The organism is Streptomyces sp. JJ66, from assembly GCF_019303495.1.
Taxonomy (GTDB): Bacteria; Actinomycetota; Actinomycetes; order Streptomycetales; family Streptomycetaceae; genus Streptomyces.
In genome coordinates, this window is sequence record NZ_JAEVFI010000032.1 from 1 (window position 1) to 53,889 (window position 53,889).

General features: G+C 72.4%; 60 protein-coding genes and 1 pseudogene. 29 read left to right on the plus strand and 32 right to left on the minus strand.

All coding sequences use genetic code 11. The annotated features are described in order from the left end of the window. The 16 genes and pseudogenes from JJV70_RS19190 to JJV70_RS19265 form a co-directional block, all read right to left on the minus strand. On the minus strand, positions 1–1,458 hold a 1,458-nt coding region (locus JJV70_RS19190; protein WP_219049260.1), incomplete at its 3' end, for an ATP-binding protein. Between the two features lie 3 nt (positions 1,459–1,461). Further along, positions 1,462–2,307: a bifunctional DNA primase/polymerase gene (locus JJV70_RS19195; protein ID WP_219049261.1), complete on the minus strand. Its 846-nt coding sequence runs from the start codon at positions 2,305–2,307 to the stop codon at positions 1,462–1,464. An 84-nt stretch (positions 2,308–2,391) separates the two neighbouring features. Further along, positions 2,392–2,592 carry a hypothetical protein gene (locus JJV70_RS19200; protein ID WP_219049408.1) on the minus strand — a complete coding sequence of 67 codons (201 nt, stop codon included), beginning with the start codon at positions 2,590–2,592 and terminating at the stop codon, positions 2,392–2,394. Between the two features lie 4 nt (positions 2,593–2,596). Then, a complete protein-coding gene (locus tag JJV70_RS19205; protein ID WP_219049262.1) occupies positions 2,597–2,797 on the minus strand; it encodes a hypothetical protein in 201 nt (66 codons plus the stop codon). 13 nt (positions 2,798–2,810) lie between these two features. After that, complete coding sequence (locus JJV70_RS19210) at positions 2,811–2,999, minus strand: hypothetical protein (protein ID WP_219049263.1); 189 nt, start codon at positions 2,997–2,999, stop codon at positions 2,811–2,813. Positions 3,000–3,032: 33 nt separating this feature from the next. After that, positions 3,033–3,284, minus strand: a complete 252-nt coding sequence (locus JJV70_RS19215) for a hypothetical protein (protein WP_219049264.1) — start codon at positions 3,282–3,284, stop codon at positions 3,033–3,035. 142 nt (positions 3,285–3,426) lie between these two features. Then, positions 3,427–5,637: a cell division protein FtsK gene (locus tag JJV70_RS19220; protein WP_219049389.1), complete on the minus strand. Its 2,211-nt coding sequence runs from the start codon at positions 5,635–5,637 to the stop codon at positions 3,427–3,429. A 150-nt stretch (positions 5,638–5,787) separates the two neighbouring features. After that, on the minus strand, positions 5,788–5,994 hold the full coding sequence (locus tag JJV70_RS19225) for a hypothetical protein (RefSeq protein WP_219049265.1): 207 nt from the start codon (positions 5,992–5,994) through the stop codon (positions 5,788–5,790). Positions 5,995–6,044: 50 nt separating this feature from the next. Next, positions 6,045–6,254 carry a hypothetical protein gene (locus JJV70_RS19230; protein ID WP_219049266.1) on the minus strand — a complete coding sequence of 70 codons (210 nt, stop codon included), beginning with the start codon at positions 6,252–6,254 and terminating at the stop codon, positions 6,045–6,047. A gap of 82 nt (positions 6,255–6,336) precedes the next feature. Further along, positions 6,337–6,672, minus strand: coding sequence for a hypothetical protein (locus JJV70_RS19235; protein WP_219049267.1), 336 nt, complete (start codon positions 6,670–6,672; stop codon positions 6,337–6,339). Next, entirely contained in the window at positions 6,669–7,583 is a 915-nt protein-coding gene (locus JJV70_RS19240; RefSeq protein ID WP_257574223.1) for a hypothetical protein, read from the minus strand. Before JJV70_RS19240 ends, JJV70_RS19235 begins: the two co-directional genes overlap by 4 nt. Next, complete coding sequence (locus JJV70_RS19245) at positions 7,580–8,680, minus strand: hypothetical protein (RefSeq protein WP_219049268.1); 1,101 nt, start codon at positions 8,678–8,680, stop codon at positions 7,580–7,582. Before JJV70_RS19245 ends, JJV70_RS19240 begins: the two co-directional genes overlap by 4 nt. Beyond that, positions 8,677–8,910 (minus strand): hypothetical protein, encoded by a 234-nt coding sequence (locus tag JJV70_RS19250; protein ID WP_219049269.1) that lies wholly within the window; start codon positions 8,908–8,910, stop codon positions 8,677–8,679. The genes JJV70_RS19245 and JJV70_RS19250 overlap by 4 nt, the downstream gene beginning before the upstream one ends. After that, positions 8,907–9,554: a GGDEF domain-containing protein gene (locus JJV70_RS19255; RefSeq protein ID WP_219049270.1), complete on the minus strand. Its 648-nt coding sequence runs from the start codon at positions 9,552–9,554 to the stop codon at positions 8,907–8,909. Before JJV70_RS19255 ends, JJV70_RS19250 begins: the two co-directional genes overlap by 4 nt. A gap of 142 nt (positions 9,555–9,696) precedes the next feature. Further along, positions 9,697–9,981, minus strand: a pseudogene (locus JJV70_RS19260) (integral membrane plasmid transfer protein); the annotation flags it as partial. Beyond that, positions 9,978–10,235, minus strand: coding sequence for a DUF6284 family protein (locus JJV70_RS19265; RefSeq protein ID WP_219049271.1), 258 nt, complete (start codon positions 10,233–10,235; stop codon positions 9,978–9,980). The pseudogene JJV70_RS19260 and the gene JJV70_RS19265, both read right to left, overlap by 4 nt. Before the next feature lie 515 nt (positions 10,236–10,750). Here JJV70_RS19265 and JJV70_RS19270 point away from each other — a divergent pair. The 3 genes from JJV70_RS19270 (at position 10,751) to JJV70_RS19280 (ending at position 13,622) form a co-directional block, all read left to right on the plus strand. Then, positions 10,751–11,086, plus strand: a complete 336-nt coding sequence (locus JJV70_RS19270; RefSeq protein WP_219049272.1) for a winged helix-turn-helix domain-containing protein — start codon at positions 10,751–10,753, stop codon at positions 11,084–11,086. A gap of 156 nt (positions 11,087–11,242) precedes the next feature. After that, positions 11,243–12,490, plus strand: coding sequence for an XRE family transcriptional regulator (locus JJV70_RS19275; RefSeq protein ID WP_219049273.1), 1,248 nt, complete (start codon positions 11,243–11,245; stop codon positions 12,488–12,490). Positions 12,491–13,115: 625 nt separating this feature from the next. Next, complete coding sequence (locus JJV70_RS19280) at positions 13,116–13,622, plus strand: hypothetical protein (RefSeq protein ID WP_308294906.1); 507 nt, start codon at positions 13,116–13,118, stop codon at positions 13,620–13,622. An 87-nt stretch (positions 13,623–13,709) separates the two neighbouring features. On the opposite strand, the gene JJV70_RS19285 is transcribed toward JJV70_RS19280, so the two are convergent. Further along, positions 13,710–14,336: a helix-turn-helix domain-containing protein gene (locus tag JJV70_RS19285; protein ID WP_308294907.1), complete on the minus strand. Its 627-nt coding sequence runs from the start codon at positions 14,334–14,336 to the stop codon at positions 13,710–13,712. Between the two features lie 63 nt (positions 14,337–14,399). On the opposite strand from JJV70_RS19285, the gene JJV70_RS19290 reads away from it, so the two are divergent. The 4 genes from JJV70_RS19290 (at position 14,400) to JJV70_RS19305 (ending at position 18,051) form a co-directional block, all read left to right on the plus strand. Continuing rightward, complete coding sequence (locus JJV70_RS19290; RefSeq protein WP_257574224.1) at positions 14,400–15,443, plus strand: saccharopine dehydrogenase NADP-binding domain-containing protein; 1,044 nt, start codon at positions 14,400–14,402, stop codon at positions 15,441–15,443. A 214-nt stretch (positions 15,444–15,657) separates the two neighbouring features. Then, the gene (locus JJV70_RS19295; RefSeq protein WP_219049275.1) at positions 15,658–16,488 is read left to right on the plus strand and encodes a MerR family transcriptional regulator; all 831 of its coding nucleotides are present in this window, start codon (positions 15,658–15,660) and stop codon (positions 16,486–16,488) included. A gap of 38 nt (positions 16,489–16,526) precedes the next feature. Beyond that, positions 16,527–17,222, plus strand: coding sequence for a hypothetical protein (locus JJV70_RS19300; protein ID WP_219049276.1), 696 nt, complete (start codon positions 16,527–16,529; stop codon positions 17,220–17,222). Positions 17,223–17,253: 31 nt separating this feature from the next. After that, positions 17,254–18,051, plus strand: a complete 798-nt coding sequence (locus JJV70_RS19305) for a VOC family protein (protein WP_219049277.1) — start codon at positions 17,254–17,256, stop codon at positions 18,049–18,051. A 198-nt stretch (positions 18,052–18,249) separates the two neighbouring features. Here JJV70_RS19305 and JJV70_RS19310 read toward each other — a convergent pair whose 3' ends face one another. Then, complete coding sequence (locus JJV70_RS19310; RefSeq protein ID WP_219049278.1) at positions 18,250–18,546, minus strand: acyl carrier protein; 297 nt, start codon at positions 18,544–18,546, stop codon at positions 18,250–18,252. 347 nt (positions 18,547–18,893) lie between these two features. Between JJV70_RS19310 and JJV70_RS19315 the strand changes: the two genes are divergently transcribed. After that, positions 18,894–19,319 (plus strand): OsmC family protein, encoded by a 426-nt coding sequence (locus JJV70_RS19315; RefSeq protein ID WP_219049279.1) that lies wholly within the window; start codon positions 18,894–18,896, stop codon positions 19,317–19,319. Between the two features lie 70 nt (positions 19,320–19,389). Here JJV70_RS19315 and JJV70_RS19320 read toward each other — a convergent pair whose 3' ends face one another. Continuing rightward, the gene (locus JJV70_RS19320; RefSeq protein ID WP_219049280.1) at positions 19,390–19,797 is read right to left on the minus strand and encodes a four-helix bundle copper-binding protein; all 408 of its coding nucleotides are present in this window, start codon (positions 19,795–19,797) and stop codon (positions 19,390–19,392) included. A 907-nt stretch (positions 19,798–20,704) separates the two neighbouring features. Between JJV70_RS19320 and JJV70_RS19325 the strand changes: the two genes are divergently transcribed. Beyond that, positions 20,705–21,058: an STAS domain-containing protein gene (locus JJV70_RS19325; RefSeq protein WP_219049281.1), complete on the plus strand. Its 354-nt coding sequence runs from the start codon at positions 20,705–20,707 to the stop codon at positions 21,056–21,058. Between the two features lie 118 nt (positions 21,059–21,176). Here JJV70_RS19325 and JJV70_RS19330 read toward each other — a convergent pair whose 3' ends face one another. Beyond that, on the minus strand, positions 21,177–22,097 hold the full coding sequence (locus JJV70_RS19330) for an RNA polymerase sigma factor SigF (RefSeq protein ID WP_374227316.1): 921 nt from the start codon (positions 22,095–22,097) through the stop codon (positions 21,177–21,179). Positions 22,098–22,362: 265 nt separating this feature from the next. Between JJV70_RS19330 and JJV70_RS19335 the strand changes: the two genes are divergently transcribed. Beyond that, positions 22,363–24,228: an ABC transporter ATP-binding protein gene (locus JJV70_RS19335; RefSeq protein ID WP_219049282.1), complete on the plus strand. Its 1,866-nt coding sequence runs from the start codon at positions 22,363–22,365 to the stop codon at positions 24,226–24,228. Positions 24,229–24,473: 245 nt separating this feature from the next. Further along, on the plus strand, positions 24,474–25,517 hold the full coding sequence (locus tag JJV70_RS19340; protein WP_219049283.1) for a rod shape-determining protein: 1,044 nt from the start codon (positions 24,474–24,476) through the stop codon (positions 25,515–25,517). Between the two features lie 268 nt (positions 25,518–25,785). Here JJV70_RS19340 and JJV70_RS19345 read toward each other — a convergent pair whose 3' ends face one another. Then, the gene (locus JJV70_RS19345; protein ID WP_219049284.1) at positions 25,786–26,235 is read right to left on the minus strand and encodes an ATP-binding protein; all 450 of its coding nucleotides are present in this window, start codon (positions 26,233–26,235) and stop codon (positions 25,786–25,788) included. Positions 26,236–26,300: 65 nt separating this feature from the next. Then, the gene (locus JJV70_RS19350) at positions 26,301–26,543 is read right to left on the minus strand and encodes a hypothetical protein (protein WP_219049285.1); all 243 of its coding nucleotides are present in this window, start codon (positions 26,541–26,543) and stop codon (positions 26,301–26,303) included. Between the two features lie 172 nt (positions 26,544–26,715). Here JJV70_RS19350 and JJV70_RS19355 point away from each other — a divergent pair, with 172 nt between their 5' ends. Both JJV70_RS19355 and JJV70_RS19360 read left to right on the plus strand, forming a co-directional pair. Continuing rightward, positions 26,716–27,429 carry a GntR family transcriptional regulator gene (locus tag JJV70_RS19355; RefSeq protein WP_219049286.1) on the plus strand — a complete coding sequence of 238 codons (714 nt, stop codon included), beginning with the start codon at positions 26,716–26,718 and terminating at the stop codon, positions 27,427–27,429. 177 nt (positions 27,430–27,606) lie between these two features. Further along, on the plus strand, positions 27,607–28,263 hold the full coding sequence (locus JJV70_RS19360) for a hypothetical protein (protein WP_219049287.1): 657 nt from the start codon (positions 27,607–27,609) through the stop codon (positions 28,261–28,263). An 88-nt stretch (positions 28,264–28,351) separates the two neighbouring features. Here JJV70_RS19360 and JJV70_RS19365 read toward each other — a convergent pair whose 3' ends face one another. The 8 genes from JJV70_RS19365 to rpmB form a co-directional block, all read right to left on the minus strand. Next, a complete protein-coding gene (locus JJV70_RS19365; RefSeq protein WP_219049288.1) occupies positions 28,352–28,882 on the minus strand; it encodes an SRPBCC family protein in 531 nt (176 codons plus the stop codon). Positions 28,883–29,059: 177 nt separating this feature from the next. After that, the gene (gene egtD / locus JJV70_RS19370) at positions 29,060–30,055 is read right to left on the minus strand and encodes an L-histidine N(alpha)-methyltransferase (RefSeq protein ID WP_219049289.1); all 996 of its coding nucleotides are present in this window, start codon (positions 30,053–30,055) and stop codon (positions 29,060–29,062) included. Beyond that, positions 30,052–30,858 (minus strand): ergothioneine biosynthesis protein EgtC, encoded by an 807-nt coding sequence (gene egtC / locus JJV70_RS19375; protein WP_219049290.1) that lies wholly within the window; start codon positions 30,856–30,858, stop codon positions 30,052–30,054. Before egtC ends, egtD begins: the two co-directional genes overlap by 4 nt. After that, positions 30,858–32,411: an ergothioneine biosynthesis protein EgtB gene (egtB, locus tag JJV70_RS19380; protein WP_219049291.1), complete on the minus strand. Its 1,554-nt coding sequence runs from the start codon at positions 32,409–32,411 to the stop codon at positions 30,858–30,860. The genes egtC and egtB overlap by 1 nt, the downstream gene beginning before the upstream one ends. Beyond that, entirely contained in the window at positions 32,411–33,715 is a 1,305-nt protein-coding gene (egtA, locus tag JJV70_RS19385) for an ergothioneine biosynthesis glutamate--cysteine ligase EgtA (protein WP_219049292.1), read from the minus strand. Before egtA ends, egtB begins: the two co-directional genes overlap by 1 nt. Positions 33,716–33,910: 195 nt before the next feature. Beyond that, entirely contained in the window at positions 33,911–34,696 is a 786-nt protein-coding gene (locus tag JJV70_RS19390; protein ID WP_219049293.1) for a VOC family protein, read from the minus strand. 152 nt (positions 34,697–34,848) lie between these two features. Beyond that, on the minus strand, positions 34,849–35,154 hold the full coding sequence (gene rpsN, locus JJV70_RS19395; protein WP_219049294.1) for a 30S ribosomal protein S14: 306 nt from the start codon (positions 35,152–35,154) through the stop codon (positions 34,849–34,851). A gap of 13 nt (positions 35,155–35,167) precedes the next feature. Then, on the minus strand, positions 35,168–35,404 hold the full coding sequence (gene rpmB / locus JJV70_RS19400) for a 50S ribosomal protein L28 (RefSeq protein ID WP_219049295.1): 237 nt from the start codon (positions 35,402–35,404) through the stop codon (positions 35,168–35,170). Positions 35,405–35,458: 54 nt separating this feature from the next. On the opposite strand from rpmB, the gene rpmG reads away from it, so the two are divergent. The 5 genes from rpmG (at position 35,459) to JJV70_RS19425 (ending at position 37,867) form a co-directional block, all read left to right on the plus strand. Further along, positions 35,459–35,623, plus strand: a complete 165-nt coding sequence (rpmG, locus tag JJV70_RS19405) for a 50S ribosomal protein L33 (RefSeq protein WP_219049296.1) — start codon at positions 35,459–35,461, stop codon at positions 35,621–35,623. An 84-nt stretch (positions 35,624–35,707) separates the two neighbouring features. Continuing rightward, positions 35,708–35,977, plus strand: coding sequence for a type B 50S ribosomal protein L31 (locus JJV70_RS19410; protein WP_219049297.1), 270 nt, complete (start codon positions 35,708–35,710; stop codon positions 35,975–35,977). Continuing rightward, positions 35,977–37,149, plus strand: a complete 1,173-nt coding sequence (locus JJV70_RS19415) for a GTP-binding protein (protein ID WP_219049298.1) — start codon at positions 35,977–35,979, stop codon at positions 37,147–37,149. The genes JJV70_RS19410 and JJV70_RS19415 overlap by 1 nt, the downstream gene beginning before the upstream one ends. 51 nt (positions 37,150–37,200) lie before the next feature. After that, positions 37,201–37,434 carry a 30S ribosomal protein S18 gene (rpsR, locus tag JJV70_RS19420; RefSeq protein ID WP_219049299.1) on the plus strand — a complete coding sequence of 78 codons (234 nt, stop codon included), beginning with the start codon at positions 37,201–37,203 and terminating at the stop codon, positions 37,432–37,434. Positions 37,435–37,630: 196 nt separating this feature from the next. Next, the gene (locus JJV70_RS19425) at positions 37,631–37,867 is read left to right on the plus strand and encodes a DUF397 domain-containing protein (RefSeq protein ID WP_219049300.1); all 237 of its coding nucleotides are present in this window, start codon (positions 37,631–37,633) and stop codon (positions 37,865–37,867) included. Between the two features lie 76 nt (positions 37,868–37,943). On the opposite strand, the gene JJV70_RS19430 is transcribed toward JJV70_RS19425, so the two are convergent. Beyond that, positions 37,944–38,459: an ATP-binding protein gene (locus JJV70_RS19430; RefSeq protein WP_219049301.1), complete on the minus strand. Its 516-nt coding sequence runs from the start codon at positions 38,457–38,459 to the stop codon at positions 37,944–37,946. A 287-nt stretch (positions 38,460–38,746) separates the two neighbouring features. On the opposite strand from JJV70_RS19430, the gene JJV70_RS19435 reads away from it, so the two are divergent. The 4 genes from JJV70_RS19435 (at position 38,747) to JJV70_RS19450 (ending at position 43,820) form a co-directional block, all read left to right on the plus strand. Next, complete coding sequence (locus JJV70_RS19435) at positions 38,747–39,592, plus strand: helix-turn-helix transcriptional regulator (RefSeq protein ID WP_219049394.1); 846 nt, start codon at positions 38,747–38,749, stop codon at positions 39,590–39,592. 76 nt (positions 39,593–39,668) lie between these two features. Further along, positions 39,669–41,126: an aldehyde dehydrogenase family protein gene (locus JJV70_RS19440; RefSeq protein ID WP_219049302.1), complete on the plus strand. Its 1,458-nt coding sequence runs from the start codon at positions 39,669–39,671 to the stop codon at positions 41,124–41,126. Between the two features lie 116 nt (positions 41,127–41,242). Further along, positions 41,243–41,797 carry a DinB family protein gene (locus JJV70_RS19445; RefSeq protein WP_219049303.1) on the plus strand — a complete coding sequence of 185 codons (555 nt, stop codon included), beginning with the start codon at positions 41,243–41,245 and terminating at the stop codon, positions 41,795–41,797. Between the two features lie 307 nt (positions 41,798–42,104). Further along, complete coding sequence (locus JJV70_RS19450; protein WP_308294908.1) at positions 42,105–43,820, plus strand: threonine/serine exporter family protein; 1,716 nt, start codon at positions 42,105–42,107, stop codon at positions 43,818–43,820. A 115-nt stretch (positions 43,821–43,935) separates the two neighbouring features. Here the strand turns inward: JJV70_RS19450 and JJV70_RS19455 are convergent, their stop codons facing one another. After that, positions 43,936–44,427, minus strand: a complete 492-nt coding sequence (locus JJV70_RS19455) for an inorganic diphosphatase (RefSeq protein WP_219049304.1) — start codon at positions 44,425–44,427, stop codon at positions 43,936–43,938. Positions 44,428–44,513: 86 nt separating this feature from the next. Between JJV70_RS19455 and dacB the strand changes: the two genes are divergently transcribed. The 7 genes from dacB (at position 44,514) to folP (ending at position 53,457) form a co-directional block, all read left to right on the plus strand. Further along, positions 44,514–46,037: a D-alanyl-D-alanine carboxypeptidase/D-alanyl-D-alanine-endopeptidase gene (dacB, locus tag JJV70_RS19460; RefSeq protein ID WP_219049305.1), complete on the plus strand. Its 1,524-nt coding sequence runs from the start codon at positions 44,514–44,516 to the stop codon at positions 46,035–46,037. A 333-nt stretch (positions 46,038–46,370) separates the two neighbouring features. After that, on the plus strand, positions 46,371–47,477 hold the full coding sequence (locus tag JJV70_RS19465) for a zinc-dependent metalloprotease (RefSeq protein WP_219049306.1): 1,107 nt from the start codon (positions 46,371–46,373) through the stop codon (positions 47,475–47,477). Positions 47,478–47,837: 360 nt separating this feature from the next. Next, positions 47,838–48,962 carry a tRNA lysidine(34) synthetase TilS gene (gene tilS / locus JJV70_RS19470; protein WP_219049307.1) on the plus strand — a complete coding sequence of 375 codons (1,125 nt, stop codon included), beginning with the start codon at positions 47,838–47,840 and terminating at the stop codon, positions 48,960–48,962. A 35-nt stretch (positions 48,963–48,997) separates the two neighbouring features. Next, the gene (hpt, locus tag JJV70_RS19475; protein ID WP_219049396.1) at positions 48,998–49,537 is read left to right on the plus strand and encodes a hypoxanthine phosphoribosyltransferase; all 540 of its coding nucleotides are present in this window, start codon (positions 48,998–49,000) and stop codon (positions 49,535–49,537) included. A 191-nt stretch (positions 49,538–49,728) separates the two neighbouring features. Further along, positions 49,729–51,738, plus strand: a complete 2,010-nt coding sequence (gene ftsH, locus JJV70_RS19480) for an ATP-dependent zinc metalloprotease FtsH (RefSeq protein ID WP_219049308.1) — start codon at positions 49,729–49,731, stop codon at positions 51,736–51,738. A 151-nt stretch (positions 51,739–51,889) separates the two neighbouring features. Next, entirely contained in the window at positions 51,890–52,495 is a 606-nt protein-coding gene (gene folE / locus JJV70_RS19485; protein WP_219049309.1) for a GTP cyclohydrolase I FolE, read from the plus strand. 95 nt (positions 52,496–52,590) lie between these two features. Next, on the plus strand, positions 52,591–53,457 hold the full coding sequence (folP, locus tag JJV70_RS19490; RefSeq protein ID WP_219049310.1) for a dihydropteroate synthase: 867 nt from the start codon (positions 52,591–52,593) through the stop codon (positions 53,455–53,457). Positions 53,458–53,889 lie beyond the last annotated feature (432 nt).

A 53,889-nucleotide genomic window follows, 5' to 3' on the forward strand; every position in this document is an offset into this window, starting at 1 on the left:
TGGGGGGGTGGGGGGTTGGGTGCGGTGGGTGAGTTCGATGTAGCGGCCTTGCTTGGTGCGGCCCCAGTCGATGAGGACTCCTCGGGCGGCGAGGGTGGGCTGAAGCCGTTTGAGGCGGTCGGAGAGGACTTTGCCCGTGGTGGGCCAGCCCTTCGGCAGTGGGCGGCACTCATCGCCGGTGTAGAGGCCGGTGAGCAGGTGCAGCCACTCTGAGGACGTCATGCGGGTGGGTGTGCCGGGGGTGAGGGCGGCAGCATGTTTGAGGACGGTTTGGGCGAGGAGGTCGCCTTCGATGACGTCGTCGTTGAGGTCGTCCAGGCTGGCCCGGTAGGCGTCCAGCGCGCCGAAGCCGGTGGCGGCGTCGAGCTGGGCGCACAGGTGGGCGAAGTCGGCCATCCGCAGATCGGTGGGGATGTCGGCCCCGGCTGCCCGGACCTTGACGGTCAGGTCTAGCAGGGAGCCGAGGATGACGGGCAGGGCCTGTTCGAACTCCGCCCACAGCTCGGCTTCGGTGCGCCGGATGATGGGGCGTTCCAGGCGCAGGGGCAGAAGACGTTCGGCGAGGTCGGGGCGGATGACGCCGACGTCGATGCCGGTCAGCAGCAAGGGGCGGCGGTAGCGGGACCGCACGACGTCACCGTCGGTGTAGAGGGCGCGTTTGATGGTTTCGGCGCCGGTGACGATGCAGCACATCAGGTCGGAGAGGTCGGGGGCGAGGTGGGAGAGGTTGTCCAGGGCGGTGACCCATCCGGCGGCCACGGCCGCGGTCAGGTTCTCCTCGTCTTTGGGGGCGCGGCGCAGGTCGGCGCTCATGCCTTCGATGATCCGCATGAGCATCCGGCCGCTGGTGGACTTGCCCGCGCCTTGGGGGCCGGTGAGGAAGGGGGCGGGGACGGGGACGGAGGGTCCCAGGCAGCCGATCAGCCAGGCGAGGGTCAGGCATTCGGTTTCGGCGGTGGCGAAGTTGCACAGCCCCAGCAGCAGGTCGATGCCTTTGCCGTCGGTGTCCTTGTGCGGGAGGGGGAGTTCGCCGGTGAGCTGGGTGCGGCGCCAGCACACCTCGTGCGGGTCGGGGGTGGCGATCGCCCATCCGGTGGGGTGGATACGGACGGATTGTCCGTCGTCGCGGCCCAGGTCCAGCCATGTCGCACCGTCGAAGCCGGGCGCGACGCGGATGTGGACGGGCTGTACGTCCTGGTTGAGGGCGAGTGCTTCGATCAAGTCGAGGGCCTCTTTGAGGGCGGTGCCGTTGAAGACGCCGTGTCCGTCGCGGAAGAGTCCGACCATGAGTTCTTGGCGGTGGCTGCCCGTGGTGCCCTGGGAGCGGATCGGGCGGGCCACGGGGTGGCCGTTGCGCTGGGCGTAGACGGTGCCGTCGGCGGTGCGGAAGTACCGGAAGTGCTGGCGGGCGTAGTCGGCGATGACGTCGCGGGCGGGGGGCTTGCTGTCCTCGGACATGGTTCACAGCCCCAGCCGGGTGCGGGCGTTGTTCCACGCCTCCGCGCAGTGCCGGGGCGACTCGCCCCGCGCCTGGGCGGCGGTAAACAACCGCGTGATGTGGGTTTCGGTCAGACAGCCGCACCGGCCGTGCGCGGACAGCACGGCCAGGAAGGTCCGGTAGACGGTGTGGTGCACGGCGCTGGGTGCGGCGGTGATACGTTCCTCAGCCATGGTGATGCCGCGCTCCAGGTAGGCGGGCGAGCGGTGACGGCACACACCGTGCCCGGCCGGCGCGGGCACGGCGAGCACCGGCCGGGCCGGGGGCGGCTGTTTCACCGCCAGCACACGTACCGCCTGCGGTAGCGGCACCATCGCGCCGTCTCCCGCGCCGAGCCAGCGGGCGTAGGACATAGCGGACTTCACGTCCACCCCTTCCCGGACGCCGTTGGCCGACCGCATCGTGCCCCGGTAGACCCAGTGCTCGCCCCGGGTGGTGGGCACCGTGCGGGTTGGGGGGAGGGTGGTGCGCGCCCAGTCCAGGGCCGCCGCGTCATCGAGGTCTACGACGGTCAGCCCGGCGCCGCCGGGGTGGTAGGCGAGCCCGGCTGCCTGGCGCCACGCCGGTGCCCAGGCCCGGGAGGTGAGGACGGTGGGGTCGGTGGTGGCGGCGGCCCAGCCGTGGCAGGGCGCCGCGCACTGGCAGTGCCCTGCGGCTTTCATGTGTGGCCGGTCACCGCACCGGCTACCGGCGCAGGAGGGGCAGTTGCCCACGGGCAGCTTGCCCGCCCGCAGGGGCATCACGGGCAGACCACGCGCGGCCACAGCCACCGCCTGACGCAGCAACACGGGGCGGAAGTCATAAGGCATGCTGGGGTTCTCCTGTCCTTTCGGGGGATGGGCGAATGGGGCGGCCCGGTCTTTGGCGAGATGTGCGGGCCGCCCCGTGCTGTGTCAGGCGTCGGGCGTGGTTCCGCAGCAGCACCCGTCGCCGTGTTCGGCGGTCTCGGGGGTGGCGGCGGTGAGGTAGAGCCGGGCACGGGTGCGATCACGGGTCGGGTAGCGCCGTACGGGGCCGATGGTGAAGGCGGTGCACAGGGCGGCGGTGATGCGGTCGATGTCGGCGGGGTCGCAGATGACGCGCAGCTCGAACACGGGATCACGCTCCCGTCTGCGGGTCGGAGCTGAGCAGCGCGGCGACGCTTCCACCGCATGCGCCCAGCCGGTGTTCGATGGCCGCCCACGACTGCCGGTCGATGGAGGCCAGGGCGTAGGCGGCGGCAGCGGTGTCGCCGCGTCGTGCGGCGTTGATGGCGTCGCGCAGTTCGCCTGCGGCCATGAGGGTGATGCGGTCGGGCATGGCGCGTGGCTCCTTAGATGTCGGGGATTGCGTTGATGACGGCGGTGAAGAAGTCGTTGATGGGTCCGGCGGCGCCGGTGGAGGCGAGGAAGAACCCGAAGCTTGCGGCGATGAACGCGGAGCCTGCGCCGAGGGTGCGGGAGCGCAGGAGCATGAAGAGGATCAGGCCGAAGATCAGGACGAGTGAGAGAGTGACGGCCATGGTGTGGCTCCTTCCGGGGGGTTCGGGGCGGGGTTAGTGGGTGCCGTCGCGGTAGAGACGGTGGGTGTGGTTGAAGGCGGCGCGGCCGATGCGGACGCGTTTGCCGTGGCCGCGGCAGCGGCGGCAGACACGGCCGCGTTTGGGTGTGCCGCGCCGGTCGGTGCGCAGCGCGAAGCCGATGCCGTTGCACTTGCGGCAGTCGCCGTACGGCGATGCGGCACACAGCGCGAGGTAACAAAAGGTGACGAGCAGCAGGATGGGTATAGCGGCCAGGGCAGGGGTCACGTAGGTGCCTTCCGGGCGGGGTTCACGGGTTTGCGCAGGTGGGGTTGCTAGGCGCTAGATCGCTGGTCAGGTGCGGATTGGGCTGCTAGCGGGGCTGCTAGACCTAGCAGCGCTGGGTGCTAGGTCTAGCAGCGGTGCGCGGTCAGTCTCCGGACCGGTTTCGGTTACGTTCCGCTATGGCGTTGGCGATGTCGGGGCGGTGGATGCCGCGCCGGTTTTTGCCCTGGCCGTCCTCGGTGGTGCCCCAGACTTGCTTGGTCTTGATGCCGTGGGGCTTGACGGCGCTGGTGACGTTCTCGCCCTTCCACCCGCCGTAGACCTCCGGCCGCAGCTCGGCCAGGCGGGCGGCGATGGTCTCGCACCACACCTGTTCCTCATCCGTGCCGATGACCGACAGGGCGTCGGCGAGCACGTCGTGGCCGGTGCCGGTGGCGGGTTCTTCGCCGATGGCGTGGCCGGTGATGTTCCCGTACTCCTCGCGGGCCTTGCGGGCGCGGGCGACGACGTTCTCCGCTTCCACGCCGTCGATGAACGTGCCGCACACGATGCGCGGGTCATCGCCCTCACCGGCCATCCAGCAGATGCCCTTGTCGTCGCGGGAGAACATGGTGGCGGTGTATCCGGCCTTGTTCATGCCATCGCCCAGCACCATGTCGTTGGCCTGCCAGCCCATGACTTTGAGGCAGAACCGCAGGACAGCGTTGGCGGAGATGCCGGTAGGCAGTGACTTGGCGTCGGGGCGCTGGGTGCCGAACATGCCGATGATGCCCAGAGCCGGGCCGCGCTTGCCGATGTCCTCGCAGATCGCCTCGATCTCCTTGCCGTGCTCGGCGTGTTCGAACGCTTTTTGGCACTCATCCAGGCCGATCACGATCGGGTGGAGCCGGTAGCGCTTGTCGCTGGCGAGCTGGGCTGTGACCTTGTTCTCCGGGCACAGACGCCGGGGCAGTCCCTTGATGACTTTCGCCCGGCGGCGCAGCTCGTCCTTGACCTCTTGCAGCGCTTGGCGGACGTATTCGATGTCCTCGTCTTCCTCCCCGGCGCGGTAGCGGTGGCACACCGGTTCCAAAGGCCCGAAGTCGCCGGTGCCCTTGAACTCGAACGCGTACAGCTCCGCGCGGGGGTCGAGTGCGGCAATGAGCAGGAACAGCCGCATCAGGAACGTCTTGCCCATGCGGGGAATGGAACCGACGACGACGGAGGCGAACATCAGCGTCACCGACACGTCCCGCATGCGCTGGTCGTTGCCGAAGACGACCGGCTTGAACAGGTCCACGGTGCCCGACTTGGCCAGCGGCCACTCGGGCTTGGTGGTTTCGTTCATCGGCTTGTCGCCCACCCACAGGATCAGGCGTCCTTCGTGCTCGGTGGGGTCGCCGGAGGGCCACACACAGCCCATCTTGCGGCGCATACCGGAGGCGAGCGCCTGCCGCTCCCCAATGACGTCTTCGGGGGTGACGCCGTAGGGCAGGTCGAGTTCGGCGCGGTAGCCGGGGCCGTCGCGCTGGATGTCGGAGGTGAAGCGCATGCCGTTCATGTCCCCGCCCTTTTTGATGGCGGCGTTGATCGCGGCGTTGCCGATCGCCCCCAGGCCCCGCAGCACGATCGTGGAGGTGAGCTTGGGGACTTCGGTGCGCAGCACCGCCGGGCCGATGACGGGCTGGTCCTCGGGCTGCCCGAGCCAGCCCATCGCGCAGGTGACCAGCACCCCGGACAGGGCCAGCAGCCACGCGGGGGCGATGACCCACATCGCCAGCGCCAGGGGGACACCGATCACACAGGCGACGGTGAGCACCGCGCTGCGCCAACGCACGCGCCGGTCGCGCTGGCGAGAGAGTTTCAGGTAGTCACCGACTCCGGCGTTCCCGGCCAGGGCTGCGGCCTGCCGCAGCAGCTCCCCCTCCGCATCGGCCGCCCACCGCATCCGCCCACCCACCATCCGGGCGGCGCCCCGGGGCGCGTAGCGCGCCAGGGAGACGGCGTAGACGCCGGTCACTACCCGCAGACCGTGGTAGCCGGTCGCGTAGGCCGCGCGGCGCACCGCACGTTCGCTGGTGGTGGTGAAGTCGCGCCGGTTGGTCAGCCAGCCGGGAAGGATCGGCCGCCGCTTCTCCGCCACCACCCCCGATCCGGGCAGCGAGGGAGAATCGACCGGACGCACCCGATCCGACCCCGGGTCATCCTCGCCCGACTCCCGCCCGACCGGATCGACCGATCCTCCGGCGGGAGGCGCGTCGATGAGGGGACTGGATGCATCGGCCGACTGCCGGGCCGATCGCGCCTTATCCAGATCGATGACCGCACCACCCGATCCACCCGCCGCAGGATCGGCCGATCCGCCGGTGGTACTCATCTCGTGTTGGAGCCGGGCGAACAACTCCCGCTCATTGTCGTCGTCGTGCGCGTGCGTCACTGACGGTTCCTTCCATGGGATGGGGAGGTATGCCGGTCCCGGTCGCGGACTGTGGCAGGTGAGCGACCGGGACCGGCATGGTGTTTTGGCTCAGAGCTGGTCGGGGTGGAGGGCGAAGAACAGGAAGACCAGATGCGGGGCGTCGTACTTCCCTGCTAGGGCTTCACGCACCTGCGAAAACGTCGCCGTGTGCGTGGTCTGGCCTGGAGTGACATCGATCGACCCGTGCTCCGTGGCGATAAGACCGTTGGCGGTTTGCACCGTGGCAATCCAGTGGTGCTTGATCGGCTCCTGCATGGGGGACTCCTTGTTCAGGGCGGGGTGCTGGTCTTCGGGGCGGGGCGGGTTCAGTCCTGGGGGGTGTAGTCGATGGAGTCGGCCAGAATCCGCATGGCGACGCTGCGGCTGTGCTGGCCTGCGTCGGCGGTCAGGGCGTCGGCGGGCTGGCAGTCGCCCTCGGCCAGGGCACGCGCGGCAGACGCGATCTCCTGCGGCTGCGGGATACGGCCTTCGGCCGGGGCGGTCGGGGTGGTCGGCTTGCGGTTGAACAGGCCCATACGGGCTCCTTTCGGTGGTGAACACGGGGCCAGGACCGGCCGCCGCGTCGAGACGGGCTGACGCCTGTTCCCGTGCCGGGTGCTACAGGCTGAACAAGGCGTCCTGGTCGGCGCTGGTCGTGTGGCGCTTGGTTCGCTGGGCCGCGCGGCGGGCGGCGTCGTGACAGTCGGGGCACCACGCCCACAGCTCCCCCGGCGGCAGCGAGGCCGCCGCCAGCGCGGAGAGCGTCAGGTCAGCCGGTGCGGCCAGCAACCGAACCGGGCCACGGTGCTTGCTGGCGTGCCGGTCATGCCCCCTGGGGCACCGGCCGCCCGCTTTGGTGTGGGGGTTGCCGCACTGCCCGGTGCACTGACAGCGCCTCCCGGCCATGGCCATGACGGTGCGCCACTGGTCGGCGTAGACGATCGGTTCGCTCATGCCGCCACCTCCGGCCCGGCGGTATCGGGGTCGCTGCTGCGGCAGGTCCACGGCGAGCACCCGCGCGGCCCGTCGTCGGGTTCGAGCAGGTCCAGCAGGGAGCCTTGCCGCTCGCGCCACTCGTGCGCGGTCACGGTGTCGATCGGGGCCTGCTCCAGTGGCACACAGGAGCGGTGCAGGTATGCCTCACCCAGCAGGGGGGAACCGGTGGCGTTGCCGCGTGCGGCCCCGGCTCGGATCGCGTGATCGAACGCGACCGCTGCCGCCCACTCGGCGGGCTGGTGGTCGCGCATCTGCCGCCACTGGGCGTTGGAGTGAAACGGGCACCCGATGCACGCGGACTTCGGGGTGGTCTGCCAGCCGCGCTTGGCCAGGTAGCGCAGACAGTCGGTGCGCGACCAGTCCAGTTCCAGCAGCGGATGCCGGTTACGGGCGTAGCCGATGCCCGAATCCTTAGCCCGGGTGAACTCGTCACGGCTGATGCCCACCCACTGCTCAGCAAACACGCCCCGGGGCACCCGCCCGGTGGGGTAGCCCAGCAGGGTGCGCACCTGCCGCTTGATCGGCTTGAGCTTGTACTCATCGGTGCACTGCCGCCGGATCATCCCCACACTGCCGTCCAGGTTCTTGACGAACAGCGGCATGGAAGCGAACCGGTGGGCCGGGTCCAAGGCATCGGTGCGGATGTTGCCCGCCGACACCCGGTAGACCGGGATACCCGCCGGAACGGCGACCTGCTGCTCCAGCCGCCCCAGATGGGCGTAGACGGTGGCGGGCTCCCAACCGGTGTCGGAGAAGACCGCCCCATCCAGCCCGGGCAGCCGCCCCTCAGCCTCGAGCAACAGCAGCGTGGTGGACTGCACCCCAGCACCCAGCGACAGCAACCGCAAACGCGGCCCGGCTACGCTCATGCCGCCACCGCCTCAGCGCCAGCGTGGGCGTGGGTGCGGTCGGCGCGCAGCGTCTCGCGCAGACGCCGCGCGTTGACCGGTGAACACCGCAGCTCGGTGCGCAGCCGCTCAGCCGCCAACTGCTCCACCGGCCAGTGCGCCGTCACCTCCCGCGCCTGCCCCAGCAACTCCTCGAAGGTGCGCTTGCCTTGCGGGCGCCGCCCCTTGCCCGCCGCGCGCTGACGCGGCTTGGGCGGTGTCGGCGGGGTGGGTGTCTGGTGAACTGGGTACGGGGCCGACTGGTGCAGATCAGACGCTGACTCTTCCGCATTCGCGTCGTCCAGGGCGGCGCGGGCTGCGTGCCGGGCGCGCACGACGGTGGCGGTGGTGCCGGGGTCGGCTCCGTGCACGTCCCGCCACGCCTGCGCCCAGGCGCCCTCGGTGTCGAGGGTGTGATGGGGGTGGGCGGCCAGCAGGTCCCGGTAGCGGCTCCACACCGTGGGGAAGCGTCGGCGTCGCTGCCGCAGATGCCGCCTGCGGGCACGCTCGGTGCGGCGCTCGGCCTGGGTGCCCCGGGCGGGGGCGGGGTGGCGGGCCAGGGCGCGCAGTTCCCAGAAGAACACCCCGCCCAGCGAGGCGGCGGCCAGCACCCACGCCAGCCACCCCCCGTCCTCACCTGGCGCGTGGGTGTAGTTGACGGCTGCCGCCACCCCCGCACAGCCCCACATCGCAGCGGTGAACGGCAGTGTCGGCCGCCCGCAGCGGCGGGCGCGTTCGGTGGCGAACAGCGCCACCCACGCCCCGGCTTCCAGCATCACCGCCAGCGCGACCGCGATCCCCACCCACAGCCCGGCCCCGATCAGCGCGGCGAGCTGGAAATACAAGGCCGGGACGATGGAGCACCCCATCACCACCACAGCGGCCACGGTGTCCCCCTCGGCCAGCAGACCCGACCACACGCGGCGGACCGCCTGCACCCGGCGGAGCCGTGCCCGCTCCCGCCGCGCGTCCCGCTCGATGCGGGTGGCGCGGTCAGCGGCCTGCCGCTCCCGTGCGTCGATCCGGTCCTGTTCACGCTGCGCGGCCCGGTCAAGGCGCCGTTCCTCGTAGTAGCTCACGTCGGTCCCCCGGTTCGGTCGGCCCTGTGCAGCCAGGAGACGATCACGACGACGGTCGGCCAGTCCCAACCGGCCAGCCAATCCACGATCCGGGTGTCGTACTCCCCCAGCTCGACACCGGCGCCGTGCAGCGCCTCCAGCAGCAAAGCCCGCTGAACGGCGGTGCCGACATATCCCCAGGGGCAGGCGTGGACCGGCCCCGTGGGCACGGGCGGAATCGGCGCGCTCATCCCGTCACCCCCCGGGTGCCCCGGCGTCCAGCGCGGCGGCCGTTGGCGGTGCGGGCGGCGGGCGCGGGGCCGTGGGCGATGCGCCAGCCACCACCGCCGCGCTTGGCCGCGTACATGGCCTCATCGGCCAGCCGCAGCGCCAGCGACAGGTCAGCGACCGGCAGTTCACCGGTCAGGCAGGCCCCGATCGAGGCGCCCGGGGTGAGGGTGTGGCCGTGGAAGGCCAGCGGCGTGCACAGCCGGGCATGCAAGGCATTGAGCAGCCAGGGCACGGCTACCGGGTCGGCCACGGGGATGACGGCGGCGAACTCGTCCCCACCCAGCCGCGCAGGCACAGCGTGGGGGCCGGTGTTCTCCAGCACCTCATCCAGCCCGCCAGCTGCACAGCGCAGGGCGTAGTCCCCGGCGGCGTGCCCGTGGGCGTCGTTGAGCGCCTTGAAGCCGTCCAGGTCGATGACCAGGACCACCGCCGGACCACGCCGCAGCAAGCGTGCGGCGGTGCGCTCGAACAGGGCGCGGGTGGGCAGTCCGGTGAGCGGATCGAGCCGGGCCGTGCGCAGCTGGCGGCGCAGCCACCAGCCATGCAGGCCCCACCCGGTCAGCAGTGGCGCGGCGGCAGCCGCAGCGGGAAACAGGGTGCTCATGCCGCACCCCCGACCACAGCCAGGACGGTGGCCACGGCCAGCAGCACACCGGCTGTGCGGNCAGCACGGTGACCGCCTCAGCCCGGCGGTCAGCGGCCATCTCCGCCCGCAGGGTGTCAGCGTCCAGACGCGCCCAGTGCGGGAACGTCCCCGGACACCGGCCAAGCCTGGGCCGGATCACGCCCAGCAGCACACCAGCGGCCGTCAGCAGCACCGCCGCCCCCAGGGCACCGGCCACCAGCGCCGGAACACTGAGAGACAGACGCGGCAGCGCGGTCCCGAGTCCGGCCAGCACCGCGCCGTTGAACGCGATCAACAGCGACGCCTTGGTGTCGGTGCGGGCGATCTCGGCCTTCACATCCGCCCGCGCCTCAGTGAGGTTGGCATCCGTGCGGTCCGGTGTGGGGCTGTTGGACGGGGCGTTCATGCGATCACCTCGGCAGGCTCGGCGGGCAGGCGGTTGGTCAGGTCGCGGCGGGCGTGAAGGACGCGGCGCCGGGCGCGGCGCAGCCGCCGTTCGTCCAGCTCCGTAGCGGGCCGCTCCAGCAGCGAGATACGCACATCCAGCAGCTCAACTTCCGCGCGGATCAGCGGCATCTCGGCCTCGATAGCGTCGAGTTCGGCGGCGGTCGGCTCCACATCCAGCGGACCGACCGCCGCCAGTGCGACGATGGGTTTCACGGGTCGTGACTCCTTTCAGGGCGGACGGCCCGAACAGCGGCCCCGGTGTTCGCCCACCGGGGCCGCACGCCGTCACAAGGGGATGAAGCAGGAAGGGGACTCCGGCTCCCCGTCACCCCGCCCGTACGGGCAGGGGAGGCAACCGGCCGCAGCCCAGTGGGCTGCGGAGGTGAAGGTGCCGCGCCAGTTACCGACCCCAGATGGGCGGCGGCGCGGGCAGCGGCCTACAGGCACCGTGGACGGTGCAATGCGAGCTAGCCAGGGACCTACCTGGGACTCAGCCGGACCCATGCGGAACTTCCGGCTTCGACCACTGCATCAACTGTTCAGTTCACAAGCCACACGCGCTTCCTTCGAGCCCGTTTCACGGAGCCCTCCGGGCGTTGGTGCAGGTCAACCGCCTGCACCCGGTTTCGGGCGCCTTCGGTTGCTAACTAGCTTGCACTAGTGCGCTGTAGTTGGCAACCCCTGTGGAGTGCTGCGCTCTAGTTCGCTGTGGTGGGTACGCTCAGAGCATGACTGCCACAGGAGGGCCAAAGCCGAAAGCGGTACAGGTCGCGGATGCACTTCGCGACGACATCAAGAAGATGAAGCCGGGAGATAGGCTCCCGTCACAGCGTGAGCTGATTGACCGCTTTGGATTCGCGGGCCAGACCGTCCAAAACGGTTTGGCCATGCTCCGGGCCGAAGGGTTGATCGTGTCGGCCGGAAACCTTGGCAACTTCGTCAGCGACGGGGCTTCCCCCGGCAGCGACGTGCGCGACGACATCAAGGACATCCGCTCCCAGATTCAGACGTTGACTGAACGGGTCGCAGCACTCGAAGAGCGCTCCGCCCCGGGCGGTGCGTGATCTGTAACCAGCATGCGAGGAACGGAAGTTGTGGGGTAAGTGACAGCTAGGGGACGGTGCGGCGGAGGGGGACATGTCCGGTGACATCCCTGTGTCCCCTTCCCTGTCCCCCGGGGGTGCGGGTGAGACTCGGGGTAGGCACTCGAAGGAGGGCACATGACCGACGACAGGCCCGCATGGGCACGGCGCATCGCCGTTGAGCGGACTGCACGGGACTGGTCGCAGCGCGATGCGGTCCGGGCGCTGCGGGCGCACGCTCCCACGGAGCTGCCCGCAGAGGACAGCATGATTCGGCAGTGGAAGCGATGGGAGGCAGGCCAGACACCCAACGACTTCTACAAACCGATCATCGCGGCCCTCTTCGGCACCGTGACCCACGCACTATTCCCTGCCCCTTCGCGGCGTGACGGGGACAGGGAAATCCTCGCGGCTTCTGGCATGGAGACGCTGGAGATCGTAAGTCGTCTGAACCGATCCGATGTGGATAATGCCACGCTCGAAGCTCTGCGAATTACAGCCGATCGACTCGCCTCGGAGTACCCCTTCATGCCGAGCGAGCAGCTTCTCATCGAGGGACGGCAGTGGCTTCGCCGCGTTGTGGACCTGCACAAGAAAAGCCTCACGCTCACGCAGCACCGCGAGGTACTTGCGCTATCCGGTTGGCTCGCGCTTCTGGTCGGCTGTGTCGAGTACGACACGGGCGCTCGCCACGCGGCGGAGTCAACGCGGCAGGCCGCACTCTCGCTCGCCACCGAAGCCGAACATGCGGAGATCGCTGGGTGGGCACATGAGATGCGGGCCTGGTTCGCACTCACGACCGGCGACTATCGGGGCGTCATCGCGGCGGCGCAGGCCGGAGCCGAGACGGCGGCAAACCACGGTGTGGCCGTGCAACTCGCTGGCCAGGAGGCCAAGGCATGGGCGCGGCTCGGAGACCGTCGACAAGTCGAAGTCGCCTTGGACAAGGGACGGCGCATGCTTGAAGGAATGCCACCACCCGAGAATCTGAGTAACCACTTTGTGGTGGACCCTGCCAAGTTCGACTTCTATGCAATGGACTGCTATCGCCTGGTGGGCGAAGACCGGCTAGCACGCACGCTGGCCGAAGAGGTGCTGCGGGCAGGAACGGACTTCGACGGCACCGAGCGCTCCCCGATGCGCAATGCCGAGGCTCGCGTCACGCTCGGCGTAACGGCAGCGCGTGAGGGTGACTTGGAGCAGGCGCTCATCATGGGTGAACGGGCGCTGGAAGGGGACCGACAATCGGTGCCGTCGCTCATCATGACCAGCCGCGAACTCGCTGCCGAGATGAGGCGCCGGTACAGCTCCGAATCAACCGCACAGGACTACCTCGCACGCCTTCATTCGCTCGCCCAACAGAAGCCCGGCTTCATGCCCCGATGAAGCTTCGTTGCGGCTACGACCGGTTCGCCGGGGCACCGGGCGCGAAGTTGGCGGTCGGTCTCAATTGAGGTCTCAGTTCCTCTCCGATCCGGCACTGTCCGCTGCCGTCCACCGATGTCCACAAACCCACTTTGACCAGGGGAAGAGCCGGTTTCGTGGACGCCTGTGGACGCTCCGGGATCAAGATCGGACAACTCGTAATGCGTAGGTCAAGGGTTCGATTCCCTTAGGCGGCTCCGCGTGGAAGCCCCAGCTAGACGTCTTCTAGCTGGGGCTTTGTGGTTCAGTGCACCCGGCGCGGCGCGGCGGGCGGTCCCGGTCGCGTGCTGGTGGTCTCAGTCCTGGACTTGGTTGCTGTTGGCGGCCTCGGCATGAACGCGGCTCCCACATGCTGCGTGGCGTCCGTGGAGAGCTGCGGGCGTTCCTTCGCGAAGTTGAGTCTCCGTTCGGGCGAGCGGTTCTCGGCGAGGGGTGCCAGCAGGCGGTGGGCGGCGTGGGGCCGTTGGCGGGGGCGGGGGCGTTTTGCCGCTGGGCTGGGAGGGGTTAGCTTCGCGGGGTGGGGATGTACCTGGTGAGTGTGGATGCGCGGGAGTGGTGTCGTGCGGGGGAGGGGGGTTGGGGTGAGGTGGCCACGGCGCTGCGTGAGGAGTTGCGCTGCCGGGGGCTGCCTCCGTGGTCGGCCGTGCCCGCTCGCTCCGGCGACTGGGTGCCGTTCGAGGAGAAGATGAGCCCGCCGATGGAGGGGTTCGACCGGTTGTGCCGGGCGCACCTCACTCCGGAGGAGGCGGAGGTCCTGGGCGGCTGGACGGTGCTGGTTCCCCCGGCGCTTCCGGGCCTCGTTCACCTGCCGGTGGCTTCGGCCTTCGCTGAGGAGACGACGGTCGCGGGCGCTCCGCAGGTGCTGGGGCTGGCGGAGCGGCTGGCCCAAGTGGTGGAGCTGCCCGAGGAGACACCCCGGCGGTGCGTCAACCTGGATCTGACCCGCTGGTTCATGGACGGCCCGGCCCGGCAGCTCGCGGGGGCGCGGCCGGGTGCCTGGAGCGACGATCTGGACACCGCCTTCTACGTCGCCCTCTACCTGCGGGCCGCCCAGCATGCGCTGCGTCAGCGGTGCCCGCTCGTCTACTCCTGAATCGTTCCCATCCCTGAGGACGCGCGGTGGCCCGCCCGGCCTGCCGGGTGCGCTGGAGTGCGCCGCGCGGGCTGAGGTGGGCTGCCGTCAGGGGAGGAGCTGGCGGACGAGGGCGTCTGTGGCCCACTCTTCCCAGCGGGTGGGGGTCCAGCCGCGGCCGGTGACGAGGAGGGCGTACGTCTCCGGGCTGAGGAGGGTCAGGGCGATATCGGCGGCCGTCTCCGCGTCGTGGCCCGCGCGGAGCTGCCCGCTGGTCTTGGTCATCAGGGCCTGGGCGAAGCGCAGTTGGACCGCGTGGCGCTGGTGCAGGTTGGTGCGCCACAGCTCGGCCAGTTCGGGGTCGGAGGCCGCCGCTGCGCGCACGACCTCCAGTACCGCCGCCGCGCGGTCCAGGACGCGGCGGGCCCCGGCCGCCTGACGGGCGAGCTGGGCGGCCGGATCGGGTTCCGCGAGGAGTTCGCGGGCCCAGGGGCGGTCGAGGGTCGCGACCGGATCGCTGTCGCCCGCGATGGCGGCGTCCAGGACCTCTTTCAGTACGGCCCGTTTGGTGCCGAAGGTGAAGTACACGGTCTGCACGCCGACGTGCGCGGTGCGGGCGATGTCCTCGACGGTGGTGCCCGTCCAGCCCCGCTCGGTGAACAGGCGGGTGGCGGCGTCGAGCATGCGGCGGCGGGTGTGCCGGGCTTTCTCCGCGCGGGTCAGGGGTGTGGGCACAGCGGGCTGCCTCCTCGATCGGAAACTTTGACTGTAGTGCTACTACAGTGTAATCACTGGAGTATGACTACAGCGAAAACGCGTGACGGCCAGGCCGGACGGATTCTGGTCGCCGGAGGGTACGGAGCGGTCGGCGCCGGGGTGACGCGCACCCTGGAGCGGTGGTTCCCCGGCCGGGTGGTCCCGGGCGGGCGGGACGCGGCCAGGGCGCGACGGCACGGCGGCGTGCGGCTCGACATCGGCGACGCGGCCCAGGTGCGCTCGGTGCTGGACGTGTTGGGCGACGTGGCCGTGGTGGTGCTGTGCGTCGAGCCCGCGGACGCGACGGTCGCGCGGCTGTGCCTGGAACGAGGGGTCCACCTCGTGGACGTCGGAGCGACCCTCCGGCTGCTCGACGCGGTGGAGGAGCTGCACGGTCTCGCGGCTGGAGCGGGCGCCACGGCCGTGCTCAGCGTCGGCGTGGCCCCCGGGCTGACCAACCTGCTCGCCCGCCGCGCCCACGACGCCCTCGGCGGTGCCGAGCGGCTGGACTTCGCCGTGCTCCTGGGCTCCGGAGAGCGGCACGGCGCCGACGCGCTGCGCTGGACCGTCACCGGGCTGTCCGCACCGTCCCCGGCCCGGCCGGTGCGCACAGCGCTGCCGGGGTACGGCACCCGGACCGTCCACCCGTTCCCCTTCTCCGACCAGTACACCCTGCGCCGCACGCTCGGCGTCCCGGAAGCGACCACCCGGCTGTGCCTGGACTCCCGGCCACTGACGAGCGCGCTCTTCGCCCTGCGCCGCACCGGACTGCTGCGCGGCGTCCGGCGTCCGCTCCCGCAACGCCTGCTGACCCGGGCGTTCAGCCGGATACACCTCGGAGGTGACGGCTTCGCGGTGCGGGCCGACGCCCACCACGGCGGGCGGCACGCCGCCTATGCCCTTACCGGGCGCGAACAGAGCCGGGTGACGGGCCTGGTGGCCGCGCACGTGGCTCGCGAACTGCTCACCGGGAGCCTCCCGGCCGGGGTGCACCACATCGAGCAACTCCCCGTGTTCGCCGACCTGCCCGAGCGCCTCGCCCCGCACGGGGTCACCCTGCGAGCCCTCACCGGCGCCGGGCGGTGAGCGGGCCGGTGGTCTGCGGCGCCGGGCGGTGAACGGGACCGGGCGGTGGTGAACGGGTCAGGCAGTGAACGGGCCGGGCGGGGGTGGTCACGCCAACCCCGCCCGCCCCACTGGCACCTGTAGAACCGGGAGACCGATGGCCCGGCGGCGCGCCCAGCGCCGATGTGCCGCCGGGCATTGACCTTGTCGCGACGTCAACGTCTGTACTGAACGCATGCGTATCGGAGAACTCGCCGCGCTGGCCGGGGTCAGCACCCGCACGGTGCGGCACTACCACCGGATCGGCCTGCTGCCCGAACCCGCGCGGCGCACCAACGGTTACCGCACCTACGGTCTGCGCGACGCCGTGCGGCTGGTGCGCGTGCGGCGGCTGACGGAGCTGGGGCTCACTCTGGACGAGGTCGCCGACGTCCTCGCCGACGACGCGGGGCGCGAGCTGCGCGAGGTGCTGGACGAGCTGGACGCCGACCTGGCCGGGCAGGAGCGGGCGCTGCGCGAGCAGCGGGCGCGCCTCGCGGAGCTGCGGGACCAGCTGCCGACCGGGGCGGACGACGCGGGCCGCGCCGACGGGCCGGTGTCGCCGGAGCTGGCCGGGCTGCTGCGGGAGATGGCGCGCACCTCGGCCGCGCGCGGCGGGCCAGAGCCGGACATGGCGGTCCGTGAGCGCGAGCTGATGGTGCTGCTGGATGGCGCGGCCGCACCCGACTCCCGGGGGTGGCTGCCGAGCATGGTGGACGCGCTCGGGTCCGACCCGGAGGCGCTGGCCCGTGCTTATGACCTCTACGCCCGCATGGACGAGCTGGCCGACGCGCCCGTGGACGATCCGCGCGTGGAGGTGCTCGCCCGGGAGGTGGTCGCGGCGCTCCCCGAGGACGTCGCCCGCGAGGTGGGTCAGGAGATGGCGTCCGCGGGGCCGGGGGTGCTGGATAGGCGCACGGGTGACGGTTTCGCCCGGGCGCTGTTCGCCGCGTACACGCCCGCGCAGGCTGAGGTGCTGGCGCGGGCGATCGGCCTGCTGGCGGAGCGCGCGGAGGGAGCACGGTGAGCGGCGGCACGGCTCGGTCCGGGGGTACGGGGCTGCCGGTGCGACACCAGCGGGTGCTCGCGCGGGGGCGCGGGGCCATGGGGCGGCTGATGCGGCACGAGGGGGCACTCGCGGTGAGCCTGCTGCGGTGGGTCGCGCGGCGGCCCGCGCACGGGGTCGGCCCGGGTGACACCGCCGTCGGCTACGCCTCCGCGCAGGCGGTCACGATGTGGGTGGCGGTTTTCGCGTCGGTGGTGGAGACAGTGGTGCTCGCGCTGCTCGTCCCGTGGCCGCTCGTCCACCTGCTGGCGCTGGTGGTGGGCTTGTGGAGCGTCTTCTTCGCCCTCGGCCACCATGCGGCCTGCACGGTGCGCCCGCACGTGGTGGGCGCGGACGGCTCGCTGCGGGTGCGGTACGGGGCATTGCTGGATGTCCGCGTCCCGGCGGAGTGCATCGCCGCCGTCCGCCTGGAGCGGCGCTTTCCGGAGGGCGGGCTGCTGCGGCTGGGGGAGGACGGCACGGTGGACATCGCCGTGGCAGGGCAGACGACGGTGACGGTCGAGCTGAGCGGGCCGGTGATGTTCCGGCGCCCGCTGGGCCGGGCCGCACGGGCGTCCCGCGCACTGCGGTTCCACGCGGACGACGCGCGGGCCGTGGCGACGGCGCTGGAGCGGGCGGTGCGCGGCCGAAAGGCGGCTGTCAGTGGTGAGTGGGAGCCTGTGAGACGTAAGGGAATTCGCTGCGGAGACACGTGAAGGACGCAGAAGGACGCAGGAGGACCATGCCATGATCACAACGGATTTCGTGCCCGGTTCACCCTCCTGGCTTGACTTGGGCGCGCCCGACATCGCCGCCGCCAGCCGCTTCTACGGCGCGGTGTTCGACTGGGAAACGGAGACGTACGAGGACGCGGGTTACGCCATCTTCCGCAGCGGCGGCAAGGCCGCGGCGGCGGTGGGCAAGCTGGAGGAGGAAGGTGCGCGCTCGGCCTGGATGAGCTACTTCCACACCGACGACGCCGACGCCACGGCGCAGGCGGTGGAGCGGCTGGGCGGCACGGTGCGCGCGGCCCCGTTCGACGTGGACGGGGAGGGGCGGATGGCCCAGTTCTCCGACCCGCAGGGCGGCCAGTTCGCGGTGTGGCAGCCCGGGAAGACCGTGGGCCTGGGCATCGCGGACGAGCCGAACAGCCTGTGCTGGACGGAGCTCTACACCACGGACGCGGCGGACGCGCAGCGGTTCTACGGCGAGCTCTTCGGCTGGACGACGAGCGACATGCCGCTGCCCGGTGACGGGGGCACGTACGTGCTCGTCACGCCGGCGGGGCAGCCGGAGGAGCGCATGCACGGCGGCATCATGGAGATGCCCGCCGAGGCGCTGACGGCCACCGGCGGCCGCGCCTACTGGCACCCGGTGTTCGCGGTGGCCGACTGTGACGCGACGCTCGCCCGTATCACCGGCAACGGCGGGTCGGTGCAGATGGGCCCGGAGGACGCGGAGGGCGTCGGCCGCCTGGCCGTCTGTGTGGACCCCTTCGGCGCGGGCTTCGTCGTCCTGACCCCGGCCTCGCCGCCCGAGGCGTGACGGACGGGCGCGGGGTGCGGCGGTCGGCGGCGCGCGGCTCCGGCTTGCCGGTGTGCAGGCGCGCCCCCGCTCGTTCGACCGTTCCAGCGTCCGGCGAAGGGGACGCGTGACGTGTCTTGGGGGTCCGCAGCGCTCGCGTGCCTCGCCGGTCTGTGGGGCCAGCTGAGCCGGGCAGGCCGCCGGAGGCGCGGGAGTGCCCTACCGGGGGTCGGCGGCGGCCATGGCGTCCAGGACGAGGTCGGCGGCGTCGTCGATGCGGTCGGCGGCCTCGGTGAGGGTGAGGGTGGCGGGGAAGCGCTTCATCTTCAGGCTGGTGCGCTCCTCGATGATCGACATCAGCTCGGTGAGGGAGAGGGAGTCCAGCTCCAGCTCCGCGAAGGTGGCGTCGGGGTGGAGGTTGCGGCGCGGGAGACCGAAGGTCTCCCTCAGCACGTCGGTCAGCAGGGTGAAGGCAACGGACGTGTCGGAGGCGGTGGACGCGGTGGAGATGGCCATGGCTTCCTCCCGGTACGCGGACAGGCGGCACGCGGGCCGCACTCCCCGCCCACCATGGACCCGGACACACCATCAGCCCGGCAGCGTCAACGCGACGGCCGCACGTTCTCACTCCTGCGGGTGAGTGGGGGAGGGGGCGCGGTGTGCCGCAGCGCGCGGTACGCCCCTGTGCCTGATACCACCCCCGCTCCCGTGTGCCTGGTACCACCCCCGCTCCCGGCCGCCCGCACCTCCGCCGCTCCGGCACCCCGCGCTCGGCGCACCGCGAGCAGGGTGGGTGTTTCGGCACCGCTTCCCACGGAGACCCGGCCCGTTGTCCACAGGCCGTGGAAAGCCCGGGAGGCGCGATGACGACGACACCGACCGCACCGGCGCGGACGCTGCACCGCACGTCCGCGCAGTCCGCGAGCCAGCCCGGACGGGTGTGGGTGGACGGCGGCGAGCAGACGCTGCCGGTGGCCGCGCCACCCGCACTCGGCGGTGCGGACGCCGACCCCGCGTGGCACCCGGAGCAGCTGTACGCGGCGGCGGTGGCGTCGTGCCTGCACCAGACGCTGGGCATCGTGGCCAGCGAGGTGCGCGGCGCCGACCTCACCGACAGCCGCGTCACCGCCGACGTCGCCCTCACCCACGATGGTTCGCTGCACTACGGCTTCACCACCCGGGTCACGGTGGAGGTGCCGCGCGTGGACGCCGCCACCCGCCGCATGCTGCTCCGCGAAACCCTGCGCGTCTGCCCGATCGCGGACCAGGTGGAGCTAGCCGATGCCTGACGCCTGACGCCCGTCCGTAACGGTGTGACGACCGCCGTCCGCCCTCGGCCTGATCCGGTTGTGCGCGGGGTCAGGGCATTGCCGCCAGCAGTTCGCGGCAGGCGGTGGCGCAGCGGCGGCAGGCTCGCGCGCAGACCTGGCAGTGGTGGTGCCCGGTGTGCAGGTCGCACTCGTCGGCGCAGGCCGCGCACACGGTGGCGCAGGCTTCCAGCAGGGCGCGGGTGACGTGGGCGTCGTAGCCGGTGTGCCGGGACAGGACGCGGCCGGTGGCGTCACAGACGTCGGCGCAGTCGAGGTTGGTCCGGATGCACTTGCGCAGCTCGGTCACCTCGTCCTCGCACAGACAGGCGTCCGCGCAGGCCGTGCAGACCTCCACGGACGCGAAGCACTCCTCGATGCAGCGTGCCAGCGCCACGCGGTCCACGCGGCCCAGACGCGCCGGGTAGGTCTCCAGCATGTCCAGTGCCGGGGTGACCATGATGTGTCGCCTCCGTTCGCGCCTCCCGGTGGCCGGGGGCCGGTCGCGGCCCGCAACGGGGCGGCCCCCCGGGGGAGCTACGCCCCGGCGGGTAACACGCGCGCGGTGGGGGCAAACCTGATTGTACGGAGTTACGGCGCCCGGGGTGCTGGCCACCGCTCCGGGCGGCGGGCGCGACGCTGGGCAGGCCGGTGGCCTCGCGGTCTAGCGGCGGCGGTTCCGGCAGGGGCGTCACCGGGCCGTCGGCGCGTCGGTCTGGTCGGTCTGGTCGGTCTGGTGGCTCTGGTGCTGCCGCACCGCCAGCGTGATCCGCTCCGGCTGGGGTGGGTGGGGGAGGGGTCTCAGGTCCCGGGCGTCACCCGGTTGGGTGGCCGTCTCTTCCAGGCTGACGGCGGGTCCTGCGCTGTTAGAGTAGCCGGGCGCTTTGTCCCCACGAGTTGTGCAGCTAGCTCGCGGAGAGTCCCGGGGCGGCCACTGGCCGTCGCGGGACTCGCTGTACGTCAGGTGAGGGAGATCTGTGAGCAGCGAAACCGTCGGACGGTTCGGGCACCGGCTGGCCGACGACACGTGGCACTGGCCGGAGGGTACGTACGGCCGCTGCGGCTACGCGTCCGGGGACCGTGCCCCGAGCGCCGAACTGCTCCCGGTGCGTTTCCCCGCCACCGGCCGCGAACGCCTCCTCGACGCCCTCGCCGCCGCCCTGCGAGACGGGGGGAGCCCGCGTTCAAGCCGCACGAGATCATCAGGCCCGCGAGCACGCGCACCCTCTACACCCGGGTGGAGCGCCCCACCCGCCGGGCGAGCCGCCGAAGCCGCGGGGCTAGCCGAATGAGCCCGGTTCCCGTTGCCGCTGTGATCCTGTCCCCCCGACCTTCCGTCGCGCCGACAGAACGGAGATCATCACTCCATGTCTTCCCTGCACGAGAGTTCCCCGGCCCCCGGCCCGGTCGTCGCCGAGCAGTACGCCCGCGACGGGGCCCACGTCATCGTCGTCCGAGGTGAGCTGGACCTGGACGCTGCTCCGGCGCTCGCCCAGGCCATCGAGGACGCCCGCCGAGGTGGCGCCACGCGCGTGGTCGCCGACTTCACCGATGTCGCCTTCTGTGACTCCACCGGCTTGAACACCCTGCTCCAGGCGCACCTCGGCGGTGACCTGCGGCTGGCCGCGCCGGGTGCGTCCGTGCTGCGGCTGTTGCAGGTCACCGGGGCCGACAGCGTGCTGCGCGTGTACCCGGCGGTCGCCGAGGCGGTAGGGGACTGACCGCACCGCGCCCCAGCGGCCCCGGGCAAGGGGAAGCCGGGACGCGTGGAGGCGGCGCGGAACGCCAGGTTCCGCGCCGCCTCCACGCGTCTGGTACCGGATCGTGCCCGGTGATACGTCACCTGTCCGTGAGCAGTCCCGCGCGCAGCTTGCCCAGGGTGCGGGACAGCAGGCGGGAGATGTGCATCTGGGACAGGCCCAGCTCGGCACCGATCTGCGCCTGCGTCATCTCCTGGCCGAACCGCATCTGGAGGATGTGCCGCTCGCGCTCGTCCAGCCCGGCGAGCAGCGGCTGGAGCGCCTGGAAGTTCTCGACCCCCTCCAGCGCCGGGTCCTCCTCGCCGATGCGGTCGGCGACGCTCGGGCCGCTGTTGCTCTCGGCGCCCTCGTCCACCTGGGCGTCCAGCGACCCGGCCGTGTAGCCGTTGCTGGCGATGACGCCCTCGATCACCTCGTCCTCGCTGAGGTTGAGCCGCTCGGCCAGCTCGCGCGTGGTGGGGCCGCGGCCCAGGCGCTGGGACATCTCGTCGGTGGCCTTCGCCAGGTCGATCCGCAGCTCCTGAAGGCGGCGCGGCACTCGCACCGACCAGCTGGTGTCGCGGAAGAACCGCTTGATCTCGCCCATGATGTAGGGCACGGCGAAGGTGGTGAACTCCACCTCCCGCTCTGGGTCGAACCGGTCGATGGCCTTGATCAGGCCGATCGTGCCGACCTGGACCATGTCCTCCATCTCGCCCGCCCGGTTGCGGAACCGGCGCGTCGCGTAGCGCACGAGGGAGAGGTTGATCTCGATCAGCGTATTGCGGGCGTACTGGTATTCGTGGGTGCCTTCGTCCAGGTCGCGCAGCCGCTGGATGAACAGGCGGGTGAGTTCGCGGGCGTCCTGCGGGGCGACGGCCTGGGCTTCCTCCACGCTCGGCAGCGCCGCGGCCGTGGCGGCGTCGGTCGCGCGCGTGCCAAGGGGCGCGCTGCCGGTCTCACGGTCCGCCGCCGTGTCGGGTGCCGCGTCAGTCGTCTCGGTCGTCACCGTCGTGCTCACGATTCCCTCCCGGGGTTCCAGCCATAGACAGCAGCTCGTCTACCCCGCTTGAGGCAGAGCATGTCCGCCTGCTGTGAAATCGCGTTTCGGAGCGCCGCTTTGGTGCGACCGCCCTGGTCCGACGCCGCGCCCCAAACCCGGCACGGGTGCGCCGCGCACCGCACCAGCGCGGACGCCGGTGCGCCGCGCCGCCGGGAACACCTTGACCTGAAGTTCGGTTGAAGTCTTAGCGTCGGTCCTACCTGACCACACGGGAGGCACGGACATGTCGATGCAGATGGCCGCGTGGAACGCGCTGTACAACGCCCGCCACGCCACCGAGGACCAGCGGCCGTTCTCCCGCGCGACCCTGCGCCGCATCGGGGCGTTCGCCCGCCCGCACCGCCGGCTGATCGGCCTGTTCCTCCTCTTCAGCACCGCCGCCGCCGTCTTCGCCGTCGCCACCCCGCTGCTGGCCGGGCGCGTGGTGAACGTCATCGAGACCGGCGAGGACCGCGCGGCCGTCGTACGGCTCGCCGCGCTCATCGCCGTCATCGCGCTCGCCGAGGCGGGCCTGGGGCTGCTGACCCGGTGGCTGTCGGCGCGCATCGGGGAAGGGCTCATCCTCGACCTGCGCAGCGCCGTGTACGACCACGTGCAGCGCATGCCCATCGCCTTCTTCACCCGCACCCGCACCGGCGCGCTCGTCAGCCGTCTCAACAACGACGTCATCGGCGCGCAGCGGGCGTTCAGCGACACCCTCTCCGGGCTGGTGTCCAACCTGGTGACGCTGCTGCTCACGCTCGTGGTGATGCTCCAGCTCTCCTGGCAGATCACCCTGGTCACCCTCGCCCTGCTGCCGCTGTTCGTGCTGCCCGCCCGGCGCATGGGCGCCCGGCTGGCCCGGCTGTCCCGGGAGGCCGCCAACCACAACTCGGTGATGAGCACCCAGATGACCGAGCGGTTCTCCGCACCCGGCGCCACGCTGGTCAAGCTGTTCGGGCGACCCGAGGAGGAGTCCGCGGAGTTCGTGCGCCGCGCCGGGCACGTCCGCGACATCGGTGTGCGCATCGCGATGCTCCAGATGACGTTCGTCACCGCGCTGACCCTGGTCTCCGCGCTCGCGCTCGCCGCCGTCTACGGCCTCGGGGGCTGGCTAGCCATCGGCGGCGGCCTCGCCACCGGCACCGTCGTCTCCCTGGCGCTGCTGCTCACCCGCCTGTACGCGCCGCTGACCGCGCTGGCCGGGGCGCGGGTGGAGGTCATGTCCGCCCTCGTCAGCTTCCAGCGCGTCTTCGAGGTGCTGGACCTCAAGCCGCTGATCGCCGAGAAGCCGGACGCCGTACCGGCACCGGACGGCCCCGCCGCCCTGGAGTTCGACGCCGTCGCCTTCGGCTACCCGGCCGCTGACCAGGTCTCACTCGCCTCGCTGGAGGAAGTCGCCACGCTGGACACGCGCGGCGGCGAGCAGGTGTTGCACGACATCTCCTTCCGCGCCGAACCCGGTCAGCTCATCGCGCTGGTCGGCTCCTCCGGCGCGGGCAAGTCCACCATCGCCCAGCTCGCCGCACGGCTGTACGACATCGACTCCGGCGCCGTACGCGTCGGCGGCATCGACGTCCGCGACCTGACCGCGTCCTCGCTGCGGCACGCGGTCGGCATGGTCACCCAGGACGGACACCTCTTCCACGACACCATCCGCGCCAACCTCCTCCTGCCCCGCCCCGACACCAGCGAGCAGGAGCTGTGGGAGGCCCTGCGCCGCGCCCGCCTCGACGGGCTCGTCGCCTCGCTGCCCGCCGGACTGGACACCGTCGTCGGCGAGCGCGGCTACCGCCTCTCCGGCGGCGAACGGCAGCGGCTGACCATCGCCCGGCTGCTGCTCGCCCAGCCCGGCGTCGTCATCCTCGACGAGGCGACCGCTCACCTGGACTCCACCTCCGAGGCGGCCGTGCAGGAAGCCCTCGCCGAAGCCCTCACCGGCCGCACCGCGCTCGTCATCGCCCACCGGCTCTCCACCATCCGTCAGGCCGACCAGATCCTCGTCCTGGAAGCGGGCCGCATCGTGGAACGCGGCACCCACGACACCCTGCTGTCCCGTGGCGGCCGGTACGCCGAACTCCACCGCACCCAGTTCGCCCCCGCCAGCTGACGGTCCCAGCCCGCCGCACCGGGCGGGTCTGCGGCACGTGGACGACGTGCCGGGCGCGCCGGAGCACCCGCGTCACGCCGGAGCCGGAGCACCGTGCGTAACCGTGCCGCGCGTGCCCGGCGCGGCGCGGTAACCCGCGCGTCCCCGCCGGTCGTCCGGTCGGCGGCGCTCAAGGGGCGAGCCAGCTGACGGCGGCTCAGGATGAGGCACATGGCCACTACCATCGCCGCCCCGGGAGAAGCGCCGTGAACTTCAGCTACGAGAACCTGCGCCGCTGCACCGTCGCCGTCGATCTGGGCGCGGACCGGACGCGGGTGTACCTCAAGCAAGCGGGCATCGTCGTGGACGAGCCGTCCGTCGTCGCGGTGAACACCCGCTCCGGCGCGCTCATCGCCGTCGGCGCCCCGGCCGAGCGCATGACCGGGCGCACGCCGCCGTTTATCAAGGTGGTGCGGCCCGTCGCGGACGGCACGGTCAACGACGTACAGATGGCGCAGCGCATGGTGCGGGCCCTGGTGGGGGAGAAGGTGCGCCGCGCCTGGCGGTACCGGCCGCTGGTGCGCGCCGCGGTGTGTGTGCCGCACGAAGCCGACCCGCTGGGGCAGCGCGCCGCCGCGCAGACCCTCGCCGGGCTCGGCTGCCGCCGGGTGGAGCTGGTGGACGGCCTGGTCGCGGCGGCCGTCGGCTGCGGGCTGCCGGTCGAACAGCCCGAGGCGACGATGATCGTCCTGTTCGGCGCGCAGACGACCCAGGTGGCCGTGCTCTCCCTGGGCTCGATCGTCGCCGCCACCTGCGTCCCCGTCGGCGGCGAGACACTCGACCTCGCCATCGGCCGCCACGTGCGCAACCGCTACCGCCTGACCCTGCCGGGCGAGGCCGTGCGCGCGCTGCACCAGCAGACCACCGACGAGTCCGGACGCTTCCCCGCCGAACCCGGCGCCATCCTCGTCCACGGCCGCGACATGGCCACCGGACTGGCCCGCACGGTGCAGATGGACGCCCACGAGGTCCACGCCGCCGTGCACGGCCCGATCATGACCGTGCTCGACGCGATCCGCGGCGTCCTGCACCGCTGCGCCCCCGACCTCGTCGCCGACCTGGTAGACCACGGCATCATGCTCGCGGGCAGCAGCGCCCTGCTCCCCGGCCTGGACGAACGCCTGCGCCAGGCGACGTCGATGACGGTCCGCGTCGCCGACGCCCCGGCGTCGAGCGCGGTCAAGGGTGTCGCCGCCATGATCGAAGGCCGCGTCCGCCCCCTGCAACTCCACGTGGACGTCGCCCCGTAGACGCGGCGTGCAGCGAGCGGTGCCGTCCAGCGTGAGGGAGCGCTGCTGTCAGAGGGCGTCGAGCAGCAGGAGAAGGCTGAGCAGGCGTATCAGCAGAACCGCTGTGATGAGCGCGGCTCCAATGCGCCATCCGGGCAACCGCCTTCCCCGGGTACGGGAATCCGGCACCGGCCCCGTCGTGTCGGTCAAGAGGTCCGGGCGCACGACACGGCAATCCGGGCGGTCCGGCAACGGCCGGGTGGTCCGTGGTGCTCCCCACCAGCACGGGTCACGGCTCATCTTTGCCCACGCGGACGACGCACCAGGTACGCGTGCCGTCATCGCTGGTGCCCCAGCTCTCGGCAAGCGCCTGGACGAGGAGCATGCCGCGACCGCCTTCGTCGTCAGCCCCGGCGCGTTTGACGCGTGCGCGAGCTGGGGAGTCGTCGGCCACCTCGATCCGAACGTGACCGTTGGCCAAGGCGAGGCGGAACCGGACCATCTCACCCGCGCCGTGGACCACAGCGTTCGTCACCAGCTCACTGATCAGCAGCCGCACGGTTTCGATCGCGTCCTCGTCATTGAGCCCGCACTGCCGGAGACGGACGGCGCCGATCTGTCGCGCGTGCGCGACGTGGCATCCGCTGCGCTCGAACGATGTCGAGTAGACACCGGAGCGGATATGTCCCACGACGCGCGTCACCTCCGTCGCGGTCGTGGTCTTTGGGGTGACGCTCATTCCGGTCCTCTCGGTGAGATGGAAGAAGGGGGCGGCGGACCAGCGGTGTCGTAAGCGGCGAAGGGTCACTGGCGCCCCTTCTTTTTGCAGATATCGCAGGCGTACGGGCACGGCGATGGCTCCTGCCCGGGCGCCATGCGCACAACGCCCGTGCTGGTGGTTCCGGTCGGCTGATCGACAGGAGCCGTCACGGTGTGCGTGGTCGCCTCATCGGGGCGCACGCACTCGGGGCAAACGAAGGCCGGGGCCGACAGCGTGACTTCGGACTCGGTGGTTCCTACCGGTACGCCTTCAGTGGTCAGTTCCAAGCACCGAGGACAGCGACGCAGTGCGCGTGCTGGCGGGTAATCGGGAACAGAGTTCGCGGCAGCACTCATCTCAGGTCTTCCCGTGAGTAGTTGGGCGACTACTTCACCGTAATGGTGAATTAACTCACTGCGCCACTGGTTCGGTGAGATAACTCACCGTTAGAGTGACGGCATGCACCCCTACGAGCAGATCGCCGAGCAGTACCGGCAGTTGATCCGCGATGGCGCGCTCGCTGAGGGATCGCGCCTGCCAGCCATCCGCGATCTGGCCACCGAGCACGGCGTCTCCACCACGACCATCCGGCACGCGCTCAGCTGGCTCCAGGTTGAGGGCTATGTGCGCACCTCGCCGCGCGGAACCTTCGTCGCCGACGAACCACCAGCCGTGTCCTCGCCACACGACCGCATCGGCCGGTTGCGCCGCACGGGCAGCATCCTCGCCAGCGGTGAGACGAAGCGTGTGCTCGCGGCCGGGCTGGTTCACCCGCCGAACTATGTGGCCGAGTTGTTCGGCCTTGAGGATGGCGATCAGGTGTGCCGTCGCGAGTACGTCATCGGGAAAGGGTCGCGCCGCCAGGCGCTCGCGGTGGACTGGTATCCAGCCACGCTCGCCGCCGCTGTCGGGGCGCTGCTGTCAACGGCGCCGGGCCGGGCGGATGACGCCGTGCCGCTCATCACGGAAGCCACCGGCCGGACGCCCCGGTACGGCCGCGACGCCATGCACGCCCGTACGGCCGACGAACGCGAGGCGAACTACCTTGGTGTGGCCGTCGGATCCTGCATCCTTGCCATGGCGTACGAGTGGTCGGACGATAACGGTGTGATCGTCTACGGCGAGGTGTGCGTTCCGTCGCGCATGGACGTGGGTTACCACTACTCGCTTTGACCCTGATGTGACGGAATAACCTCGGCTGGGTCCAGGTTCTGGGCCTTGACGGCTTGCCGGATGGGCCGACTGTGCCGGGGGTGACCGTGCACTCGTCTCCGGTGTGGGGGATGGCATGCGGGCGTCTGAGTACGGCTACTCATGTAGGGGACACGGCTGGCGCATACCGTCGCCAGCATGGTCAAGACCCCTGCGCGCAGAGCCCGGGCCTTCGGTTGGGCCGCCCTGGCTGTCGTCACCGCGCTCGTCCTGAGCGCGCTCCTGGTTTTCGTAGCGGTGGCGGCGAACGCTGTCGCGGTGGTGGGGAACGCCCTGTGGAACGGGGCGCCGTATCCTCCGGCTGATCCTGACGCGGTCGCGCACCGGCTCAAGGCCCGATCCGACTGGGTGTACGAGGAATTCGCGCTGTCCGGGGCGTACGTACCGGAGGTGCACAGGATCGATACCGGTCCCTGCTACTACCGGGGGGTGAGGAGCCTTGCCCACATTGATGAGGCACGCCTCGACGTCAGCAGCTTCAGACTCCGCTGGAGCGTGGCCGATGTCCCCGAAGCCACCGCACGGGAGGCGCAGCGGCGCGTGCGCCAGCGTCTGGTACAGCGGGGGTGGGAACTCACCTATGAAGGTGACCGAGAGGGTGGCACTCTCCGCGAGCTGGGGTTCCAGTTCGAGGACCCGGACAGTGGCGACATGGTGGGAGTGGATTGGAACACCGCGACTACGACGCTGTTCATCAGCGTCTACGCTCCGTGCGGGCAGCTTCCCGAAGCGTTCGATGAGTACCACTGGCCCGAGGCAGTCTGGCACCCGGAAGAGCAAGCCGCCGGACGTTGACGCCGAGGCGGCTGCTGTGTCGAGGTGGTTGGCCTCGGTACGCGGGCTGGGATGGGGGGCGGAACGAGCATCGGCAAGAGGGGACCGGCTATGCCGCTGGGAGGCGGAAGCGGCGGGGGCGGGGTTGGGGGGTGATCGCGCTGGGGGCGAAGCCGATGTCGGCGGTGGCGTCGGAGCCGGTGAGGAGGTGGAACAGGCGTTGTGCGTCGTCGGGGAGGTCGCGGCGCCAGCCGCAGGAGACGATCGGCCACAGCGCGAGCATGCCCGCCGTCAGCCAGCTGGTGACCTGGATGCCGACGCGGCAGCCGGAGCCCTGCGGCCACAGGCGGAAGTCGTAGCGCGGGACCTGGCTGCCCAGGGGCGTCCACATGCGCTGGCCGAGGAAGCCGATGCGCCGGTCCACCTCGTAGGCGCAGCATTCCAGCCGGAAGTCGCGGTGGCGGCCGGGGAAGCGGTAGCGGTAGACGCACCCGGCGCCGCAGCGGGGTCCGAACGGGTCGGTGCCGCGGATCTCCATCACCCCGGAATGCCAGCGCGGCAGGTTGCGGCCGTCGGCGAGGAAGACGAACACCTCGTTGACCGGCAGGGGGATGGACACATAGACCTGCACCTGCGGCATTGCGGCACCTCCTACGAGCGGGGTGCGCGCCGGGCGTGACGCGCACCCGCTCCCCGACCCGGGTGTCCTGGATGCTTTCCAGGTTCGCCGCAAAAGTTCGGGTATGCCGCTTTTGGTTGAGCCGTTCGGGCGACGGCCGCCTGGCCGACCGGGTGGCCAGGCGGCCCGCGCGTTCCGCTATTCGGCCGGTGCCGCCAGGAGCAGGGCGAAGCGGGCCCCGGCGTCCGTCCACCAGTGGCGGAGCGTGAAGCCTGCCGAGGCCAGCTCGGCCTCCAGGGGCTCGCGGCGGAACTTCACCGAGATCTCCGTGCGCAGTTCCTCACCGCGCTCGAAGTCGATGGCGAGGTCCAGCGCGGGCACCGGCACCGTCTGCGCCAGCCGGGAGCGCAGCCGCATCTCGACCCGCGACTCGGCCGCGTTCCACACCGCGCGGTGGTCGAAGGCAGCCGGGTCGAACGCGGCGCCCAGCTCGCGGTTGAGCACGTGCAGCACGTTCTTGTTGAACTCGGCGGTGACCCCTTGCGCGTCGTCGTAGGCGGGGATGAGGACGTCGGCGGACTTCACCAGGTCCACGCCCAGCAGCAGCGTGTCCCCGGGGCGCAGTTGCGGGCGCAGGGCGGCGTAGAAGGCGCGGCGCTGGGCGGTGTCGAGGTTGCCTAGGGTGCCGCCGAGGAACGCGACGAGCAGGGGGTGCTCGCCGGGCAGGGTGAGGTCCACCTCGTAGTCGGTGACGGCGGCGGTGACGGCGAGCCCGGGGTAGTCGGCGGTGAGCGCCTGCCCGGCCTCGGTGAGCGCGTCCTCGCTGACGTCGAGTGGCGCGTACCGCTGGAGGGTGCCGTGCGCGGTGAGCGCGTCCAGCAGCAGCCGCGTCTTGCGCGAGGAGCCCGACCCCAGCTCGACGAGGGAGTGCGCGCGGGTCGCGGTGGCGATCTCGGCGGCCCGCTCGGTGAGGATGGCGTGCTCGGTGCGGGTGGGGTAGTACTCCGGGAGCTGGGTGATCCGCTCGAACAGCTCACTGCCCCGGCCGTCGTAGAACCACTTGGGGGGCAGCGTTCTGGGCCGCCCGGCCAGGCCCTTGAGGACGTCGGAGCGCAGGGCGTCGGCCTGGTGGCCGTGCGGCAGGCGGCGGGTGAGGGTGAAGCGCCCGGCTGAGGGGGCGGACGAGGCGGTCATGGGATGGGGGTCCTCTCGGGCAGGTGGGCGCTGGGGGAGCGGGTGGGGTCGGCCGCCTGGTCCAGAGGCAGGGCGCGGACGGAGCCGGGGGAGGCGAGCAGCAGGGAGTGTTCGGGCACCTCCTGCCAGCCGTCGGCGGCGTCCGGTTCGGAGGCGACGCACACGCCGCCGCCGTCGTCGGTGCGGTACCACAGGGTGTCGCCGTGGCGGGTGGCGGTGATGGTGCGGCCGTCGGTGACCAGCAGGTTGAGCCGGGCGGTGGGGCGGACGGCGGCGGTGCGCGTCACCAGGCCGGCCAGGACGGTGCCGGGGGGCTCGCCCGCGTCCAGCCGCGTCCGGGCCAGCGCCCACAGGAGGGCGGAGTCGCAGCGGGCCTCCAGCTCCAGCAGGGTCGCGGCGGGCAGGGGTGCGCCCAGGTCGTCGGTGAGCCGGGGCCAGTCGGGTACGGCGCCGTTGTGGCTGAACAGCCAGTCGCCGCCGCCGTAGGGGGCGGCGGCGCACTCGTCCTGGCTGGTGCCCACGGTGGCGTCGCGGACGGCGGCGAGCACGGCGTGGCTGCGCACGACGCGGGCCAGTCCGGGCAGGTTGCCGTCGGCCCAGATGGGCACCGCGCGGCGGTAGCGGGCGGGCGGGCCGTCGGCGGGGTCGGCCGGGTACCAGCCGACGCCGAAGCCGTCCGCGTTGACCGTGCCGTACCGCTGGCGGCGCGGCGCCCAGGACTGCTCGTACAGGCCGTGCGGGACGTCGGTCAGCAGCCGCGCCAGCGGCACGGGCGGGCCGACGTAGGCGAGGTGGCGGCACATCAGGCGCGGCCCCGGCCGGTGTCGTGGCCCGTGGTGCCGTGGCCCGTGCCCCGGCTTGTGCCGCCGCCGGGCGTCCCGTGGCCCGTGCCCCGGCCGCCCTGAGGCGCCGACGCGTCGCGGGCGGTGCGGAACCCGGCGAAGATCTGCCGCCGGACCGGATAGTCCCAGTTGCGGAAGGTGCCCCGGCAGGCGACGGGATCGACGCCGAAGGCGCCGCCGCGCAGCACCTTGTAGTCCGAGGAGCCCGAGGAGCCCGAGGAGCCCGAGGAGCCCGAGGAGCCCGAGGAGCCCGAGGAGCCCGGGCCGAAGAACACCTTGCTGTACTCGTCGTAGGGGTAGGCGGCGAAGCCGGGGTAGGGCGTGAAGTCGGAGGCGGTCCACTCCCACACGTCTCCCAGCAGCTGACGGGCGCCGCTGGGTGCCGCGCCCGCCGGGTACGCTCCGGCCGGGGCGGGCTCCAGGTGCCGCTGGCCGAGGTTGGCGTGCCCGGGTCCCGGCGCGGCGTCGCCCCAGGGGTGGCGGCGCGAGCGGCCGGTGGCCGGGTCGTGGCGGGCGGCCTTCTCCCACTCCGCCTCGGTGGGCAGGCGGCGTCCGGCCCAGCGGGCGAACGCGTCGGCCTCGTACCAGCTCACGTGCAGCACCGGCTGCTCCAGCGGCACCGGTTCGACGGTGCCGAAGCGGCGCCGGGTCCAGCGTGCGCCGTCGCGGCGCCAGAACAGCGGGGCCGTCAGCTCCGCCTTGCGCACGTAAGCCCAGCCCTCGGGGTGCCACCAGCGCGGGTCGCGGTAGCCGCCCGCGTCGATGAACTCGGCGTAGGCGGCGCCGGTGACGGGCGTGGTGTCCAGCCAGAACGCCGGGACGTCCACCTGGTGCGCGGGGCGCTCGTTGTCCAGCGCCCACGGGTCGCTGTCGGTGCCCATGGTGAACGGGCCGCCGGGCACGAACACCTCGTCGGGCAGCGCCTCACCCTCCGGCGGCGCGGGGGGTGGCGGGGCGTGCAGCACGGCCGGGCCGCGGCGCAGCTGGTGGGTGGCGAGCATGGTTTCGCAGTGCTGCTGCTCGTGCTGGGCGATCATGCCGAAGACGAACGCGCCCCCGGCCAGCCCGCCGCCGTCCAGCGGCGCCCGGTCCAGCACCTCGAACGCCTGCCGCCGGACGTCGGCGAGGTAGGCGCGCGCGGCGTCCGGCGTCAGCATGGGCAGCGTCGGCCGGTCGGCGCGCGGGGTGCGGAAGGCGTCGTAGACGGGGTCGAGGTCGGGACGCACGCCCGGGCGTCCGTCCGCCTGGCGCAGCAGCCACAGATCTTCCTGGTTGCCGATGTGCGCCAGGTCCCAGGCCAGCGGCGACATCAGCGGCGAGTGCTGCGCGGTGAGCTCGGCCTCGTCCAGGCAGTCGGTGAGGGCGTGGGTGCGGGCCCGGGAGGTCTCCAGCGCGGCCCGGGCGCGCTCGCGCAGGGTGGCGGCGTCCCGGGCGGCGGCGTCCCGGGCGGGGGCGGGGGCCGCGCCCGGTGCCGGGGTGGTGCTGTGGGCGGTGGATGCGGGCGTGGCGGACATCACAGGGCTCCTCGGTGGACGTCGGCGGGGCAGTGGCCCCGGTCGGCGTAGCGCTCGGCGAACTCGGCGACGGCCCGGTGTGCGGGGCCGTCGGGGTCGGTGGCGGCCAGCGCGGACTCGGCGGCGGCCACGCAGGCGCGCACGGCCGGGCCCAGCAGCGGGTCGGCCGGTCCGTAGCGGGCGGCGCGCAGCCACAGTCCGGGGCCGTGGGCGAGCGGGGTCAGCGACTCGGTGGCGGCGTGCGCGGCGGCGGCGGCACGCGGGTCGTCCAGCAGCGTCGCGGCGACGGCGAGGGCCGCGAGCCAGCCGTCCCCGGACTGGGCGTCGATCATGCGCAGTTCCAGCCAGCCGCGCGGACGCACCGGCGGGAACAGCGTGCTGAGGTGGTAGTCGATGTCGGCCCGGGTGGGTGGACGCTCCCGGTGGCCGCCGCGCAGCCACGCACGCAGGGTGAGGCTTGCGGGTGCCGTCCAGTCGGCGTCCGCGCCGTCCGGCGGGCGGCGCAGGCACAGCAGCGGGGCGTCCAGCGCGTAGCGGGCCCACTCCGCGCGGGGCGGGGCGGTGGCGTGCGGCGGGCGGGTGCGGTGCGGATCGGCGCGGGCCCACACGCGCTGCCGGGTGGACGCCCAGCCGGTGGGCCGTCCGCGCCACAGCGGCGAGTTGGCGAAGGCGGCCACCAGGACGGGGCCGAGCTGGTGGACGAGCCGCCAGCGGGCGCGGTAGCCGGTGGGTCCGTCGGAGTCGTCACCGGCGTCGAGGCTGACCTGGACGGCGGCCGTGGAGCGCATCATGACCCGGCCCCAGGGGCCGTGCCGGTCGAAGTGCGCCTCCATGGCCCGGTAGCGCGGATGGTCCAGCACGCGCGGCGGGGGGCGGAAGGGGTTCAGGCCGTGACCGTGCAGGGCGGCTCCGGCGGAGGCCAGCGTCTCGCGCAGGACGGCGAGGTCGGTGGTGGCGAGCCGGACGCAGTCGGCCAGCGACTCACCGGGCGGGCTGCTCAGCTCCACCTGGCCGCCGGGCTCGCGGGTCAGCAGGCTGCCGCAGGGCAGGCCGCCGGAGGCCAGGAGCGGGGCGAGCGCGGCGTCGATCCGCTCGGCGGGCACGGCGCGGGCGGGGTCCACCCGGTCGCGGACGTGCCACTCCAGTTCCACCCCGACGCGGCGGGGCGGGCCGGTCTTGAAGCAGATCCCGCGTATGTACTCGGCCGCCTCCGCCTCGCTCAGCTCCGCTTCCGGATCAGGCGGGCGGCCCAGCGGCCCGGCGGGCGCGGAGCCCGTACCGGTGTCCTGCACCACGGCATCCATGGCAACTCCTCCCGGAGCGGTGACTCCTGACCGCACACGTCAGACACCCCGCGCACGGGGCACACGCCGCGCACGCCGAACACGTCGAACATGGGCACACAATCAGCTTCCCTGCCCGGTCAGGTGGCGGGACGAAACATGCCGGGGCGGGGGCTGACCGGAATGTGCCGCTCCGGCCCGCCCCCGCCAGCCGCCCTACAGCGGCGGTTCCCCCACCCGCTTCGACAGGTCGATGACGGAGAAGGCCGCCCCCTGCTGGTCCGCGACGCCGGCGAAGCGGCCGTAGGGGCTGTCCAGCGGGCCGAAGTGCACCTGGCCGCCCAGCCGGGTGACGGTGTCGAGGGCCGCGTCGCAGTCGTCCACCGCGAAGTACACGGCGATGTGCGCGGGCACCGAGGCGGGCCAGTCGTCGGTCATCAGGCAGCGGGCCGCGACCGGAGCCCCGTCCACCTCCCAGGCCATCAGGTCCACGCTCGCGTCCGGAACCGGGCGTGAGCGCATGCTCGGGAAGACGGCCGGGTAGAACGCGTCCACCGCCGCCGCGTCCCGCGTGTTGACCTCCGACCAGGTGTACGCGCCGGGCTCGCCCTCCTTGTCGAACCCGGTGTGCGACCTGGCCTGCCACACGCCGAACACGGCGCCGCCGGGGTCCCGGGCCAGGCACATGCGCCCGAACTCGGCGACGTCCATCGGCTCCATCAGCAGTTCGCCGCCGTGCGCGCGGATGCGCTCAGCGGTCGCGTCGGTGTCGTCGGAGGCGTAGTACAGCGTCCACGCGGCCTGCGGCTCCTGGTCCGGCATGGGCGGCGTCAGCGCGGCGACGGCCTTTCCGTCGGAGAGAGCGCCCGTGTAGTACCCGAACTCCGGCGGGCTCTCGCCAAACGTCCAGCCGAACAGTTCCCCGTAGAAGTGCTTGCCTGCGGCCAGATCCGGAACCAGAACATCCGCCCAGCAGGGCACACCCTCGGCATGTGCGGGCATGAGCGACCACCTTTCGTCCCGTTTCGCTCCGCTTCACGCTAACCGCGCCCGCGTGCTTCCGCCCGCCGAGCGGCGGGCGGACAGCCCAGCTGCCCCGGGTGCCCAGCCGCCTGGCCGGACGGCTGGCCACCCGGGGCAGCGCCTCCACCGCGCTACCAGCTGGACTTGCGCACGCCCGGCAGGTAGCCGCCGTGGGCCAGCTCGCGCAGGCGGATGCGGGAGAGGCCGAAGGCGCGCAGGTGGCCGCGCGGGCGGCCGTCCACGCTGTCGCGGTTGCGGACGCGGGTCGCGCTCGCGTCGCGCGGCTGGCGGTTCAGCTCGCGCTGGGCGGCGGCCCGGGCCTCGTCGGACGACGCGGGCGAGGCGATCACCCGCTTCAGCTCCGCCCGCCGGTCCGCGTACCGGGCCACGACCGCGCGGCGCTGCTCGTTCTTCGCGATCTTGCTCTTCTTCGCCATCGTGGACGCCTCCTCAGACCTTGCCGCCACGGGCGCGGATACGGGCGACGGCGGCCTCGACGCCGATGGTGTCCACGGTGCGGATGCCCTTCGCGCTGAGCCTCAGCCGCACGTGGCGGCCCTCGCTGGCCAGCCAGTAGCGCTTGCGCTGGATGTTGGGGTCGAAGCGGCGGGAGGTGCGCCGGTGGGAGTGGGAGACCTGCTTGCCGAACGCGGGTGCGCGTCCGGTGAGCTGGCAGTGGGCGGACATGGGTACGCGAACTCCTTAATGAAAACGATTGTCGTTACCTGTATGGTACTCCGTATGCCACGCAACGACGTCCGCCCGGTGATCAAGCTGAAGTCCACCGCCGGTACCGGCTACACCTACGTGACCCGCAAGAACCGCCGGAACAACCCCGACCGGCTGGTACTGCTCAAGTACGACCCCCTCGCGCGCCGCCACGTCGCCTTCCGCGAAGAGCGCTGACCCACCGGCGAACAGCGCTGCCCCACCGGCCCGGCCCGGCCCGGTCTGTCCCGTCCCGGCATAAGCACCCAAGGAGCACCACCCATGAAGCCCGGCATCCACCCGCCCTACGGCCCCGTCGTCTTCCGCGACCGGGCCGCCGACTTCGCCTTCCTCACCCGGTCCACCGCCACCAGCGAGAAGACGGTCACCTGGGAGGACGGCAACACCTACCCCGTCATCGACGTGGAGATCTCCTCCGCGAGCCACCCCTTCTACACCGGCACCCAGCGCGTGCTGGACACCGCGGGCCGCGTGGAGCGGTTCGAGCGCCGGTACACGGGCAGGACCTACCGCCGCCGCGAGGCCCGCTGATGCTGGACGTCGTCATCGTCTGCGGCCTGCACGCCGACGCCCGCCGGGCCGCCGTCGAGCGGCTGCTGGCGGCCGTCCCCCGCAGCGTCGCGCTCCACCACGACCTGGCCGACGCCCCCGCCACCGGCACCGTCGGCCGCACCGTGCGCGAGGCCCGGGGCCTGCTGGAGACCGCCGGGACACCGCTGGTCAACGACTGCGCCTGCTGCGCCCTGCGCGAGGACCTGGTGCCCGAGCTGGACCGGCTCGCCGCACTGGGCCTGGTCCGGCTGGCCGTGGTGGAGCTGTGGGACTCGGTGGAGCCGAAGTCCATGGCCGAGGTCATCGCCTCGTGCGGCGGCGGGGAACTGCGGCTCGCGGGGGTGGTCACCGCCGTCGATCCGGCCCTGCTGCTGCCCTCCCTCGGCAACGGCGACGACCTCGCGGAGGCCGGTCTTGCCGCCGCCGCGCGCGACCGCCGCACGGTCGCCGACACCTTCGCGCGGCAGCTGGAGTACCCGCCGCTGGTCGTCCTCGCCGACGGCCCCGAACCCGGGGACGCCGAGGACGCGGCCCTGCTGCGCCAGCTCACGCCCGGCGCCCGGCTGCTGCACGTGACCGACGACGCCTTCCCCGCCGCCGTCACCGCGCCCGGGGCCGCCTTCGACGTGGACGCCGCCGCGGCCCGCCAGCACCCGGCCTGCGCGCTGTTGCCGCAGGACACCGCGGAGGTGGCCGGGGCGGAGGAAGCGGGCGTGGGCACGCTGGTGTGGCGGCAGGACCGGCCCTTCCACTCCGGCCGGCTCTACGCCGCGCTGGAGGATCTGTGCTGCGCCGCCGCCCGCAGCCGGGGCCGGTTCTGGCTCGCCGACCGCCCGGACACCCTGCTCAGCTGGGACGCCGCCGGGGGCGCGCTGTGCGTGGAGGACACCGGCCCCTGGCTCGCCGCGCTGCCGGACGCCGCCTGGGACATGGTGCCGCCCCCGCGCCGGGCCGCCGCCGCGCTGGACTGGCACCCCGAGCACGGTGACCGAAAGCAGCACCTGGTCTTCACCTCCCCGGACCTCGACCGCGACAACCTGCGCACCCTGCTGGACTCCTGCCTGCTGACCGACGCCGAGTACGCGGGCGGCCCGCCCGCCTGGCAGCACCTGCCCCGGGCCTTCGACGCCCTCCTCGACCCCGTGGCGTGAGCCCGGCGCCCGCCCGTCCCCGACCCCGACCCCTGAGAAAGAAGCCTCACCATGCCCCGCCGTGACCTCCGCAAGCCCGCCCGTCCCCGGCCCAACCCGCTGGACGCCGCCGGGATCACCTCCATCGACTACAAGGACACCGAGCTGTTGCGGAAGTTCATCTCCGACCGTGGCAAGATCCGCAGCCGCCGGGTGACGCGCGTCACCGTCCAGCAGCAGCGGCAGCTGGCCCGCGCCATCAAGAACGCCCGGGAAATGGCCCTGCTGCCGTACGGCTCCCGCTGAACGAGCTTGTTGAATACGTCACTTGGCCGGAACCCGGCCGGGGCACTCCACGTCTACCCGGGCGTGACCGGCCTGCGACGGAGGGTCGTGCACGTGCATCAGCACCTGCGGATGCACGTGAACAAGGTTATGATCCCGGGAAGCTGGCCAAGTTGCTCGGTGGATGCTTGGCCCTCCAATGACCCGGGAGAGCCTTATGCAGCAGGCGTACAACGGCATGGCCGCGGCGGATCTGCGCGGTGTCGCCTGGCAGAAGAGCCGCCACAGCAACTCCCAGGGGACGTGCGTGGAGTTCGCCAAGCTGCCGAGCGGCGACGTGGCGGTCCGCAACTCGCGGTTCCCAGGCGGCCCCGCGCTGGTCTACACGCCAGCCGAGGTCGAGGCGATGCTGCTGGGCATCAAGGACGGCGAGTTCGACCACCTCGTCACCTGACGCCCCGCCGGGATGCGGCACCACGGTGCCGCACCGGCCTCCCCGGCTACGCCGACGGGCGGGTGGGCTTCCCCCGCTACGCCGACGGGCCGGTGCGGAACAGCGCCCACACGACCTTGCCCGGCAGCGTGCCGTGCAGCGGCTGCCATCCCCAGCTGTCGCTGAACGCCTCCACCAGGAACAGCCCGCGCCCGGATTCGGCGGTGTCCGGCGTGAACCCGTCCAGGTCGGGGTTGCCGGAGACGGGCGCCTCCCGGCTGGGGTCGCGCACCGCGCACACCAGGCGCGACGACCACCGCATCAGGTGCAGCCGTACGGGCGGTTCGGCGGGCGGGACGGCGACGGCCGACGCTGCCCCCACTCCGTGGCGCAGCGCGTTCGTCACCAGCTCCGAGACCGCGAGCGTCACGTTGTCGCCGTGGCGTTCGAGCCCCCAGCCGGTGAGCGTGATCCTGGTGAACTCCCGTGCGGCGCACACCGCTTCGTAGTCTGCGGGCAGTGCGCGGGAAGCGGAGCCGGAAAGGGTGCCCGGGCCGGGCGGCGGAAGGCTCCGCCACAACGGGTCGAGCACCGCCGTTCCTTCGTTACCCATGAACGACGTCCCCCTGACTGTGGCGGCGGGGCGCTCCCGATGGGCCGGGGCACCCAAATCTCTTGGCACTACGTGCACTTGGGCTCTCCCCATGGTTCCCAATGCCCGCGCCGGATGCAAGGGCAGATGCACGTGCACGGAAAACTTTCCTTTCTGTGTAACCACATGGGCACGCAACGAAGCACAAAGATGGCAGACTGCTCCTGGGTCGGGGGTGCTTGTCTGATCAGATAAGGAGCGTTCCGGTGGTAAGCGGCACACAAGGGGCAGGCGGGTCGAGCGGCTCGATGGTGCGCCGGATACTGCTGGGCTCGCAGCTGCGCCGGCTGCGCGAGTCCCGTGGTGTCACGCGGGAGGACGCCGGATACTCGATCCGCGCCTCCGAGTCCAAGATCAGCCGGATGGAGTTGGGGCGCGTGAGCTTCAAGGCGCGGGACGTCGCGGACTTGCTCACCCTCTACGGCGTCACGGACGCCGCCGAACGGGAGCCCCTGCTGAACCTCGCGAAGGAGTCCAGCATCGCCGGCTGGTGGCACAGTTACAGCGACGTCCTGCCCTCGTGGTTCCAGACGTACGTCGGCCTGGAGGGCGCGGCCTCGCGGATCGACACCTACGAGGTGCAGTTCGTGCACGGCCTGCTCCAGACGGAAGGTTACGCGCACGCCGTCGTCGCCAGCGGCCACAAGTCGCTGCGACTGTCGGAAGCCGAGATCGACCGGCGCGTCTCGCTGCGGATGGAGCGGCAGAAGCTGCTGTTCCAGGAGAACGCCACCCAGTACCGCTGCGTGCTGGACGACGCGGCGCTGCACCGCCCGTTCGGCAGCCGCGCGATCATGGACGAGCAGCTGCTCCACCTCATCGAGCTCTCCGAGCGGCCCAACATCCGCCTCCAGGTGGTGCCGTTCACCCTCGGCGGCCACCCGGCCGAGTCCGGCGCCTTCACCGTCCTGCGCTTCCCCGAGCCGGAGATCCCCGACGTCGTCTACCTGGAACAGCTCACCGGGTCGCTGTACCTGGACAAGGCCGAGGAGGTCACCCAGTACGGCGGCGTCCTGGACCGGCTGATGACTGACGGCGCTCTGTCCCCGGAACAGACCCGCGACCACATCCACAAGATCCGCCAACAACACTGATCAGTCAGTACGATGACGCCACATCAGCTACCGCGTCGCCCCCACGGCGCGCACCTCCACCCCACGAAGGAACGGCATGCCCTACTTCACGGACCTGGCGCAGCAGTACATCGACGGTGAATGGCGGCCGGGAACCGGCTCCTGGGACATCATCGACTTCAACCCCTACACCGGTGACAAGCTCTGCTCGATCACCGTGGCCACCGCCGACGAGATCGACCTGGCCTACCGCGCCGCCGAACGGCACCAGCCCGCCTGGGCCGCCACCAACCCCTACACCCGCCGCCTGGTCTTCGAGCGCGCGATACGCCTCATCGACGAGCGCACGGCGGAGCTTACCGACGTCATCGTCGCCGAACTCGGCGGCACCCAGATCAAGGCCGCGTTCGAACTGCACCTGGCCAAGGAGTTCCTGCGCGCGGCCATGAACGTCGCGCTGAGCGCCGAAGGCCGCATCCTGCCCTCCCCCGTGGAGGGCAAGGAGAACCGCGTCTACCGCGAGCCGGCCGGCGTCGTCGGCGTCATCTCCCCGTTCAACTTCCCCTTCCTGCTCTCGCTGAAGTCCGTCGCGCCCGCGCTGGCGCTGGGCAACGCCGTCGTTCTCAAGCCGCACCAGAACACGCCGGTCACCGGCGGCACGCTGGTGGCGAAGCTGCTCCAGGACGCGGGTCTGCCCGGCGGGCTGCTCAATGTCGTCGTCACCGACATCGCCGAGGTGGGGGACGCCCTGCTGGCGCACCCGGTGCCGAAGGTCATCTCCTTCACCGGCTCCGACAAGACCGGCCGCCACGTGGCCATGGTGGCCGCGAGCCACTTCAAGCGCTGCGTGCTGGAACTCGGCGGCAACAGCGCGCTGCTCGTCCTGGACGACGCCGACCTCGACTACGCCGTGGACGCGGCCGTCTTCAGCCGCTACATCCACCAGGGCCAGGTGTGCATGGCCGCCAACCGGATCATCGTGGACCGGGCGGTGGCGCGGGAGTTCACCGAGAAATTCGTCGCCAAGGTGCGCACCCTGACCGTCGGCGACCCCCGGGACCCGGCCACGCACATCGGCCCGCTGATCAACTCCAGCCAGGCCGAACACGTCACCGCCCTGGTGGACGAGGCCGTCGAGGCGGGCGCCACCGCGCTGCTGCGCGGCAAGGCGGAGGGCAACCTCGTCCATCCCTCCGTGCTCACCGACGTGCCCGAGGGCTCCCGCGCGCTCACCGAGGAGATCTTCGGCCCCGTCGCGGTGATCGTGCCCGTGGACGGCGAGGACGAGGCCGTGCGCGTCGCCAACGACTGCCGCTACGGGCTCAGCGGCGCCGTCCACTCCGGCAGCGTCGAGCGCGGCGTGGCCGTGGCCCGGCGCGTCCACACCGGCATGATCCACGTCAACGACGGCACCGTGGCCGACGAGCCGATCGTCCCGTTCGGCGGCGAGAAGCACTCGGGCCTCGGCCGCCTGAACGGCGAGCACTTCACCGAGGCGTTCACCACGACCAAGTGGGTCGCGGTGCAGCACGGCCGCACCGCGTTCCCGTTCTGATCCGGCCACTTCCGGCGGCGACGGCGTGGGGGACGGCACCTGTCAGTACGGGCCCGTAACGTGCTTCTCATCGGCCACCCGGCTGGCCCACGCCGACCGTGCGAAAGGTGAACGTCATGCCCACTTCCGTCGCTCCCGAGGCCCCCGGTGACGAGCGCGGAGCCCTGCTCGCGTACCTCGACGCCCAGCGCGGCGGCCTGCGCCGGGCGGTACGCGGCCTCACCCGCGAGCAGGCCACCTCCACGCCCACCGCCAGCGCCCTGTCGGTGGCCGGGCTGCTCAAGCACTGCGCGCAGGGCGAGGAAGGCTGGCTGCGCACCATGACCGGCGCCCCGCTCGACTTCGGCGACGAGGCCGAGACGGCCCGCTATGAAGCGGGCTTCGCCCTCACCGAGGACGAGACGGTCGAGGACATGCTCGCGTACTACGAGAAGGTCGCCGCCCGCACCGAGGAGGCTGCCCGCGCGCTGCCCTCCCTGGACGAGACGTTCCACCTGCCCGACGCCCCCTGGGCGGCGGGCGGCCCCCGCACCTGGCGCTGGGCCCTGCTCCACCTGATCGAGGAAACCGCCCGGCACGCGGGCCACGCCGACGTCATCCGCGAGACGATCGACGGCAAGGGCGCCTTCGACCTCGTCGCCGAGGAGCAGGGCATCACCTGGGACGCTTAGCCGCCATCCGGACGCGGCGGGGCCGGGGGAGAGATGGGCGCGCCAGCGCCGCGTCAGCCCCCGGCCGCCCCGTCGCGACGCCCGAGCACCACGAGACGCCCGGCTCCGCCTGGCCGCCTGGCCGCCTGCCCGTGCGACGCGATCACCGCGCCAACGCCGCCCGCCACGGGTATCGGCGCGAGGAGTCCTGACCGACGCGCGCCCCACGCCGCGCCCCGCCCCCGCGCGCCCTGCCCGGGCACCGGGGCGGGACGCGGCATATGCTTCCGAACGGAAGGCCGGAAGGAGCAGGGAGAGAAGGACGGACGTGGTCGTCGATCCCCGGAGGAAGGACGCCGTCGGACTGCCGAAGGAGGGGACGGAGCCCGAGGACGCCACGCCGCATTCCGACGAGGCGCACAGCGCGTTCACCCCGCCGACCGGGGTGCCGATGCCCCCGCCGCCCCCCGAGGACGAGCACCCCACGTCCGAGTTCGCGCTCCCCGAGGGCTTTCGGCCCCGGCCGCACGAACAGCAGGGCAGCGCCTTCCGCTCACCAGCCGACCAGCGCGCCTCCGACCTGGGCGACTTCACCCCGGCCACCGGTATACCGCTCGTCCAGCTGGGGAAGCGCAACGCGCCGTGGCAGGACCGGATGCGGTCGATGGTACGGCTGCCGCTGGCCGAGCGTCCCGCGCCACCGGAGCGCCCCGCGCGCACCGAGGACGAGACCGGGCCGCCCGTCCCCCGGGTGCTCGACCTGACGCTGCGTATCGGTGAGCTGCTGCTCGCGGGCGGCGAGGGCGCCGAGGACGTCGAGGCCGCGATGTTCGGCGTCGCCCACGCCTACGGGCTGGACCGCTGCGAGCCGACCGTCACCTTCACGCTGATCTCCGTCACCCACCAGCCGTCGCTGGTCGATGACCCGGTGACGCTCAGCCGTACCGTGCGGCGTCGCGGCACCGACTACACCCGCCTGGCCGCCGTCTACCGGCTGGTGGCCGACATCACCTCCGAGGACGAGACCGCCGTCACCCTGGAGGAGGCGTACCGGCGGCTGGCGGGCATCCGCCGCAACCGGCACCCCTACTCCAAGGGCGCCCTGACCCTGGCCAGCGGCGTGCTGGCGGGCGCGGCGTCCACGCTCGTCGGCGGTGGCCCGACGGTGTTCGTGCTCGCCGCGCTCGGCGCCATGCTCGGCGACCGGCTCGCCTGGTTCGGCTCCAGCCGGGGGCTGCCGGAGTTCTACCAGTTCGTGGCCGCCGCGATGCCGCCCGCCGCGATGGGCGTCGCCGTCCACCTGTTCAACCATCACCCGTGGCTGGACGGCGCCCGCGCCTCGGCCGTCGTCACCGGTGGCCTGTTCGCGCTGATCCCCGGACGCGCCCTGGTCGCCGCCGTGCACGACGGGCTCACCGGCTACTACATCACCGCCTCCGCCCGGCTGCTGGAAGTGATGTACCTGATCGTCGGCATCGTCTGCGGCGTGCTGATGATCCTCTACCTCGGTGACCTGGTGCTCGGCGACGACTTCGTGCCCGACGAGCAGATCACCGTGGAAGAACCCGGGGTCCAGCTCATGGCCGCCATGCTGCTGGCGCTGGCCTTCTGCGTGCTGCTCCAGCAGGAGCGGAGCACGGTGGTGTGGGCGACGCTCAACGGGGGCGTGGCCTGGCTGGTCTTCGGTGTGCTGGCCCACAGCGCCGACCTCGACCCGGTCTTCGCCACCGTCGCCGCGGCGGGCCTGGTCGGACTGTTCGGCCAGCTGCTCTCGCGCTACCAGTTCGTCTCGGCGCTGCCCTACGTGACGGCGGCGATCGGCCCCCTGCTGCCCGGTAGCGCCACGTACTACGGCCTGCTGAACATCGCCCAGGGCAGCGTCAACGGCGGCTTCCAGTTCCTGTCCCGGGCGGCGGCGCTCGCGCTGGCCATCGCCATCGGCGTCAACCTCGGCGCGGAGCTGGCCCGGCTGTTCCTGCACGCCCCGGGCGCCGAGACGCCGCTGCCCGGCCGCCGCGCCGCCAAGCGCACCCGCGGCTTCTGACCCGCACCATGCCCGCTACGGCGGACGGGCCGGGGCGGCGGGAAACCCCGCTGCTCCGGCCCGTCCGCCGACACCTGCCAGCCGTCAGCGGCCAGCCGCACAGGTGTCGCTGCCGTCAGTGGCCGCCGGACGCCTCCAGGCGCTTGACGGACGCCTCGACCTCGGCCTCCGCGTCCGCCCGGCCGACCCAGTTGGCGCCCTCCACGGACTTCCCGGGCTCCAGGTCCTTGTACACCTCGAAGAAGTGCTGGATCTCCAGCCGGTCGAACTCCGACACGTGGTGGATGTCGCGCAGGTGCTCCATGCGCGGGTCGGACGCGGGCACGCACAGCAACTTGTCGTCGCCGCCCGCCTCGTCGGTCATGCGGAACATGCCGATCGCGCGGCACTTGATGATGCAACCCGGGAACGTCGGCTCGTCCAGCAGCACGAGCGCGTCCAGCGGGTCACCGTCCTCGCCGAGGGTGCCGTCCACGAACCCGTAGTCGGCCGGGTACACGGTCGAGGTGAACAGGTGCCGGTCCAGGCGGATGCGCCCGGTCTCGTGATCCACCTCGTACTTGTTCCGCGAACCCTTCGGGATCTCGATGGTGACGTCGAACTCCACTGGGAGGCTCCTCCGTGATCAACACATTCTCTGGTGATTAAGTGTCCCCCACGCAGGTGTGTGCTCGCGAAAGGGGCTGGTCCGAGGTGCTGGGTACGCCTGGGGACGGTTCCCGTGGCACATTCCGCGACACCGTCCGGCGGGCCGGGGCGCGGTGGGCGCGGGGCGTCCGGCAGCGCTGGCGGACCGCGCCGCCGCAGCGACGCCGCACCTGGGGGCTGACGGCGGGTTCGGCCGCCGCCGGTCTTGCGGTGTCCCTCGGCGCCGTGACCGTGGCGGGCCCGTGGGACTCGGGTCAGCGTACGGCCGAACGGACCCGCGCGGTCGCCCTGGCGGCGGACAGTGGCGGGCGCCACACCGGCGACGCCCGCCCGCCCCGGGAGCGGCAGGCCCCCGACCCGGCGCCCAGCGCCCGCCCGGTGCTCGCCGCCGCCGGTGACGCCGCCGCCGTCCCCACCCGCGCGGGCCTCACCGCCGTGCTGCGCCCGCTGCTGGCCGACGACGCGCTGGGCAGCACCGTGACCGCCTCCGTGGTGGACGTGGCCACCGGCAAGGAGCTGTTCGCCCGCGACGGCGGCAAGCCCGTCGTCCCCGCCTCGACGATCAAGCTGGCCACCGCCACCGCCGCGCTCACCGCGCTCGGCCCGGACCACCGGCTGGCCACCCGCACGGTGTGGGACGCCGCCGAGCGCCGCGTCGTCCTCGTCGGCGGCGGCGACCCCACGCTGACCGGGGAACGCCTGGCCGAGCTGGCGGACGCCACCGCGCAGGCCGTGCGCGCCCAGACCCTGACCCCGGCCGCGCTCGCCTACGACGTCTCCGCCTACACCGGCGCCGCCCGCCACCCCATCGGCGTCAACCCCAACATCGCCCCGCTGACCCCGCTCATGATCAACGCCGCCCGCACCGACGACTCCCGGCACGGCCCCGCCCCCCGCGCCGCCGACCCGGCCCGCGCCACCGCCGACCGCTTCGCCGACCTGCTGGCCGACCGTGGCGTGCACACCGGCGAGGTCCGCGAGGCCCGCGCCCCGAAGAACGCCGCCCCCCTCGCCGTCACCCGCTCGGCCCCGCTGTCCTCGCTGGTCGAGTCCCTGCTGACGCACAGCGACAACGACCTCGCCGAGGCCCTGGCCCGCCACACCGCCCGCGCCACCGGCAAGCCCGCCGACCTCAAGGGCGCCCGAGCGGCGGTAAAGGACGCTCTGCGCTCGCTCGGCCTGCCCGTGGGGGATGCCACCTTCGCCGACGGCAGCGGACTCAGCCGGGACAGCGAGGTGCCCGCCACGTTCCTGGCCACCCTCCTGGCCACCGCCGCGAGCCCCGACCATCCGCAGCTGCGCCCGGTCCTCACCGGCCTGCCCGTCGCCGGGTTCACCGGCACCTTGGGGGGCCGCTACGACCAGGCGGCCACCGACGACGCCGCCGGTCTCGTCCGCGCCAAAACCGGCACGCTCACCGGCGTCAACGCCCTCGCCGGCACTGTTGTCGCCGCGGATGGCCGCCTGCTCTCCTTCGCCTTCCTCACCACCGGCACCACCGCCCCCCGCGCCGCCGAATCCGCCCTCGACCACCTGGCCACCGCCCTCACCACCTGCGGCTGCCGCTAGAGCCTCCCCGGCGTGCCAGCCAGCCCCCGAGCGGTGGGGAGGCCGGGCACCTTCGCCCACTCAGCCTGTCCGGCGCTTGAGGACTTTGAGACCCTTGACGACATGGCCGCAAGTGAGGACATGGCCGCAAGGCCATGCACCCCACGCGGTGGGGAACGGGCGCGCAGGGGGCCCGGGGTGCTCCCCGGGAAACGGTGAAAGGGCGGGACCGGGGCATCGCACGCGCGGACTGTGCCACCCACCACCGACGCCGTACGGTGAAGGCATGACCAGCCCCGGCGTTCGAACGGTGGAGACCCAGTGAACCCGCTAAGCCTTGGCAGCCCTGACAGCATGGTCGACTGGAACCTCGCGGTGGCGACCGCGAACCGCCTGGTGCGGCCGGGACCGGAGGTGAGCCGGGACGAGGCGCGCGCGATCGTCGCCGAGCTGCGGCGGCACGCGCGGGCGTCGGAGGAGCACGTGCGCTCCTACACCGGCCTGGCCCCGGCGGACGCCGCCAGCGCGGACACCCCCGTGCTGATCGTGGACCGCCCCGGCTGGATCAGGGCGAACGTGGCCGGTTTCCGCCAGCTGCTCGCGCCGCTGCTGGAGCGGATGCACGAGCGGCGTGCCAGCGCTCCGGGGGGCGCGGTGCTCGGTGCCGTGGGCGGCAAGCTGGCCGGGGTCGAGGTCGGGATGCTGCTGTCGTTCATGGCGTCCCGCGTGCTGGGCCAGTACGAGACGTTCGCCCCCGCCGCGCCCGACCTGCCCGGTGCGGGCGGCGGACGCCTGCTGCTGGTGGCGCCGAACATCGTGCACGTCGAGCGGGAGCTGGACGTGGAGCCGCACGACTTCCGCCTGTGGGTGAGCCTGCACGAGGAGACGCACCGTACGCAGTTCACCGCCGTGCCCTGGCTGCGGGACCACCTGGAGGGCGAGATCCACGCCTTCCTCGCCGAGACCGACGTCGATCCCGCCACGCTGCTGGAGCGGCTGCGCGAGGCGGCGCAGGCGTTCACCGGCCGCCCGAACGGCGAGGGCGACGCGGGCGACGAAGGCGGGCGCAGCTTCGTGGACCTGGTGCAGACCCCGGCCCAGCGCGACGTGCTGGACCGGCTGACGGCCGTGATGTCGCTGCTGGAGGGGCACGCCGACGTGGTGATGGACGGCGTCGGCCCGGGCGTGGTGCCGTCGGTGCGCGAGATCCGCGAGAAGTTCCAAAAGCGCCGCCAGGCCGGGGCGGGCAAGCTCGACCAGGTGCTGCGCCGCCTGCTGGGCCTGGACGCCAAGCTGCGCCAGTACCGTGACGGCGCGCGCTTCGTGCGGGCGGTGGTGGACGAGGTGGGTATGGACGGCTTCAACCGGGTGTGGACGTCGCCGAACACGCTGCCCACGAAGGCGGAGATCGCCCGCCCCGCCGACTGGGTGGCCCGCGTGCACCGCACCCCGGAGCCCTGACCCGCCGCCCCAAACCCACGGAGCCCCGCTTCCTGACCCACGGAGCCACCACCCCACGGCCTCCACCGACCCGTAGACCCACGGAGCGCCTGCCCCACGGGCCACAAGGACCCCGCACCGCCACGCCGCCCGCCCCCAAACGGATGCCTGCGCCCGCCGAAATCACCCGTCCGAGGGACCGTGGCGTGGTGTGGCCGCGTGCGATGCTCAAACCCGCCGTCGGCCTCTGTCACCATCGACCCACCCAGCGTGACGGCCAGGTGACGGCGGGCGGAGACTCGCGCGCCGCCCCGGGCGGCCGACCGCCGCCCGCGTTTCCGCGCCCCACGGCTCAGCAGCATTTCGAGGAAGTGAACGGACATGGGTCCTCATCCCGCGGTCGCCGCAATACGCCTCGCGGTTCGCCGCGCCCTGCATGACGTCCGCACCAAGACGTCCACCCCCCACACCCCCACCCCTGCGGCCGCCACGGTGGCCCCGGGGCCCGCCGCCGCCCCCGCCGCGCCCCCGCTGGTGCTCGTGGCCTGTTCCGGCGGCGCCGACTCGATGGCGCTGGCCTCCGCCCTCGCCTTCGAAGCCCCCAAGCTGGGCGTCCGCGCTGGCGGCGTCACCGTCGATCATGGCCTGCAAGCCGGTTCCGCCGTCCGCGCCCGTGAGGTCGCCGAACGCCTCACCGCCCTCGGCCTGGACCCGGTGGAGACGGTGGCCGTCTCCGTCGGCCCCGGCGCCGGGCCCGAGGCCGCCGCCCGCGAGGCCCGCTACCGCGCGCTGGACGAGGTCGCCGAACGCACCGGCGCCACCGCCGTCCTGCTCGGCCACACCCGCGACGACCAGGCCGAAACGGTGCTGCTCGGCCTCGCCCGTGGCTCCGGCACCCGTTCGCTGGCCGGGATGGCCCAGGTCTCCGGGTCGCTGACCGGCACACCCGGCACCGAGCGCCGCTACCGCCGCCCGTTTTTGACCATCGACCGGCACACGGCGCGCACGGCGTGCCTGGCGCAGTCGCTGCCGGTGTGGGACGACCCGCACAACGCCGACCCGGCCTACACCCGCTCCCGGGTGCGCCACGAGGCCATGCCGACGCTGGAGAAGGCACTCGGCAAAGGCGTCACCGAGGCCCTGGCCCGCACCGCGCGGCTCTCCCGGGACGACGCCGACGCCCTGGACGCCTGGGCCGCCGACGCCGAGCGCACCGCACGGCTCACCCCGGCCGCTGTCGGCCCGGGCGGCCCCGGCGCGGGCGGGGGCGGGGTCGTTCTCGACATCGCCCCGCTGTGCGGGCTTCCGGCCGCCGTGCGGCGCCGCGTGCTGCGGCGGGCCGCGATCGCGGCGGGCGCCCCGGCCGGTTCGCTGTTCGCCCGGCACATCGAGGAGACCGACCGGCTCATCACCGGCTGGCGCGGTCAGCGGGCGCTCAACCTGCCCGGGCGCGTCGAGGCCGCGCGGCAGGGTGGCACACTGGTTCTCCGGCGGGGCGACAGCTGACGACGAGCGAGAGCAGCAGGGTGGACGACAAGGACATGGGTGCCGACCTCAAGTCGGTGCTCATCAGCAAGGAAGAGATCGACGCGAAGCTGGCCGAGCTGGCCGCGCGGATCGACGCGGAGTACGCGGGCAAGGACCTGCTCATCGTCGGTGTCCTCAAGGGCGCCGTGATGGTGATGGCGGACCTCGCCCGGGCCCTGCGCACCCCGCTCACGATGGACTGGATGGCGGTGTCCTCCTACGGCGCCGGTACCCAGTCCTCGGGCGTGGTGCGCATCCTCAAGGACCTGGACACCGACATCAAGGGCAAGCACGTCCTGATCGTCGAGGACATCATCGACTCCGGGCTGACGCTGTCCTGGCTGCTGTCCAACCTCGGTTCGCGGGAGCCCGCCTCGCTGAAGGTGTGCACGCTGCTGCGCAAGCCGGACGCCGCGAAGGTGGCCATCGACGTCGCCTGGGTCGGTTTCGACATCCCGAGCGAGTTCGTCGTCGGCTACGGTCTGGACTACGCCGAGAAGTACCGCAACCTGCCGTTCGTCGGCACGCTGGCCCCGCACGTCTACGGCGGCTGACGGCGTCGGCACCGGCCGGCGGGAACACCGCGGCCCTCCCCGCCGTTGGAGGAGGGGGAGGGCGGTAGGCACCAAGCCTCCCGGCAGGGCCTTGCCCGCGCGCGCCGGGGGACCATGCTGGGGTACCGTCCCAAGGACGGTCTTTTCAACTCACGATGGCAGGAGGGACGGGGCGTCACCGCCTCGTATGGATGGACGTGAAGCGATACTTCCGTGGGCCGGTCATGTGGATCGTGCTGGCCGTCCTCGCCGTGGTCGTGTTGATGCAGGTCGTCGGATCATCCGAGGGCTACAAGACGGTCGATACCGGCGACGTGGTCAAGGCGATCAGCGAGAACCAGGTCGAGTCGGCCCAGGTGACGACCGGTGACGAACAGACCGTCGAGCTGCAGCTCAAGGACGGCGTCGAGATCGACGAGAGCGACAAGGTCAAGGCGAGCTACATCGACTCGCAGGGCGTCGAGATCGTCAAGGACCTGCAGGCCAAGTACCAGGACGGGCAGCTCGAAGAGGGCTACACCGTCACTCCGAAGGAGCAGAACGCCTTTCTGGGCATCCTGCTGTCCTTCCTGCCGTTCCTGCTGATCATCGTCATCTTCCTGTTCCTGATGAACCAGATGCAGGGCGGCGGCTCCCGGGTGATGAACTTCGGGAAGTCCAAGGCCAAGCTCATCACCAAGGACACCCCGAAGACGACGTTCTCCGACGTCGCGGGCTCGGACGAGGCGGTCGAGGAGCTCCACGAGATCAAGGAGTTCCTGCAGGAGCCGGCGAAGTTCCAGGCCGTGGGTGCGAAGATCCCCAAGGGCGTGCTGCTCTACGGCCCGCCCGGCACCGGTAAGACGCTGCTGGCCCGCGCCGTGGCCGGTGAGGCGGGCGTGCCGTTCTACTCCATCTCCGGCTCCGACTTCGTGGAGATGTTCGTCGGCGTCGGCGCCAGCCGCGTGCGCGACCTGTTCGAGCAGGCCAAGGCCAACGCGCCCGCGATCGTCTTCGTGGACGAGATCGACGCCGTGGGCCGCCACCGCGGCGCCGGCATGGGCGGCGGTCACGACGAGCGCGAGCAGACGCTGAACCAGCTGCTGGTCGAGATGGACGGCTTCGACGTCAAGGGCGGCGTCATCCTCATCGCGGCCACGAACCGCCCCGACATCCTGGACCCGGCGCTGCTGCGCCCCGGCCGCTTCGACCGCCAGATCGCGGTGGACCGGCCGGACATGCAGGGCCGCCTGGAGATCCTCAAGGTGCACCAGAAGGGCAAGCCGATGGGCCAGGACGTGGACCTCGGCGCGGTCGCCCGCCGCACCCCCGGCTTCACCGGCGCGGACCTGAACAACGTGCTCAACGAGGCGGCGCTGCTGGCCGCCCGGTCCAACGCCAAGCTGATCGACAACACGTTCCTGGACGAGGCGATCGACCGCGTCGTGGCCGGTCCGCAAAAGCGCACGCGGATCATGAGCGACAAGGAGAAGAAGATCACCGCGTACCACGAGGGCGGGCACGCCCTGGTGGCCGCGGCCTCGCCCAACTCCGACCCGGTGCACAAGATCACCATCCTGTCCCGGGGCCGCGCGCTCGGCTACACCATGGTGCTGCCGGACGAGGACAAGTACTCCACCACGCGCAACGAGATGCTCGACCAGCTCGCCTACATGCTCGGCGGCCGGGCCGCCGAGGAACTGGTCTTCCACGACCCGACCACGGGCGCCGCCAACGACATCGAGAAGGCCACCGCCACGGCCCGCGCGATGGTCACCAAGTACGGCATGACCGAGCGGCTGGGCGCGATCAAGTTCGGCTCCGACCAGTCTGAGCCCTTCCTGGGCAAGGAGATGGCCCACCAGCGCGACTACAGCGAAGAGGTCGCGGGCCTGGTGGACGAAGAGGTCAAGAAGCTGATCGAGACCGCGCACAACGAGGCGTGGGAGATCCTGGTCGAGAACCGGGACGTGCTGGACAACCTCGTCCTGGCGCTGCTGGAGAAGGAGACGCTGGGCAAGGAGGAGATCGCCGAGATCTTCCAGCACATCGTCAAGCGCCCGGCCCGCCCGGCGTGGACGGGCTCCACGCGCCGCACCCCCTCCACCCGCCCGCCGGTCGCCACGCCGAAGGAGATCGCCGTCACCAACGGCTCCCCGTCGCTGGAGAAGGGCAAGGAGATCGGCCCGGTCGAGACCCCGGCGGACGGCGCCGCCGGGTAACCGCCCGCCGTCGCCACCGGTACAGCAGCACCGGCCGGAATTCGCCGCGCGCCCCTCGGGTTCTAACCTGAGGGGCGCGCGGCTGTTTTTTCGGGCGCACAGGCGAGGGACGCACCGGCTCCCGCGCGGTTTCAAGGAACGAGGCACATCCATGATCGACCCGGTGAAGCTGGCCGGTGAGGGCGAGATCGGCGAGTTCGACGAGAAGCGGGCCGAGAACGCCGTCCGCGAGCTGCTGATCGCGGTCGGTGAGGACCCGGACCGCGAGGGCCTGCGCGAGACCCCGGGCCGGGTCGCGCGCGCCTACCAGGAGATATTCGCCGGGCTGCGGCAGCGCCCCGAGGACGTGCTGACGACGACGTTCGACCTGGGCCACGACGAGATGGTGCTGGTCAAGGACATCGAGGTGCTGAGCACGTGCGAGCACCACCTGGTGCCGTTCGTCGGCTTCGCCCACATCGGCTACATCCCCTCCACCGAGGGCAAGATCACCGGCTTGTCCAAGCTGGCCCGCCTGGTGGACGTCTACGCCCGCCGCCCGCAGGTCCAGGAGCGCCTGACGACGCAGATCGCGGACTCGATGATGCGCCTGCTGGAGGCGCGCGGGGTGATCGTCGTCGTGGAGTGCGAGCACCTGTGCATGACGATGCGGGGAGTCCGCAAACCCGGCGCCAAGACCCTCACGTCCGCCGTGCGCGGCCAGCTCCGCGACGCGGCGACCCGCTCCGAGGCGATGAGCCTGATCATGGCCCGCTGAGCGGCGCGCCGTTCCCACCCGGCCCTCCCGCTGTCCCACCCCGCCGCAGACCGGGGGCGGGACAGGGCCACCCGGCCGCCGCCTACGCTGGGCGTATGAACGGTGAGGTCTTGCGGACGGTGAACGGGTTGCCCCAGTGGGACCGCTGCGCGGTCATGGGCGTGGTGAACGTCACCCCGGACTCGTTCTCCGACGGTGGCCGGTTCTTCGACCCGGCCACAGCGGTCAAGCGCGGCCTCACCCTCGTCGCCGAGGGCGCCGACCTCGTGGACGTCGGCGGCGAGTCCACCCGCCCCGGCGCGCAGCGCGTGGACGAGGCGGAGGAGCTGCGCCGCGTCCTGCCGGTGGTCCGGGCGCTGGCCGGGGAGGGCGTCGTCGTCTCCGTGGACACCATGCGCGCCGGGGTGGCCGAGCAGGCCGTCGCCGCGGGCGCGCGGCTGGTCAACGACGTCAGCGGCGGCCGCGCGGACCCGCGCATGGTGCCGACGGTCGCCGCTGCGGGGGTGCCGTTCGTGGTGATGCACTGGCGCGGCCAGTCCGCCGACATGAACGACCGCGCCGTCTACACCGACGTCGTGCGCGAGGTCACCGATGAGCTGCGCGTCGCCCTGGACGCCGCCGTGGACGGCGGGATCGCGCCCGACCGCCTGATCATCGACCCCGGACTGGGCTTCGCCAAGCAGGCCGGGCACGACCTCACGCTGGTGGCCGCGCTGCGCGCGCTGGGCGCGGAGCTGGGGCGGCCGATGCTGGTCGCCGCCTCCCGCAAGCGCTTCCTGGGCCGCGTGCTGGCCGGTGCGCCGGACGCCGCGCCGCCGCCCGCCCGCGAGCGGGACGCCGCCACGGCCGCCGTCTCCACGCTCGCCGCCCGCGACGGCGCCTGGGCGGTGCGCGTGCACGAGGTCCGGGCCAGCGCGGACGCCGTGCGGCTGGTCCACGCCGTCGAGCGGGCGGCCCGGTGACCGGCCCCGGGGCCAGCGCGGGCGTCGAAGCCGTCGCGACACCGACGGCGCCTGGCGCGTCTGGTCGCACCACGGCTCGCCGGTCATGGTGGACGAGGAGGCCGAGGACGGCCCGCCGGAATCCCCCGAGACGACGGACTGAACCCCCGGGCACGCCGCGCGTCACCCGTGGGGGTGCCGCCGGGGGAATAGCGGCGTGACGATCACCGCTGACGGGTAAGCGCGCCTGGCGCAGCCGTGGGCGGTACGGGTGGCCGTCGGCGGGCGCGGACGCGGCGAAACCGGCCCCTGGGCACGGCCTGTCGCCGTTCGCAGGTAGATTCGACGCGGTCCCCCGTGCGGAGAAGCCTCTGTGGGCCGGGCGGACCGGCAGCCGGGCCACGACCAGCCCGACCCGACCAGCGCCCTCCGCAGCAGGGCCGAGACCGAACC

Coding starts and splice junctions, on each gene's coding strand:
- JJV70_RS19195 (WP_219049261.1), bottom strand. CDS start 2,307: ATGCCTTATGACTTCCGCCCCGTGTTGCTGCGTCAGGCGGTGGCTGTG.
- JJV70_RS19205 (WP_219049262.1), bottom strand. CDS start 2,797: ATGCCCGACCGCATCACCCTCATGGCCGCAGGCGAACTGCGCGACGCC.
- JJV70_RS19210 (WP_219049263.1), bottom strand. CDS start 2,999: ATGGCCGTCACTCTCTCACTCGTCCTGATCTTCGGCCTGATCCTCTTC.
- JJV70_RS19220 (WP_219049389.1), bottom strand. CDS start 5,637: ATGAGTACCACCGGCGGATCGGCCGATCCTGCGGCGGGTGGATCGGGT.
- JJV70_RS19225 (WP_219049265.1), bottom strand. CDS start 5,994: ATGCAGGAGCCGATCAAGCACCACTGGATTGCCACGGTGCAAACCGCC.
- JJV70_RS19230 (WP_219049266.1), bottom strand. CDS start 6,254: ATGGGCCTGTTCAACCGCAAGCCGACCACCCCGACCGCCCCGGCCGAA.
- JJV70_RS19235 (WP_219049267.1), bottom strand. CDS start 6,672: ATGAGCGAACCGATCGTCTACGCCGACCAGTGGCGCACCGTCATGGCC.
- JJV70_RS19240 (WP_257574223.1), bottom strand. CDS start 7,583: ATGAGCGTAGCCGGGCCGCGTTTGCGGTTGCTGTCGCTGGGTGCTGGG.
- JJV70_RS19250 (WP_219049269.1), bottom strand. CDS start 8,910: ATGAGCGCGCCGATTCCGCCCGTGCCCACGGGGCCGGTCCACGCCTGC.
- JJV70_RS19255 (WP_219049270.1), bottom strand. CDS start 9,554: ATGAGCACCCTGTTTCCCGCTGCGGCTGCCGCCGCGCCACTGCTGACC.
- JJV70_RS19270 (WP_219049272.1), top strand. CDS start 10,751: ATGACTGCCACAGGAGGGCCAAAGCCGAAAGCGGTACAGGTCGCGGAT.
- JJV70_RS19275 (WP_219049273.1), top strand. CDS start 11,243: ATGACCGACGACAGGCCCGCATGGGCACGGCGCATCGCCGTTGAGCGG.
- JJV70_RS19290 (WP_257574224.1), top strand. CDS start 14,400: ATGACTACAGCGAAAACGCGTGACGGCCAGGCCGGACGGATTCTGGTC.
- JJV70_RS19295 (WP_219049275.1), top strand. CDS start 15,658: ATGCGTATCGGAGAACTCGCCGCGCTGGCCGGGGTCAGCACCCGCACG.
- JJV70_RS19305 (WP_219049277.1), top strand. CDS start 17,254: ATGATCACAACGGATTTCGTGCCCGGTTCACCCTCCTGGCTTGACTTG.
- JJV70_RS19310 (WP_219049278.1), bottom strand. CDS start 18,546: ATGGCCATCTCCACCGCGTCCACCGCCTCCGACACGTCCGTTGCCTTC.
- JJV70_RS19315 (WP_219049279.1), top strand. CDS start 18,894: ATGACGACGACACCGACCGCACCGGCGCGGACGCTGCACCGCACGTCC.
- JJV70_RS19320 (WP_219049280.1), bottom strand. CDS start 19,797: ATGGTCACCCCGGCACTGGACATGCTGGAGACCTACCCGGCGCGTCTG.
- JJV70_RS19325 (WP_219049281.1), top strand. CDS start 20,705: ATGTCTTCCCTGCACGAGAGTTCCCCGGCCCCCGGCCCGGTCGTCGCC.
- JJV70_RS19335 (WP_219049282.1), top strand. CDS start 22,363: ATGTCGATGCAGATGGCCGCGTGGAACGCGCTGTACAACGCCCGCCAC.
- JJV70_RS19345 (WP_219049284.1), bottom strand. CDS start 26,235: ATGAGCGTCACCCCAAAGACCACGACCGCGACGGAGGTGACGCGCGTC.
- JJV70_RS19355 (WP_219049286.1), top strand. CDS start 26,716: ATGCACCCCTACGAGCAGATCGCCGAGCAGTACCGGCAGTTGATCCGC.
- JJV70_RS19360 (WP_219049287.1), top strand. CDS start 27,607: ATGGTCAAGACCCCTGCGCGCAGAGCCCGGGCCTTCGGTTGGGCCGCC.
- JJV70_RS19365 (WP_219049288.1), bottom strand. CDS start 28,882: ATGCCGCAGGTGCAGGTCTATGTGTCCATCCCCCTGCCGGTCAACGAG.
- egtD (WP_219049289.1), bottom strand. CDS start 30,055: ATGACCGCCTCGTCCGCCCCCTCAGCCGGGCGCTTCACCCTCACCCGC.
- egtC (WP_219049290.1), bottom strand. CDS start 30,858: ATGTGCCGCCACCTCGCCTACGTCGGCCCGCCCGTGCCGCTGGCGCGG.
- egtB (WP_219049291.1), bottom strand. CDS start 32,411: ATGTCCGCCACGCCCGCATCCACCGCCCACAGCACCACCCCGGCACCG.
- egtA (WP_219049292.1), bottom strand. CDS start 33,715: ATGGATGCCGTGGTGCAGGACACCGGTACGGGCTCCGCGCCCGCCGGG.
- JJV70_RS19390 (WP_219049293.1), bottom strand. CDS start 34,696: ATGCCCGCACATGCCGAGGGTGTGCCCTGCTGGGCGGATGTTCTGGTT.
- rpsN (WP_219049294.1), bottom strand. CDS start 35,154: ATGGCGAAGAAGAGCAAGATCGCGAAGAACGAGCAGCGCCGCGCGGTC.
- rpmB (WP_219049295.1), bottom strand. CDS start 35,404: ATGTCCGCCCACTGCCAGCTCACCGGACGCGCACCCGCGTTCGGCAAG.
- rpmG (WP_219049296.1), top strand. CDS start 35,459: ATGCCACGCAACGACGTCCGCCCGGTGATCAAGCTGAAGTCCACCGCC.
- JJV70_RS19410 (WP_219049297.1), top strand. CDS start 35,708: ATGAAGCCCGGCATCCACCCGCCCTACGGCCCCGTCGTCTTCCGCGAC.
- JJV70_RS19415 (WP_219049298.1), top strand. CDS start 35,977: ATGCTGGACGTCGTCATCGTCTGCGGCCTGCACGCCGACGCCCGCCGG.
- rpsR (WP_219049299.1), top strand. CDS start 37,201: ATGCCCCGCCGTGACCTCCGCAAGCCCGCCCGTCCCCGGCCCAACCCG.
- JJV70_RS19425 (WP_219049300.1), top strand. CDS start 37,631: ATGCAGCAGGCGTACAACGGCATGGCCGCGGCGGATCTGCGCGGTGTC.
- JJV70_RS19430 (WP_219049301.1), bottom strand. CDS start 38,459: ATGGGTAACGAAGGAACGGCGGTGCTCGACCCGTTGTGGCGGAGCCTT.
- JJV70_RS19435 (WP_219049394.1), top strand. CDS start 38,747: ATGGTGCGCCGGATACTGCTGGGCTCGCAGCTGCGCCGGCTGCGCGAG.
- JJV70_RS19440 (WP_219049302.1), top strand. CDS start 39,669: ATGCCCTACTTCACGGACCTGGCGCAGCAGTACATCGACGGTGAATGG.
- JJV70_RS19445 (WP_219049303.1), top strand. CDS start 41,243: ATGCCCACTTCCGTCGCTCCCGAGGCCCCCGGTGACGAGCGCGGAGCC.
- JJV70_RS19465 (WP_219049306.1), top strand. CDS start 46,371: ATGGTCGACTGGAACCTCGCGGTGGCGACCGCGAACCGCCTGGTGCGG.
- tilS (WP_219049307.1), top strand. CDS start 47,838: ATGGGTCCTCATCCCGCGGTCGCCGCAATACGCCTCGCGGTTCGCCGC.
- hpt (WP_219049396.1), top strand. CDS start 48,998: ATGGGTGCCGACCTCAAGTCGGTGCTCATCAGCAAGGAAGAGATCGAC.
- ftsH (WP_219049308.1), top strand. CDS start 49,729: ATGGACGTGAAGCGATACTTCCGTGGGCCGGTCATGTGGATCGTGCTG.
- folE (WP_219049309.1), top strand. CDS start 51,890: ATGATCGACCCGGTGAAGCTGGCCGGTGAGGGCGAGATCGGCGAGTTC.
- folP (WP_219049310.1), top strand. CDS start 52,591: ATGAACGGTGAGGTCTTGCGGACGGTGAACGGGTTGCCCCAGTGGGAC.